This window comes from Deinococcus sp. Leaf326, from assembly GCF_001424185.1.
Lineage (GTDB): Bacteria > Deinococcota > Deinococci > Deinococcales > Deinococcaceae > Deinococcus.
Genome location: NZ_LMOM01000098.1, coordinates 54,789 through 110,788 on the forward strand (window position 1 = coordinate 54,789; position 56,000 = coordinate 110,788).

Consider the following 56,000-nt stretch of genomic DNA (forward strand, 5'->3'; position numbering starts at 1 on the left):
TCACGTTGCGGCTCACCTTGAAGCGGGCAGTGATTTCGGTGGTTGTATCCAGATTGCCGCTCAGGGGCTGCGTGTGGACGATATCCACGTCCACCGGGTCCTGGTGGTAGCCTACGCTCGCCACGGCGCCCAGGCCGTACTCGTCGCCGAAGGCGTAGCGCGCCCCCAGGCCCACGCTGAAGGGCGCGAGGCGGTAGTCCGCGCGGGCCGTCACGCTGCCGCCGCGCCTGTGCTCACTGTTCTCGACATCGGCCACGCGGGGCAACGGCACGTCGCGGTACTCGGCGTCCACGACCGCGCTCAGACGCGGGGTCAGGCGGCCGGTGTAGTTGCCCGACACTTCCAGGCCGTCACCGAACTTGCCCAGACCGGCGTACCCGGGCTGCTGGTAGCGCACGCGCGCGCTCAGGGCCTGACCTTCGGAGGGTGTGGTGCTCACGCTGGCGCTGGCCTGCACGCCGCCGCTGTAGGCGACCAGGGCATCGGCCGAGGTGGTGCCGTCCGCATACGTACCGCGCACACCTGCCGTGACCCGGCCGTCGAGACTGACGGCGGCGGCGCCCAGCGTGGCGCGGCCGGCCGTGTACTTCACCTGCGCTCCGTAGGCCAGGGTACGCCGGCCCAGCGGGTCGCTCAGGCGGTAGCTGGCCGACACAGCACGTTCGTTGAGCTGGCCGTCAAGACGGTCGAGCGCGCGCGTCAGGGTGACGACGCCGCTGCGGGGGTCGAGAACGTAGTCCACGTTGCGGGCCAGCGTCACGCGCGACAGTTCCTTACCGGTCTGACGCTCCAGCGTCAGGACTTCGAGCGTCTCGCTGCCCTCGCTGATGTTCTGGTCCGGCAGGTGCAGCAGCCGCGTGCCCTCGGGCGCGAGCCGCAGGTCCGAGACCCGGTCTTCCGGCACGGCCGCCACGAAACCCGACACCTGCGCGTTGGTCTTGCTATAGGCGGTCAGGGCGGTGAGCTGCTCGCCCAGCGGCAGCACGTCGATGGGCAGGGCCGTGCGGCGATACTCGGCGCGGAAGCTCGGGTGGTCGTAGCTCAGGGCCACCGGGTCGATGCCCTGGAGGGGCACCTGCTCGGTGCTGGCGTCTCCCTGAACCGGGTTGCGCACCAGAGTGTTCTCGTCGGTGGGCAGGCCGTTCTTGTCGGCGGCGACATACAGCTTGCCGGCCCCCACGGGGCCCTCGTAGTAGGCGCGCGCCTGCCAGGTCAGGTCGCCGGCGCTCAGGTTGCCGTCCAGACCCAGGGTCGCGCTCGCCAGACCCACACCGACGCTGTTGCGTCCCGGCGTGACGTCGAAGCGGTAGGCGCGCATCGCTGAACCTTCCATCACTTCCAGGCGCAGCGGCACAGGCGCGCTCTGAGGCTGGAGTTCCAGAATGCCCTCGCCGTCGGTCAGGCGAAGCTGAAAGCCGCTCTCGACCGGGTTGGCGTCGGCCATGCGCGGTTCGAGGCTACTGTTCAGGGTCACGGTCTGCTGGCCTGAAGGACGCCCGAAGGCGTCGAGGGTCCGGATCCGCACACGGATGGGCGTGCTGCCGTCGGCCACCGCCGAGAGGGGCGTGACCTCCGTCCGGGCAGTCGCGCCCATCAGGTAGACGCCCGAGGTCTCGCCCTGGAAGCTCAGGGTGTTGGGGCCCGGACGGATCGGTACGCCCACGAAGGTGAGGCGCTGCGTGCCGGTGATGCCATCCTGGGTATTGGTGCCGATGAGGTCCGTGGAGACGGGCACGCCGTTGACGCTGAGGGTCGGGACCGGTCCCTGGGGCGCCTCAACCGTCACCGAGATGCGGTCGCGCAGGCGGATGACGCTGTCCTTGAGCGGCAGCTTGATGGCCCCGGCGTTCTCCGTGTCCTCCGCAACCGGAGCGCGGCCCACCGACATGGCCGACGCGAGGTCGCCCGCGTCGATCCGGCCCTGCAGGACTTCGGTGCGGTTGCCCGGCAGCACGACGCTCAGGGCCGGCTGGTCCAGTTCGGGCAGGGTGCCCTCCTGGGTCAGCTCGTAGCTCAGCACGCCGCGCAGGGCGGCCGTCCCGGCCATCTCTCCTGCACCGGCCGTGGTCAGCGCCGAAGCGGGCAGGGTCCAGTACAGGACGCCGCTGGCACCCTGCACCGGGTCGGCCACCGGCTTGCCGGCCAGCAGGCTGCTGCCCGGCACGGGAGTCGCCCCGGCGGGCAGGCGGTGCGCGACGGTGACGGTCTGGGCCTGGGCCGGCACGTCGAAGGGCAGCGAGACGGTACTGCGCCGCACGGTCGCTGGGGCCTGCGTTCCGGCCAGGGGAGCGGGAACATTTTCCTGTGCACTGGCCGCCGACCCGAGCATCAGCAGGGCGCTCAGGGTCACGGCGGCGTGTTTGACGTTCAGCTTCACTCTCAGTACCTCCAGCTCACGACGGGATCGGTGGTGGCGGCCCGGGCCTCGCCCGTCCAGTCGAAACGGTACGTGAGCTTCGTCTCACCGGCATTGAGAGTAGTGCTGAGGGTATTGCGCCCTTCTTTCAGGACAGCTCCCCCAGGCAGGGGGTCTTCCAGACGGAAATCGGCCAGCGCGCGCGGGGTCCGCACGGTCAGTTCCACGCTGTAGCCGCCGGAAACTGCCGTGACCACCTTCTCGACCTGAACGTCACCCACCTGTAAGGAGGTGCGGCGCAGCGCGCCCACCTCACCGCCCAGAGGCGCCAGCGGGAAATCCACGCTCGTCAGGCCGCGCACCTGTACCGTGCGGGTGCCGCTCAGGCCGCCGTCGCCGGGCACGGCCAGCGCGGGGTAGGGCACCGTGCTGGGATCGAGCCGCAGCGCCTGCGTTCCGAAGGCCACGTTGGCGAAGTGGTAGCGCCCGGCCGCGTCCGTCAGGACGAGTCGGCCGCCGGCCAGTACGATGCGCGCGCGCTCGATAGGCGTATCGAGCCCGGCGTCGTACCGCCCGTTGCGGTTGCGGTCCACATAGACCATGCCCAGCAGGTCGGACACCGGCGCGAACTTCAGGGGGTCGAGGCGCACGGTGGCCTTCGCCTGGTTGCTGGCGATGGCCCGCGCCACGCCGCCCGCCCCTGTGCCCACGACCTGCACGAAATTGTCGAGTTCGGCCGCCGCCTCGGGGGTCACGCGCAGCGCGTAGGTGATGACCACCTCGCCGCCGGCCGGAATGGACGCGACCGTCCAGCGCAACTGCCCGTCCGTCACCGTGGGGTCGGCCAGGGGCTGCCCCCCCAGCGTCGCCGTGCCGGCCAGGTACTGCAGGCCGTTCGCCGGGCTGTCGGTGATCACGGCGTCCACCACGGCGGTCGTGGCCGAGGCGTTGCGCACGCGCAGGGTGTAGGTGAGGCGGTCGCCGTAGGTCACGGTCTGCGCCGAGACGGTCTTCTGGATCAGGAGCTGCGCGCTCCAGACCGGCGTGGCGACGGCGTTGCTGGGCAGCGGCGTGGGCAGCTCGGTCGTCACGAAGTTGAAGATGTTGGTCAGGGCCTCGCCGTCAACGGCGCGCGCGCTCACGGTCGCCTCAACCGTCAGGGTCCGCGACTCGCCGGGGGCCAGGGTGCCCAGGCGCCACTCGGCCACCTGCGCGCCGGCCGCGCCGCCGAGCGTGCCGCCGTCGGAAACCCGCACTCCGTCGACGTGCGCCGGCAGCGGGTCGCTCACGACCACACCAGTCAGCGGACGGGCGAAGGGATTACGCACCGTCAGCGTGTAGCTCAGGCGGTCGCTCACGGCCACGGTCGCGCCGTCTGCCAGGACCCTGCCGTCCGCCGAGGTCGCCACGACGCTCTTGCGCAGCTCGGGGAGGCCGTTCTCGATGGCGGAGACGAGGTCGCGGGTGGTGTTGCTCGTGCCGCGCTCGCCCTGCACCGTGAGCAGCGCCTCCAGTGGGCCAGTCTGCGAGGGCGAGTAGCACACCCGCACCGGCGAGGTCTGGCCGGGAGCGAGCGTGAAGGGCTGGGCCAGGACCGCGCCGCCGGGACCGGTCAGGGTCGCCTGGGCCGCGCCCTGCGGGTAGGTGATGACCACGCGGAAGTTGTCGCTCACGTCTCCCGTGTTCTGGACCGTGTGGTCGAAGCACACCTGCTGCCCGACCACCGCGAAGGCGCGGGTCTGGGTGTCCTCGGCCGTGCCTTCGGGGGCCAGCGGCTGGTCCAGGGGCCCGATGGCGACGCCCGGCAGGTAGCGCACGTCGGCCGTCGCAGTGCTGCTCGCACTCAGGGTGCGGCTCTGCACGGTGGCCGTGTTGGGAATGACGCGGCCCTCAGCACCCAGGGTCGCCAGCATCCGGAAGGTCAGGGCCAGGGTCTCGCCGGGCGCGAGGCTGGGCACGCGCACGCGCACGCCGCGCACGGGCTGGGTTTCCTGGGCGCTCCAGACCGTGCCGTCGGTGGTGTATTCCAGGCTGCCCTGGCCCGCCGAGGCGCTGCCGGGCACGAAGCTCAGGCCCTGCGCGAGCTGGTCGGAGAGCAGGTCGGTCAGGACCACCTCGCGGCTGCCGCTCCGGCCGGAGTTGTTGGCGGTCACGTTCACGGTCGTCTCGGTGCCGGGGCGCACCAGGGCGGGCGTGAAGGTCTTGGTGACGTTCAGGACCGGCGGCGCGCCAACCCGCACGCGGCTCACGTTGGCGCCGTGCTGGCTGCCGCCGCAGGACGCGACGAGGTTCACGAAGGCGTCGCCCTGATCGTTCGGGCCGGTGTCGGCCACGAGGAGAACGTCGGCACTGGCGTCGGGCGCGAGGTCCACGCTGCTGATGCCCGGCTCGCCGTCGTCGAGCACGCCGTTGCGGTTCAGGTCCGCGTACAGGGCCAGGGTCGGCGCGAAGGCACTGGCGTCCTCGCGGCGCACCGACAGGGGCAGCGTGGCCCGCTCGTTGCCCGCGTTGACGACCGTGTATCGGAACACGGCGCGCTCGCCCGGCAGGAGGTCCGTGCTCTGGCCCGGCGCTGCCACCGTGCCGCCGGGCGTGACGCTCACGGCGCACACGGCCTGGATGACGGTCGTGACCACGTTGCTGTCGCTGCGGGTGTCGCCACCTGGCGTGACCGCCTCGAAGGTCGCGGTGGCCTGGTTGCTGATGGCCGTGCCGGCAGGGGTGCCCGCCGCCAGGGCCGAGGTCACGCCGGCCAGCAGGCCGGTCAGCAGGGTGGTTCGCAGGGCGGGGGGGCGCAACATGGGGTCTCCTTGAGGGGCGCTGGCCGCTCAGGGAACGCCGCGCGGGAATTGAGGGAGCACTCGGCAGTGCGGGAAGGCCACAGGAAAAAGTGATTCCGATGTTAGGGAAGGCCGGGTGACAAAAAACAAACGGACGCCGGCCTGGGAAAGCCGGCGCACCTCGGAAAAAGGAGCAGAGGTGCGCCGGCGCAGGAGACTCAGTTCACCTTGACAGTGAAGGTCAGCTCCATGGTGGAGTTGGCAGGCAGGGCGTCAGGCACGTTGTCGTTGTTGGCGTCCGCCGCGACAGCGATGACCGTACCGGCCGCTGCGCCCACGGTGGGGGCCGTCGCCGACCAGCCGCCGTTGCCGATCTTGTAGATGACCTTGCTCACGGCGCCGCCGTTGACGGTCAGGGCCGCCGCCTGGAAGGTAGTGTTGGCCGGAACCGTATCGTTCAGGGCGAAGTTCGTCACCGGCGAGTTGTAGTTGTTCTTGCCGATGATGCGGTAAACGATGTTGCTCAGGGGCAGCGCGGTGGTGCTGCCGGCGGTGTAGCCGGTGGGGTTGTCGATGCCTCTCTGGGGCGTGGCGCCGGCCACCGTCGTGCCGTCCTGCGCGAACTTGGCGACGGCCACGTTCCCCACTGCGCCCACCTGGATGACGTCGTTGAGATCCGTCATGGTGATGGTGCTGTAGTTGCCTACGGCCTTCTGGCTCACCGTGTACTGTCCGGCCGCGGTGCCGTTCGGGACCGTGACGACCGCGAAGACGCGGATTTCGGCGCCGGACGCGACGACCGGGGTGACGTAGTTGCCCGCACCGCTGACGGGCAGGGGAGTGCCGCTCGCGTCGACGTAGGTGATGGTCGCGCCGGCCGGGAGGCCCGCCACGGTCGCCGACAGGGTGAAGCTGTCGTTGTACGCGCCCATGTTGGCGACGTCCATCGGGAAGACGGCCACGTTGTCGGCTGCGTTGCCGGTGTTGATGTTGGTCGTGGTGGTGGCGCCGGGGACGACCACCTGGACCGGAGCCGGGACCGGGCTCGCACCCAGGACGCCGTCGGTGCCGTCACCGAACTGTGCGGCCGCCGAATTGATGATGTCCGTGGATACCGTGTCGGCCTGGACATCGGCGTCCTTGAGCGAGTCGGCGCCCACGATGATGCCGATGGGGTCAATGCGCGAGGAGTCGTCGGTGTCGGGCAGGGTCACTTCGGTGCGGTAGATCACCGTGCTGCCGGCCGGGACCGTGACCGTGGGGTAGGTCGCGCCCGCGCCCACCGGAATCGGCGAGCCGGTCGTCGGCCCCAGGAAGCGGACCTGGATGCCGCCGGGCAGCGTGAACACGCCCGTCGTGGCATTGAAGGTGGTGCCGGCCAGCAGCAGGCCGTCCGGGCCGACGGGGAACAGCTGCACAGTGTCGCCGGCGGTCGTGCTGTTGTTCTTCAGGTCGTTGGTGAAGATGATGACGTCCGGGGTGCCGACCTTGTCGTTGGTCTGGCCAGCCGGGTTGGCGGGCGTGTTGTTGTCGTTGTCGGCCTTGGGGTAGGCGACCTGACGGTTGCCCTGCGCGTCCACGACAATGGGCGTGCCGCCCGAGGTGGGGTCACCTGGGTTGCTGGGGGTCGAGGGGTAGGCGGTCGTGACTGGGTTGGTGGGGTCGGTGCGGTTGGGGGTCCCGGCCGTCACGGTCGGCACGTTGGCGTTGCCCAGGGCAGGCGGCGTGGCGGCCGAGGTGCCGTCGGGGCCCACGGGATTGGTCGGGTTGGCGACGTTGGGGCTGCCCTGCAGGTTCGGCTGGAAGGTGGTGACCTTGACGAACTGCAGGTCGGCGCCCTGCGCCGGAGTGTTCACGACCGCGCCGGCACTGACCGTCTGGTTTTCGTACAGGGTGCCGCCAGTCGGCACGCCGTTCTGGTTCACGCCCGTGCCGGTTCCCGTGACCGAGGCCTCGGGCGAAGCGCCGTAGGTGGCGTTGGCCGGAGCGTTGGCCGGCACCGTGAGCTGCTGGCTGAACTTGACGGTGCCGCCGGCGCCGGCAGGCAGCGCGATGGTGTAGCTGCCGTCGGGATTCGGGGTCAGGACCTGTCCGCTCGCGTTGAGGTACTTCACGTCGAGGCCCGTGGCGCTGCCCGTCGTGTTGGGGCGCAGAGTCACGGTGAGGGGGGTGTTGCCGGTGTTGACGATGTCGTAGTCCGTGGTCACGACCTGACCGGGAACCGCGCCCGTGATGACCTTGGGGGTGTTGGCCAGCGTGTTGCCGTCGACCGTGCCGTCGTCGTAGACCACGTCGAAGCTGGGCAGGGCCAGCACGGTCGTAGTGACGGTGTTGGAGTCCGAGGTCAGGGTGGCACCAGCGTTGGCGGGATCGGTGAACGAGGCGCTCGCCTGGTTGGTGATGGAGGCGCCGGCGGCCGTGTTGGTGGTGTTGGGGGACACGTTGGGGGCTGCCGCTGCCACGCCTGCCGCTAGGGCCACCATCAGGGAGATAAACTTCGCGTTTCCTTTCATACTTCCTCCTTGCTCATGACCCCTGCGGGCCGGGCAACTTCTTTCCTACCTAACCGCAACACACTGAACAGAACCCTGACTCAGCCAAACACCCCCGTAGGGGAACTTCACCGGCCGGACTCGGCGCGCACCCCGGCCCAGGCCGGGCCGTACACGGTGCATGAAGAACAGCACGGCTCCAGAACGTCCTGCCAGGCGGGAAAACCGGAACTCCGTCTCCAGGCTGGCGCTGCACTGAACTTCTGGGGAGAGACCTGGGGAGGGGGCGGACATGTTCCGCCGGAGACCTGTCCTGCGAAACTTAAGGAAGACTAATATTGAGGCTCTTACGCCATACTTACTGGGAAGTAGGCAGAGTTGCCATCTGCAATTAACCGTTTGGGGAGGTTCCCGGCGGGGTCCGGAAGGGCGTCCTGGACACGGAAACGGGCTACCCGCCGGCAAGCGGATACGCCGCGTCATGAGCGGGCAGAGGAGCTCAACCCCCCCCAGGGGGAATAAGCCTGCTCCCTCTGACCCTCCGGTCGGCGCGGCTCCACGCCTTCAGGCTACCGGCCCCTGCCGGCACACGTCACCAAGAAGCCCGACAGCCCCGCACTGGGCGCGGTTTATCTGTCCGTTCCTTACAAATGCCGCCCGCGCGAGACGCCATGCTGGGGGCCGGAGGCAAGACATGGCGCGGATCACGCGGTACAGCAAGTTCGAGGGGGAACTCGACCAGCTCGATTCCTCGGAACTCATGCAGATGATTCAGGAAGCGCTGCTAGGTCAGGGCATGAACGACCCCTACGACCCCGACCCCAACGCGCGCCCCAGCATGGACGACCTGTTTGACGCCATTCTGGAGGCCCTGGCCGAACGCGGCATGATTCCCGAAGAACAGCTTCTGGAGGCCATGCAGGCGGGCGACGTGCGCGAGACGGCCCTGGGGCAGCAGATCGAGCGCCTGATGGACAAGCTCCAGCAAGACGGCTTCATCCGCAAGGAATTTGAGGACGAGGAGGGCCAGGGCGGCGCGGGGCAGGGCGGCGAGGCGACCTTCCAGCTCACCGACAAGAGCATCGACTTCCTGGGCTACAAGAGCCTGCGCGACCTGATGGGTGGCCTGGGCCGCAGCAGCGCGGGCGCCCACGACACCCGCGAGTACGCCTCGGGCACCGAGATGACCGGCGAACTCAAGAACTACGAGTTCGGCGACACCATGAATCTCGACACGACCGCCACGCTAGGCAACGTGATTTCCAAGGGCTTCGACCAGCTCGAGGAATCCGACCTCGTGATCCGGCAGGCCGAGTACAACTCCTCGGCCGCGACGGTCGTGCTGCTCGACTGCTCGCACTCCATGATCCTGTACGGCGAGGACCGCTTCACCCCGGCCAAGCAGGTGGCCCTGGCCCTCGCGCACCTTATCCGGACGCAGTACCCCGGCGACACGGTGAAGTTCGTGCTGTTCCACGACTCGGCCGAGGAAGTGCCGGTGGGCAAGCTGGCGCAGGCGCAGATCGGGCCGTACCACACGAACACGGCCGGTGGCCTGCGGCTCGCGCAGCAGCTCCTGAAGCGCGAGAACAAGGACATGAAGCAGATCGTGATGATCACCGACGGCAAGCCCTCGGCCCTCACGCTGCCCGACGGCCGCATCTACAAGAACGCCTACGGTCTGGACCCCTACGTGCTGGGCGCCACTCTGCGTGAAGTCGCCAACTGCCGGCGCAGCGGTATCCAGATCAATACCTTCATGCTCGCGCGGGATCCCGAACTCGTGGGCTTCGTGCAGCGGGTCTCGGAGATGACGCGGGGTAAGGCCTATTTCACGACGCCCCAGAACATCGGTCAGTACGTCTTGCAGGACTTCATGACCAACAAGACCAAACTGGTGAACTAGGCACCGAAACTCTAGCGGAGCGGTCCTATTCGGGGCCGCTCCGCTGCGTTGCTGTGGGCCTTAGCGCAGGCTCTCGGGGCGGCGGCGCAGTTCGTCGCGGATCTCGGCGAGCAGTTTTTCCTCGGCGGTCGGCTCGGGGGGGGCGGGAGGCGCGGCCGGCTTCCTGAAGCGCTCGGTGACCAGGTTCATCGGGCGCACCACGAACACGTACACGACGAGCGCCGTCAGGAGAAAGGCGATCAGCGCCGTCACGAAGCTGCCCCAGTCGAACACCACGCCGTTCACCGCGAAGCGGCCCGCAACCTCACCCCGGCCCCCGGTGGCCAGCTTGATGAGCGGGGTCAGGAAGGCATTGGTAAAGGCCGTGACCACCGACCCGAACGAGGCGCCGATGACCACCCCGACCGCCAAGTCAATGACGTTGCCCCGCATGACGAAATCCCGGAATCCACTAAGCATGGGTCAATCTTTACAGTTCACCCTGCCAAATACAATTTCAGCGCCCGCAGGGGGGTGTTAGCCTCTGGCAAATGAAACTGGGCGACTACCGGGCAAAACGGAACAAGCGGACGCGGCTGGCAGACTGGGACACCCGGGACGACGGCGGGTTGAGCAAGGAAGAGGCCCAGCCGCTGCTCGCCGAGCTCCAGGAGGAACTGGCCACCTGGCAGGAACGGCTGTACGCCGAGGGCAACCAGTCGCTGCTCGTGGTCCTCCAGGCCCGCGACGCCGGGGGCAAGGACGGCACGGTGAAAAAGGTCATCGGGGCGTTCAATCCGAACGGGGTGCGGGTCTCGAACTTCAAGGTTCCCACCCCCGAGGAAAAGGCGCACGACTTTCTGTGGCGCGTGCATGCCCAGGTGCCGCGCGCCGGCATGATCGGCGTGTTCAACCGCAGCCACTATGAGGACGTGCTCGTGCCCCTGGTCCACGGCGAGATGGACGAGGAGGGGGCTGAGGAACGTCTGAAGGACATTCGGCACTTCGAGTCGCTGCTGGGACGCAGCGGCACCCGAACTGTGAAGTTCTACCTCCATATCAGTGCAGACGAGCAGAAAGAACGCCTCCAGGCGCGGCTCGACGACCCCAACAAGCACTGGAAGTTCAACCCCGGCGACCTCGCCGAGCGGGCGCTGTGGGACCGCTACACGGACGCCTACGAGATGTGCCTGGGCACGAGCACCGACGACGCGCCCTGGTATGTGGTGCCTGCCGACCGCAAGTGGTACCGCGACCTGCTCATCAGCCGCGTGCTGCTGCACACCCTCAAGGACATGGACCCGCAGTACCCGGACGTGGAGTTCGACCCCGCAGCCATCGTCATTGAGTAGTCGGGTGCCCACCGGCGACAGGAAAGGGCGGGGGCGGCGCCGCCTCTCCCCCGCCCCGCACCTACAGGTTCAGTCGTCGGCAGCCTGGCCGGACCCGCGGGGCACCGCCGGGTTCTCGACGAACTCGGTCGGGTCGTACAGGTCGAAGCCGATGCCCTTCTCGTAGTCCTGAATCTTGACATGTAGCCTCTTGACGTCGCCCTCGACCATACCGTAGTCGAAGGTGTCCCAGATGGCGGTGGTCCCGAAGTTCTCGCCCTCGAAGGTCGGCACCTCGCGCGTCTTGCGGATGCCCTCTTCCAGCGCCTTGCGGCTCTCGATGCCGAGGTTGCGGAAGGCCACCTGCATCACGTCGCGCGAGAAGTCGCGCGGGCCGTAGATACCGGCGCGGTACACCGTCTCGTAGAAACTCTGCCAGTCGGGGATGAGCGTCGCGGCAGGCATCGAGAACTGACCGATGACGTTCTTGACGGCGTCCAGCGTCTGCTCGGGGTAGTAGTAGAGGTACATGCGCACGCCTTCGAGAAAGAAGTTGTAGTGCGCCGCCTCGTCCACCGCGATGGTCTGGGCGACCTTGGCGAGGACCGGGTCGGACACGCCCGCGAGGTGCGGCCGGTCGCTCTTGCCCTGGGCGATCTTCATCATGTTCAGGTAGTTGAGCTGAGTGGCCCGCTCCTGAAACACGGTATACACGAGGTTGTGGATGGCGTCTGGGAAGGGCAGTTCCCAGGTCTGGGCGCGCAGGCGCTCCTTATATTCCTCGATCCAGGCGGGGCTGCGCTGGCCGCTGAACAGCACGGCGTTTTCCCAGGCGTCGGCGTGCTTTTCCTCCTCGCTGCCCCAGCGCAGCTGAAAGTGGCTGCGGCCGTGCGAGCGCCGCACGAGGTGCACGAGGTTGGAGGTGAAGTCCGGAGCGTACTGCTCGACGGCGAAAAAGCCCTGAAGCACCGTGATGAGTTCGGGCGGCAGGTCCTTGTTCATGTTCCGCCAGTCGAAGGACTGGTCGGCGTTCCAGTTGCGCGTCTCCTGGCTGCGGGCGGTGTACCAGCGGTACAGGCCCAGGAACCCGCGCTCGATCAGGCGGTCTTTTTCGCGGTTGCTCAGCAACCCGGCAGGCGTCTGGGGACGCTCGTTCAACATGTTGGGAGGGAGGATGTCGGCCATGCGCGTATCTCCTTCGCCGTCCGGCAGTTCGGGTTCATGGACGGGACTGCGCTCAGTCTACGGCGCCTTGTTGAGAGTCATTCCCGACTGGGACCGGGTGTAACTTCACCCCGCGTCATGCCGGGGTCAGGAGGCGGGCACGAGACGCAGCAGCGTGATCTCGGGCTCGCAGAGGTTGCGCAGCGGCAGACCGCTCAGGCCTAGGCCCCGGCTCACGTAGCCCGGCGTGCCGTGTGCTCCCGTGACCCAGCCCATCGCGTAACGCTGGCCGTAGCGGCTGGGCACCACCGGCGCTCCGACGAGCGGCAACCGCACCTGCCCTCCGTGCGTGTGGCCTGAGAGCACCAGCCCCACCCCAGGCGGCAGTTCGGGCAGCAGGTCGGGGTTGTGGCTGACGAGCAGCGTGGCGCGCGTCTCCGCCCCCGCCAGGGCCGCCGCCGCGTCAGGCTGGCCGTTCCAGTAGTCGTCCAAGCCCGACACCCACAGGTCACGGCGCACGGCGCGGCCCGCGTTGCGCAGCACCACCACGCCCGCCGCCGCAAACTCGGCTTCGAGGCGAGTCCGGCGCGCCGCCCAGTCGGACCGCCGGGGGTCAAGCGGGCGCCTCTCCTCATGCCCGAAGCTGCCGTAGTCGTGGTTGCCCCATACCGCGTAGGTGCCCAGTGGGGCGCGCAGCCGGGCCAGCTCGGCCAGCAGGTCACCGGGGGCCGCGTGCGCCCGGCGGTCGAACTGGTCGCCGCCGAGCAGAATCAGGTCCGGGCGCAGGGCCAGCGTCGCCCCGACCCAGGCGCGTACGCTGCCCACCCCGATATACGGCCCGAAGTGCAGGTCGGTCAGGAAGGCGACCGTCAGTGGGGCACTCAGGCCAGGCAGGGCGCGCGTGTGCCGCGTGACCCCGAAGCGGTAGGCCTGCGCCGCCCCCGCGCCGCCCAGCAGGGCCAGGGCCGCGCCGCCGCCCAGCACACTACGGCTCAGGCCACGCAGGACGCGCCGCCGCGCCGGATCGTGGGAAGTCAGGAGCCTCATCCTGCGCAGCGTAGGGGAATAGCCCCGGCCCGGCGTCATCCGGAAGGGGGAAGGCCCGGCTCCTCTGCTGTTTACTCTTCCCGGCTATCCGCGCCGCCCGGACCGGACGCTCCGTGACACACTGCCGTCAGACCCCGCCCCCTACACTGACCGCGTGAATCCCAACGACGCCTCCCCCTCTGCCGACCCGGACATTCTGGTCATCGACGTCCTCGACGAGGACGCCGGCCTCGCGGACGTCGAGGACAGCCGGGGCCGCACCTATCAGGTGCCCGCCGAGTGGCTGCCCGGCGCGGCCGACGGCGCGGCCTACCGCGTCCAGGTGGGCCGGAGCGGCGTGACCTTCACCCCCGACCCGGACGGCGCGCGCGCGCTGCGCGAACGCAGCAAGCAGACGCTGCTCGACTTCTCCGACGAGCCGGGTACATGAGCCGGCAGGTCGTGGTGCTGCCGGACCTGCACGGGCGGGCCGACCTGCTCGCGGCGGCGGTGGCGCGGTCTCCGGAGGCGCATTTTCTGTCACTGGGCGACGCCATCGACCGGGGCCGGCAGAACATGGAGACGGTCGCGGGGCTGCTGCGCCTGCGGGCCGAGGGCCGCGCCACCCTGCTCATGGGCAACCACGAGCGCATGGCCCAGGAAGGCCCGCACTGGTACCGGGAGTATCTGGGCACGCACGACCTCGGTGCCTACCGCCGCGCGATGGAGGGCTTTCAGAGCTGGATGCGCGCGGGCGGCGACACGGTGCGCCAGGAACTCGGCGGGCTGACGCTCGAGCAGTTTCCGGCGCTGCTGAGCGAGTACCTCGCCGACCTCAAGCGGGTGGTGTACGTGACCGGCGACGGCCAGATCCATGACGAGCCGCCGCCGGCCGACGTGCCCAGCGTGCTCGTCGCGCACGCCGCGCCGCCGGTCGTGCACGAGCAGCACCGCAACCCGCTGTCGGCGGCGCTGTGGCTGCGGCCCTTCGAGGGCCCCTTTCCCCTGCCCCCCGGCGTGGTCTACAGCCTGCACGGCCACACGCCCGTGCGGACCCCCACCCGACTGAACCGCCACCTGTATGTGGACCTGGGAGCCTACGAGACCGGGCGCTACGCCCTCGTCGAGATCGGCAACCCGCGCAACCTGCCCGAGATCACCGTACTGTGCGGGCGCGGCAGCCCCGAGCTCGCGCAGCGCTACCCCCGGTTCGGCGAGCCGGTGCCGGTCCATCCGGTCGAACTGGTGCCCTCGGCGGCCACTGCCCAGGCCCCGGCCGCGCCCAAACTCGGGCGGCCGTAGGGGCCCGGACCCGGGCTGAACCCCTCCTTTGGGTGGACGCGCGGCGGGCGGCATGTTCCTAGGCTCGGGGGGACGGGAAAAAAGATGAGACCCTTCCATCTTTCTTCTCTATCTGACCTTTAGGATGTGCCCTGTGACCGATCCGACCCCCCACGCTGCCCTGGCCCCGGACGCCCGCCCGGACCCGCTGCGGCTTATTCCCCCGCCCAGCCGCCACCCGCTGACCTCCGTGCTGCTGGGCCTGATGTTCCTGTCGCTGATTCCGGCACTGATCCTGGCGTTTCAGCGGGTGGGCTACGAGCAGGCCCAGAAGTCGGCGGCGCTCGTCATGGACTATCCGGCGCTGGTGGCGCAGGCCAAGCGCTACGGCCAGGAGCCGCAGGCGCTGCTCGACCGTTACAAGGCGCTGGGCGTCAACGGCGTGGCCCTCTACGAGGACGTGATCGGCAGCCTGGAGCAGCGCGGCCAGATCTATATCCGCGCCGGGTCGGACCTCGCGGCCGAGAATCCAGGCCTGAACCTGAAGCCCGGCAGCGTCTACATGCGCTCGCTGGTGCCGGGCGTGGCCGAGGCCCTGCCCCCCCAGTACACCATCCCGACCCGCACGGTGAGCATCCGGGGCCAGGAGTGGATCGAGTGGCCCACCGACCCGCGCTTCCTGCCCGCCGGGCCGGACCAGGCGTTGCTCGCCCGCCTGAAGAGCCAGAACCTGACGCTGGTCTACCGCCCCTATGCCGACGACGCCGTGAAGAACGTGGGCGCCAACTGGCCCGACGTTCCCTTCATCGCCTTTACCGGCGACGAGGTGATCGGCGCGCGCACGCCCGAACTGCTCGCGCAGGTCAGCGCGCGCATGGGGAACCGCACGCCCGCCATCATCGAGTCGAATGTGCAGCGCGGCCTGGACGACCTCGTGGCCGCGCACGGCGGCGCGCGCATGTTCGCCCTGAACCCGTCGTGGCAAAACCGCCTCGCGCCGCTGGACGTGGCGAGCAAGTACAATCTCGCCGCCCGCGAGCGCGGCATGCGCCTGATGTACCTGCGCCCCTACCCGACCATCAACGAGACCGAGGACATGCTGCGGCGCACCACCGAACTGCTGCGCGCCTCGGGCGTGCGCGTGACCCAGCCGCAGATTACCTATTTCGAGCCGAGTGCGCTGCTGCGCGCCCTGAGCATCGTGGGGCCGCTGGCCGCGCTGCTGCTGTTGGGCCTGAGCTTCCCGCTGCGCTGCCTGGGGCTGCTCGCCGCCGGCCTGAGCCTGCTGCTGGCACTGGGCATGAACGGCTTCAACCCGTTCGCCGGGGCGGCGCTCGTCGCGGCCGTGACCTTCCCGGCACTGGGAATGGTGCTGCGGCGCTCGCGGGTCAGCGACTGGTTCGTGGCGACCGGCCTGAGCCTGGTGGGCGTGCTGTTCGTCTCGGCCCTGGGGGCCACGCACGACAGCACCCTGGGCCTGGACCCCTTCCGGGGCGTGGGCCTGACGCTGGTGCTGCCGCTGGCCCTGGTCGCCGCGAGCTTCCTGCCGCGCCAGGACCTGCGCAAGACGGCGCACGACCTCTACAGCACGCCCATCCGTCTGGGTGACATCGCGGTGATGGGCCTGGGGCTGGCCGTGTTCGCGCTGGTGTTCCTGCGCCGGGGCAACACGACGAGCGGCGCGAGTGTGAGCAGCACCGAGGCCGACCTGCGCCAGAGCCTGCAGGACAGCATCATCCGCCCACGCTTCAAGGAGATGGCGGCGCATCCGCTGGGCCTCATCGGCCTGAGCGGCACGCTGCCGGGCTACTTCAGCGCGCTGCTCGTGCTGGGCGGCGTGGTCGGGCAGGCCAGCATCCTGAACACCTTCTCGCACTTCCATACGCCGCTGCTCATCAGCGCGGCGCGGGCCTTCATCGGGCTGGGCGTGGGCCTCATCGCCGGTCTGGTGGGCATTCAGGTCATCAAGCTGGCGCTGCGGCTGTGGAACACCTACGGGCGTCCGCCCGCCCAGCCGGCCGAGGCGCGCGCGTGAGCCGTGTGGCCGTCAGCGGCTACTACGGCTTCGGCAACACCGGCGACGAAGCCATCGCCCTGGCGATCAGCCGCGAGCTGCGCGCCCAGGGCCACACGCCGCTGCTGCTGTCGAACACCCCCACCGAGACGGCCACGCTCTACGGCTGTGAGAGCGCAGCGCGCATGAAACCGGCTGCGCTGCTGGGCGCGCTGCTGCGCTCGCGGGTGCTGCTTTCGGGTGGCGGGGGGCTGCTTCAGGACAAGACGAGTGCCCGCAGCATGGCCTACTACCTGGGCGTCATCTCGCTGGCGCGGCGGCTGGGAAAACAGGTGGTCATCTTCAACCAGAGCATCGGGCCGCTGAGCGAGGAGGGCGGGTCGAAGGTGGCCCGCGCCCTGCGGGGCCTGCGCGTCGTGGTGCGCGACCGGGGCAGCCTCGACACGCTGGAACGGCTGGGCATCACGGCCGAGCTGGGAGGCGACCCCGCGCTGCTGCTCGCACCCACGCCGGGCCTGACCCGTGACGACAACACGGTGGTCGTGGCCCCGCGCGGCGACGTGCAGGAGGCCCTGCCCGCCCTAAAAGAAGCGATCGCGGCGCTGCGCGCGGGCGGCCGGCGTGTGGTGGCCCTGAGCTTCATGCCCTCGCACGACGACGAGGCCGCGCGTGACCTGGGTGCCGACGAGGTGGTTAGCACCCGCGATCCGCAACTGGCACTGGACACCATCGCCCAGAGCGGGTTCGTGATCGGGGTACGGCTGCACGCCGTCATCCTGGCCGCCGCCGCCGGGGTGCCGTTCGCGGGCGTCGCCTACGATCCCAAGGTCGAGGGATTCTGCCGCGACGCGGGCTCCCCGACCCACAGCATCACGCCCGACGCCGGGGCCCTGAGCACCCAGGCTCTCGCCCGCAAAGCCCCCGACTGGGAGGCCGTGACCGCCATGAAGGAGCGGGCGCGGCAAAGTTTCGTGGGACTGGGGAAGTAGGCCATAGGAAGCAGGGAGGGGAGCCGGTCGGCCCCTCCCGCTTTTTTTGCCGTAGGACTACTGCGCGACCAGCTCCAGCGCGAAGCACAGGCTGTTGTCCATCCCCACGTAGTAGCCGTAGTTGGGAATCCGGACAAAGCCCGCCGATCCGTAGAGCCTGATGGCTTCGGGCTGGCCGTCGCCGGTCTCGAGAACCAGCCGCCGGTAGCCCGCCGCGCGGCCCCGCGCGATCAGCTCGGTCAGGACGGCGCGCCCCAGGCCCCGCCCGCGCGCCCCCGGCAAGGTGTACATGCGCTTGATCTCAGCTTCGTCGGCGCTCAGACGCTTGAGGGCGCCGCAGGCGAGGGGCTCACCGGCCTCCTCTGCCACCACGAGCACCGAGCCCTCGCCCGCCAGAACGGAGGGGTCGAAGGGCTCAGTACGCTCCTCGGTGTCGTTGTAGATGGCCCGCAACTCGCGCTGCTGGGCCGTCATGAGGGCCACGGCGCGGGGGTCGGTCGGGGACAGGAGACGAAGCTCAGGCATGGAGCAAGAGTAAATGGCCGGCGCGTCAGGCGTTCCGGGGAACGGCGCGGTCCGCCCGCCGCCCCGCCCCGTCCGGCGCGGCGGGGGGCAGCGGAGGCCGGAAGGACCGCAGGCGCAGGGCATTGCTCAGGACAAAGACGCTGCTCAGGCCCATCGCGGCGGCGGCCAGCACGGGCGAGAGGGTGATGCCCACAGGTGCCAGCACGCCCGCCGCCACCGGGATGAGGGCCGCGTTGTAGGCGAAGGCCCAGAACAGGTTCATGCGGATGTTACGCAGCGTGGCCCGCGAGAGCGCCACCGCATTCGGCACGCCGCGCAGGTCGCCCGACATCAGGATCACGTCGGCGGTCTCGACGGCCACGTCGGTGCCGGTGCCGATGGCCACGCCCACGTCGGCGCGGGCCAGGGCAGGCGCGTCGTTGATGCCGTCTCCGACGAAGGCCACCCGGCGCCCGCCGGCCTGCAACTCGGCCACGGCGTCGGCCTTGCCGCCGGGCAACACCTCGGCCAACACGCGGCGTACCCCGACCTCGGCGGCCACGGCCTCGGCAGTGGCGCGGGTGTCGCCGGTGATCAGGGCGACCTCACTGCCCTGCACCCCGAGCATATGGATGGCCTGGGCGCTGCCGGGCCGCACCGGATCGGCCACGCCGAGCAGCCCCGCGAGCTGCCCATCCACCGCTACGAAGACCGGCGTGCGCGCTCCAGTCGCCAGGGCGGCAGCCTGGGTGCCCAGGTCGCCGACCTCGACACCCACCTGCGCCATGAAGCGCGCCGCGCCGATCTCGACCCGCCGGCCCTCGACCGCGGCGCACAGGCCGTAGCCGGGCAGGGCCTCGAAGTCGTGGGCTACAGGGACGCCCGCCCCCGCCGCCCGTTCGACCGCGCGTGCCAGCGGGTGCTCGGAGGGCCCCTCGGCGGCGGCTGCCACGCGCAGCAGGGCTTCGGGGGTCCAGCCGGGCACGGGGAGCACGTCGGTCACTTCGGGCTGGCCGCGCGTCACCGTGCCGGTCTTATCAAGGGCGACCACCTTCGCAGCGCCCAGGCCCTCCAGCGCCGCGCCGCTGCGAAACAGCACCCCTAGCGCCGCCGCCCGCCCACTGCCCACCATGACGCTGACCGGCGTGGCGAGGCCCATCGCGCACGGGCAGGCGATGATGAGGACCGCCACCGTATGCACGAGCGCGCGCGCCAGGGCTCCCTCGCCGCCCACGAGCATCCAGGTCAGGAAGGTCAGCGCGGCGATGACGAGCACGGCCGGCACGAACACCGCCACCACCCGGTCCGCCAGGCCCTGAATAGGCGGGCGGCTGGCCTGCGCGTCCTCGACGAGGCGCACGATACGCGCCAGGGCCGTGTCCTCGCCCACGCCGGTCGCGCGGAAGGTGAGCGCCCCAGTGCCGTTCACCGTGCCACCGGTCACGGCCGCGCCGAGGGTCTTCTCGACTGGTGCGCTCTCGCCGGTCAGCATGGACTCATCCACATACGAGCGGCCCTCGACGACCTCGCCGTCCACCGGCAGCCGCTCGCCCGCCCGCACGAGCACGAGGTCGCCCACACGCACGTCGCCCGGAGCCAGTTCCAGCACCTCGCCGCCCCGGCGCACCCGCGCGCTGCCGGGTTGCAGGGCCAGCAGGGCACGCATGGCCCCGGCGCTGCGGCCCTTGGCGACCGCCTCGAACAGCTTGCCCAGCAAAATCAGGGTAATGACTACACCCGACGCCTCGTAGTACACGTGCGCGCTGCCCGCCGGAAAGAGGCCGGGGGCCAGCGTGACGAGCAGCGAGTAGCCGAAGGCCGCCGACGTCCCCAGCATGACGAGCGTATTCATGTCGGGGCTCTGGTGGCGCAGCGCCGCCCAGCCCGTGCGGTAGAAGCGCCGGCCGGGGCCGAATTGCACCGGAGCCGCAAGCGCCAGCATCGCCCAGTTCATGGCGCTTTCGCCCACATGGGTCAGCAGCCACATGTGCAGCGGCATCCAGACCATCGGGAGCATGGAGAGCAGCAGCAGCGGCACGCTGAACAGGGCCGCGAAGGTCACCGACCGGCGCAGCGAGGCGATCTCGGCCGCGCGGCGACCGCGTTCGGCGTCCAGACGAGTCTGGGCCTGGGAGGCTGAGGCCTGGTCCGGGGCAGTGGAGACCGTCAACTGCGCTGCCTCCTCCGGCACCTCGTAGCCCGCCTCCCGGACCGCGCCGCGCAGGGCCTCCGGATCGGCGGCGCCCGGCAGGTACACGACGTGGGCGCGCTCGGTGGCGAGATTCACGGTGGCCGCCTGCACGCCCGGCACCTTCTTCAGCCCGCGCTCGACCCGGCCCACGCACGCGGCGCAGGTCATCCCCCCGACCGGGAAGGAGAGTTCGGCCGTCTGGAGCGGCGCAGGCTCAGGCAGCCGCGCCTCGTAGCCGATGTCCTCTACGGCCCGCGCCAGCGCCTCGGGGCCGGTCTGGGCCGGGTCGTAGGCCACACGGGCACGCTCGGTGGCGAGGTTCACGGCCACGTCCTCCACGCCCAGCACCTTCTTCAGGCCGCGTTCCACCCGCCCCACGCACGCGGCACAGGTCATCCCGCCGATGTCGAAGTCCAGGGTCGTCATGTCTTCATGCTACCCCCTGGGGGAGGATAAGACAAGTTTTCCGGAGTAAATAGGCTTGCCAGAGATATTAAGGGTCATTATCTCTTGACACCCTCCCCCCCTGGGTCTACCCTGGGACCATGACCACTGAACTGAACGTCACCGGTATGACCTGCGGACACTGCGTGAAAGCCGTCGAGAAGGCGCTGACGGCCGTGCCCGGCGTGGAGGCCGCGCAGGTGGACCTGTCGCAGGGCCGCGTGACGGTGCAGGGAGCCGCCGACCCGCAGACCCTGATCGCCGCCGTGCAGGCGGAGGGCTACAGCGCGCAGGTGGCGGGGGCGTGAGAAGAAATGGCGATGATTCGCCAGAATCATCCGAGCGGAGCGAGTGGCAAAAGAGACGGGGGCGCGGCGATGAACGAGCCTCTAGCGCTTTCCTGGATGCTCGTCCATCAGAGCGGTCACGTCGGCACCGGGGCCGTCCCCTGCTGCTGACCGTCACGCTGCTCATGGGCGCGGCGCTGGCCGGGGGCCGGGAACCGGTGCCGATGGGCACTCACGGTGGACACGACATGGCGGGCCACAGCATGTCCATGTCCGGGCCGATGTCGGGCCTGTCCATGACCGCCATGAACGCGCAGATGCTCGCGGAACTGCGTCCCTTATCGGGTCGCGCGTTCGACGTGCGCTGGGCACAGCTCATGACCGTGCATCACCGGATGGCGGTGGACATGGCCCGGGCCGAGCTGAAACAGGGGCGCGACCCCCGCGTGCAGGCACTGGCCCGGCAGATCATCGCCGAGCAGAGCGCCGAGCTGACGCGCATGGCCGGCTGGCTGCGGACCTGGGGCGAGGAGGGGACGGCCATGCCCCTGCCCCATAGGATGCCGCCGGCCGCCAGCGACACCGACCGCTGGTTTCTGACCGAGATGATTCCCCATCACCAGGGCGCGGTGGACATGGCGCGTCTCGTGCCCGCGCGCTCGCAGTCGGCCGAGGTGCGGGCGCTGGCTGCGGGTATAGCCCGCTCGCAGAGTGCCGAGATCGCGCAGTTCCGGGCGCTGCTGGGGCAACGGCCATGACGGCCGGCCCGGAGACCGGAGTGGAAACTGGGGCCACCTGCGACACCCACGCCGAGCACCTGTGTATGCCGGCAGACGCCCGCAAGCGCGCCATGCGCCGCCTGAGCATCGCGCGTGGGCACCTCGACAGCATCGTGCGGATGCTGGAAAAAGAGGACGTGTACTGCGTAGACGTGCTGCGGCAGATCAAGGCCGTGCAGGGCGCGCTGTCGGGGGCGGGCGACGTGGTGCTGCGCGGCCACCTCGAAACCCATGTGGCGACTGCCCAGGAGCGCGGCGACACGGCCGAAATCGTCGATGAACTCATGGAAGCGCTGCGCTACCGCTGAGGCGTCAGACGAAGCACCTGCCCGCGCCTAGGGTAGGGCTTCATCTACGGCGCAGGGCCGCCGGCAGCGCGAGCAGGTCGCCCAACCCCGAGGCAGGCAGCAGCGCGTCGAGGTGCGGCAGGGCCGCCGCCACGGCGCGCTGCACTGGCCGGTAGCCCGGCAGCCCGGCCAGCGGCGAGAGCCACACGACCAGCCCCGCGCGGGCGGCGAGGTCACGCATGGCACGGCGCACGAGGTCGGGGTCGCCCGTGTCCAGCCCGTCGCTGAGAATGAGCAGGGCGGTGTCGGGCGTCACACGGGCACGCTCGTCGCGGGCAAGGCGCAGCAGGCTCTGGCCGATGCGGGTGCCGCCGCCCCAGGCCCCGGCCTCCTGCGGCAGCGCCAGCGGGGCGCCGGGAGCCGCGCCGCGCAGCCGGGGGGTGAGACGCACGAGGTCGGTGCTGAACACGTAGACCTCGACCCGCCGGGCGCGCAGGTGCAGCGCCTGGGCAAAGCGTAGCAGCAGCGCGGCGTCGCGCCCCATGCTGCGGCTGCCATCCAGCACGATCAGCACACGCGCCCGTGTGCGTGGCCGGCCCAGCCAGCGCAACCGCGCCGGGTCGCCCCCGGTGCGCGCCGCCGCCCGCAGCGTGCGCCGCAGGTCCAGCACCCGGCCGCGCGCCTGCGGGACCCGGCGGTGCCGGGGGGCCAGCCGCAGCGCCGCCAGAAAGGCGCCCGCTGCCCGCAGCAGCGTCCCCAGGTCGTCGGGGGGCAGCGCTCCTTCCCCGCCCGCCCCCGGCTGATCGCTGAGCCGGGCGAACTGCACCGGGGCAGGTGGGCCGTCTTCTCCTGTGTCCGGCCCTGGCTGTGGCAACGCAGTAGTGGAAGCGCCTGTCGCCGCGTCGTCGACCGGCGGGGGGGTCTGCTCAGGTGGGTCGCGGGGCAGGGTAGGCCTGCCGTCCTCCTGGGCCGGTTCCGGCCGGGATACGCCCGGCTGGGGCTGCGCCAGGCCGGGTTCAGGCACGCCGGGGGCCGCCGAGGGCAGGGTCGGCAGCTCGGGCGGCGGCAGGTCGCCGGGCAGAAAGACGGCCGCGAATTCGGTGTCGAACACCCCCAGTTCGGCGCGCGAGGCGCACAGCACAGCCCGCAGCGCGGCTCGCACCTCGCGCACACGGTTCAGGTCCACCACGCTCAGCGCGCGCAGGGCGTCCGTGATCTCCCCGGGGCCGATCAGAAAGCCGTGCCGCGAGCGCAACCGCGCGGCGAGACGCAGCACCAGCGCCGGTACCGCCTCCGGGGACAGCACGGCCGGCGGGGAGGTGTCCGGCCAGGTCATTCCGGGCGCGCGAGCTGTCGCTTGAGCAGCGGAGCGGCGAGCTGGGCATCCTCATGCAGTTTCAGGACCGCGCCCAGCGTCGTGTGCAGGGCGCGGGCGTCCAGCGTCTCGTAGCCCAGCACCGAGAGCGCCCGCGCCCAGTCGAGCGTCTCGGCCACGCCGGGCGGCTTGCCCAGCGGCAGCTCGCGCAGGGCGTGCACTGCCCGCGTGACCTGAATGGCCAGCGCCTCCGTGACCTCGGGCAGCCGGGCGCGCACGATCTCCAGTTCCTGGGCGCGGCTGGGGTACTCGACCCAGTGGTACAGGCAGCGCCGCCGCAGCGCGTCACTGAGTTCGCGGGCACGGTTGCTCGTCAGGATGACGTGGGGCCGGGTGCGCGCAGGGATGGTCCCCAGTTCCGGCACCGTGACCTGCCACTCGGCGAGAAGTTCGAGCAAGAAGGCCTCGAAGGCGTCGTCGGCGCGGTCCACCTCGTCGATGAGCAGCACCGGGGGCGTGTCCTCGCTGATGGCCTGGAGCAGCGGCCGGCGCATCAGGAAATTTTCGCCGTACAGCTCGGCGTCGCTCGGCTCGCGGCCCGTCGCCTCGGCGCGGCGCAGATGCAGCAGCTGCCGGGCATAGTTCCACTCGTACAGCGCGGCCTGGGCATCCAGACCCTCGTAGCACTGGAGGCGGATGAGGCGGGTGCCCAGCACGTCGGCTAGGGTCTTGGCCGCCTCGGTCTTGCCGACCCCGGCGGGGCCTTCGAGCAGCAGGGGCCGCCCGAGCAGAGTCACGAGCCGCAGCGCGGTGCCCAGCGCCTCGCCCGCCACGTAGCCGCGCGCGCGGAAGGCGGCGTTCAGGTCGGGGGGCGCGGCCTCCACGCTACGCCAGCGTGCCCGAGGTGGCTTCGACGTTGGCACTCATGTTCTGGAAGGTCTTCTGGATGAGCTTCTGCGCCTGCGCGTCGAGCAACCGCCCGCCCACCGTCGCCACCGGCCCGCGCATGGTGGCGTCGCCGGTCCAGTCCAGGGTGGTCGTGCCGTCGCCGTTGTCCACGACGGTCGCCCCGGCCAGCAGGTCCACGACGCTGCCCAGACCCCCGCCGTGCACCTTGACGTTCACGCGCCCTGTGTCCTCCTCGGGCAGCACCTCGATACCGAACTTGAACTTGCCGCGCACCATCCCCACGCCGACCTGCACGGTGGCGTCCATGTGCGTGGCGTCCTTGACCTGCACGTCCTGAACGTCGGGCAGGCAGCGCGCGACCCGCTCGGGGTCCCGCACGAAGGCCCAGACGGCGGCGGGCGGCGCCTTGACGTGTTCCTGGCCGGAATAGTTGAGTTTCATGGGGGACACCTCCGGGAGCGGGGGCAAAGACCTGCGGCGCGTTGTGCGGTGCGCCGATTGTAGCGGGCGCGGGCGCGGGTGTCTGCACGGGGCGTGCGATCCGGGCCCTAGCATGGCGCCGTGCCTCCCCTCCTCTCTTCTCCACGGCTCGGCGTACTGCTCGCCGCCGGGCGCAGCGCCCGCATGGGCACACCCAAACAGCTCGCGTCCCTGGGCGGCCAGGCGCTGTGCCGCCACGCCGCCGGGGCGCTGGCCGCCGGGGGCTACGGCGCGCTGCTGGCCGTCGTACCCCCCGGCGAGGTCGGAGCGGCCGTGCGCGCGGCGCTGGCCGGACTGCCCTTCGCCTTCGCCGAGAACCCCGCCCCCAAGCGCGGGCTGGCCTCGTCCTTCCGGGTGGCGGCGACGTGGGCACTCGCGCAGCCCCGGCCCTTCGCGGCCGTGACCTTCGCGCTGGCCGACATGCCGCTGGTCACACCCGCGACCCACGCGGCGCTGGGACAGGCCTTCGCCGAGTCGGGCGCACCCGCCGTGCTGGCCCGCTACGGCGAGGGCGAGGCCGCCGTCCACGCCCCGCCGCACCTGTTCCGGGCCGACCTGCTGGAGCGCGTTGCCGAGCTTCCCGACGCCGACCACGGCCCCCGCGCGCTGCTGCGCGAGTATGCGGCGGGCATGGTCACGGTGCCGCGCCCAGTCGCCGAACTGCTCGACGTAGACACGCCCGAGGCGCTGGCGCAGGCGAGGGTCCTGTTCGGTGAGTGAACCGCTAAAGGGGACTTCTTCCGCTCCCGGCCAAGTACCTCCACAGATGGACTGGCGATCAGAGCCTCCAGGGCTGCTCCTCACAGATCACACCTGCACCGCAGAAAAACCGTAGCCTCGGGGCAGGCCAGATGCCGGCGAGCAGGACGCAGTATGCAACCCCTCACACCCCAGGCACAGCGCGGGCTTCTGCGTTCAGCACAGTCATTCCTGGTGCTGTGCAGGGCGCCACCCTTAAGCTTGGAGCAGAGGTAAGGGATGAGTAAGGATGAGAGTCGAACAATCGATCATGCATAAAAAATTCATTTTTCTGGTTGCCCTGGCCTCAATTGCGTGCATCCCGTCAGCCCTGGCAACGGATTACGTCTCCGAATCCAACCTGACAGGCATCAAACTGCCTCAGGGAGCCCTCGAACTCACCGACGATGACTTCTCCGAGGAGATGGTCGAGCTGCTCGAAGACACGGCGGCGAGCATGAATGGCAAATGCCAGTACCACGAGCTGCTGTTCTGGGAAGGCAATCCCGTGGCGATCACGAACGCCCTGAACGCGAAGATTCCCGCGAGCCTCAAATACAAGAACATTGACGCCGACGAGCTGGACGACGGCGCCTATGAGACGTTCTCCCTGACCAGCACCAACGCCCGGTATGCCGGAGTCTGGATTCAGGGCGCAAAAGACATCACCCTCGCGTGGTGCGATGTCGTCAAGAAGTAATTGAGCCTGTGACGCCTTTTAGGCCTCGTCCCCTCCTGGGAGCGCGGCCTCATTCTGCGGAACCGGCTCTCCACCGCCCGTCCCACAACCTCCCAGAGCGGCGATAACTTCGGCACTCCCACGTCTTCACGTCCGGGAGTGCCTTTTTCGTCCTGTTCAGACGCGGCGACTGAGGGAAAGCGGCGCCTAGACCGTCGCCTGGATGCGCGCGGCGAGCATGTCCAGCGCCGGCTCGTTCATGCCGCCGTGAGGAATGATCACGTCGGCGTAGCGTTTGGTCGGCTCGACGAAGCTCAGGTGCATGGGGCGAACGAAGTCCAGATACTGTTCGATGACGCTCTCGGGCGTGCGGCCGCGCTCCCGCGTGTCGCGCAGCAGCCGCCGGATAAAGCGCACGTCGGCGTCGGCGTCCACGAATACCTTGAGGTGCATCCGGTCGCGCAGTTCCTCGTCGTACAGCGCGAAGAAGCCTTCCAGCACGACCACACGCCCCGGCAGCACACGGGTCGTGTGCACCGAGCGGGTGTGCTGCCCGAAGTCGTACTCAGGCATCTCGATGGGCACCCCGGCGAGCAGGGCGTCGATGTGTTCGCGCAGCAGCTTCCAGTCGAAGGCCGCCGGGTGGTCATAGTTGGTCTTCAGGCGCGCAGCGAAGGCCATGTCCGACTGGTCGCGGTAGTAGTTGTCCTGGTTCAGGACGGCGACGCCCTCGGTGCCCACCGTCTCGATGACGCGCCGGGTGACGGTGGTCTTGCCGCTGCCCGAGCCCCCCGCCACACCGATCACGAAGGCGGCCGGTTGCTGGGCGCTCACGCGTGCCCCAGGCTGCCGATGAGTTCGATGCGGCGCTCGGCCATGCGCCGCGCCACGAGATGCGGAGCCTTGCCGGTCTGCTCGGCGACCGCCGTGATGCGCCCCACGGTCTGGTAGACTCGTTCGGCTGCCTGCGCCGCCCCCAGGCCGGTGGCGGCGGCGATGAGCCCCGCCGCGTTGATGGCAAAATCTGGCATATACACGATTCCCGCCTCCTTGACTGCTGCCTCACCCAGGCGGGTCAGCGGATGATGTTCGCCGCCCGCGATGAGGCGGCACTGTAACCGCGGCACGTCGGCGCTGCGAATGCTGTGCCCGTACCCGCAGGGCGCCAGGATGTCGCAGGGCGTGTCCAGCAGCTCTGCGGCCGGCACCGCCACCCCGCCGACCTCGCCGGCCAGCGCCTGCGCCCGCGCGGGCCGCTCGTCGGCGACGGTCAGGCGCGCGCCCTCGCGGTGCAGCTGTACGGCCAGCGCCCGCCCCACCGCGCCCGCGCCCAGCACGGCGACCCGCACCCCGCGCAGGCTCTCGCTGCCCAGGGCGTAGCGGGCCGCCGCCTTCATGCCCCGGTAGACGCCGTAGCCGGTCACGCTGCCGGTGCCGGCCGCGCCCGCCTCGGCAAAGGCGCCGCTCGCCTCAGCAGGCGCCATGTTCAGGGTGCCGGGCGTCTCCTGGGCCACGAAGGCGATGTCGGCGGCCGTGACGCCCACATCGCCGGTCAGGACCACCCGCGTATGCAGGGGCCGCACCTGGCGACCCAGCGCACGGAACAGCGCCTCGCGGGCATGTGGGTCGTCCACGCCGCCGGGCGGCATAAGCAGCACGCAGGCGCCGCCGCCGTGGTTCAGGCCCGCGAGCGCCGCCTTGAGGGTCAGGCTCTCCGAGAGGGCCAGGGCGCCGCGCAGCGCGAGTTCCTCGTCCTGCTCGCGCAGACGCACGCCCGCGATGGCCGGCCCCAGCACGGCCGAATGAATCGCCAGCACGGCCCGCAGGCCGCTGGGCGCGTGGTGCAGCAGGGACACGGCCTCGTGGCCGCGCGCCTGCATGTCGTCGAAGATCAGCATGGTCAGTGTCTCCCGGCCACCGGGCGTGCGGGCCATGGGCCGCGCGCCGGGGCAAGCGCCCCAGCCTAGCGCACGGGCGGCCCGGCCAGCGCGTAAGGGCGCGCCTGCGCGGCGTCTGCTGGACGCCCTGAACATGAAAGAAGGCTGTCAGAGGCGGCACGTCAGGCTGAAGAGCGTGAAGGTTTCGTACCGTCGCATCGACAAGACCTGCCTGGCCGGCCAACACGGCACCTTTCGGCCGGGCGGGCGCAGGGGGAACGCATGGAACGCATAGCGCCGCTGGCCAAGATCCTGGCTGAAGCGAACGGCATCGAGTGGCAGGGTCTGCACGGCAGCGGTGAGGGCGGCCAGATCGTCGAGCAAGACATTCTGGACTACCTCACCCGCGTCATGAGCGGTGAGGCCGATCCGCCTTCCACGCCTGTGGACGCCCCGCCGCCCGACTGGAACGGCGAGGACATTCCCGGAGGAGGCATGTTCGACGCCTCGGCCCTGAGCCGCGCGGGCGTCGACACCGACATCGCGCAGTTCGTCGAGCAGTCGCGCGTTCCCACGCCGGCCACGCCCGTCCAGAGTGGGCCGGTCTCGGCCGCCAGCGACTTCGAGCTCGACGACGGCGAAGAAGACCTGCTGCTGCCCCCGGCGCCGCAGCCCGCCGCTCCCGTGGCCCCGGTCATGGCCGCTGCGCCCGCCCCAGCGGCCGGCCCCGTGCTCGGCCGCGCCGGCAGCGCGCCTGTGCCCCCCGCCGCGCACGTGCCCAGCACCCCGGCTCCCGCGCCGGCACCTGCACCGGCCGGCGGCCTGGGCAACCTGCTCTCGCGCCTGTACCAGAAGCCGGCCGCGGCTCCCGAGCCGGCTGCGCCCCCCGCGCCGGTCATGTCGGCCCCCGAGGTCGTCGCCCGCGCCGTCCCCGAGCCGGTCTCCACTCCGGCCGAACCGGCCCCCGTCGTGCCTGCCCCGGTCGTTACCGAGCCGGTGGTGGCTCAGCCGGTGATTGCCGAGCCGGTCCCGGTCGCCGCCCCGGTGGTGGCGGCCCCCGCCCCCGAGGTCAGCGCGCCGGTTCCCACGCCCGAAGTGGCAGCGCCCGTCCAGCCTGCCTACACGCCCCCTGCCCCCGTTCAGCCCATGCCGGCGCCCGTCGTCCCGCCGGTGGCCGCTCCGGTGCAGCCCGCGCCGGCACAGCACCAGCCCAGTGCGGCGCAGCCGCCCCGTGACGCCGTATGGTTCGGCACCTACCTGCGCCGCGAGGCGAACGTGACGGGCCTGATGGACCTGCACGGTCAGCTCTCCGAGGCGCTGGGCCGCGAAGTGCCGCTCGCCCTGCTGCTGGCCCGCGCCGCGCAGCATCACGCCGCCGCGCTCGGTCTGGACACGCTGGCCATCCAGGACGTGCAGGCCAGCCGCGTCCGTACCGTGCAGTCCGGCAGCCTGCGTGAGGCCCTGGCCGGACTCGACGGCGACTTCGGCGGCACGCCGGACCTGCTGATCGTGGACGCCGGAACCCTGGACCTCGACGACCTGCACTACCCGCACACCCTGAGCCTGAGCATCGGCCGCGTGCAGGGTGGCCGCGTGGGCCTGAGCCTTCAGGGCAACGTCGAGCCCGACAAGGCCGCGCGCTTCCTCGCTGGCGTGGCCCAGACGCTCGAAAAGCCGGTCATCCTGCTCGTCTGAGTCTCCGTTTCCCCGCCGCCGACCCAGTCTCAGGACAGGTGCCGGCGGCTTTTTGTTCAGGCGTCCAGACGGCCCCGGTCTCCTGCCACGTTCCTTGCACTACAGTGAGGCACGGTGCTACGCGCCGTGTTTTTTTTGCGGCCGGACAGGCGCGAAAGGGGCAAGTCTGTGCGCGTGGCCGGAGGGCTGAGATGCCTGGAATTGCAATTATTGGGGCCCAGTGGGGCGACGAGGGCAAGGGCAAGATCACCGATTTCCTCGCGCCGGAAGCGAAATACGTCGTGCGCTACCAGGGCGGAGCGAACGCTGGACACACGGTCACGGCCAAGGGACAGACCTTCAAGCTGAACCTGCTGCCCAGCGGCGTGCTGCACCCCGGTACGGTGAGCATCCTGGGCGACGGCATGGTCATCGACCCGGCCAAGTTCAGCGAGGAGCGCGCCAACCTCCTCGCGGGTGGCCTGGAGCCGGAGCTGCGCATCAGCGACCGCGCCCACCTCGTGCTGCCGCACCACAAGTACGTGGACGGCCGCAAGGACTTCGTGGGCACGACCGGGCGCGGTATCGGCCCGGCCTACGCCGACCGGGCGCGCCGGGTGGGCATCCGCTTCGGCGACCTCGCCGACGACCAGACCCTGCGCGAACGCGTCGAGCGCCTGCTGGAGGCCAAGCCCAACTCGACCCGCGACGCCGGCTGGACCAGCGTGGACGTGGCGATGGACGCCCTGGCCCCCACCCGCGAGGCGTTGGTGCCCTTCGTGCAGGACACGGGCGCCCAGCTGCGCGCGGCCCTGGGCGCGGGCGAGAACGTGCTGTTCGAGGGCGCGCAGGCCACGCTGCTCGACCTGAACTACGGCACTTACCCCTTCGTCACGAGTTCGTACCCGACCGTGGGCGGCGTCCTGGTCGGCGCGGGCGTGAACCACAAGGCGATCCACAAGGTGTACGGCGTCGCCAAGGCCTTCAACACCCGCGTGGGCCACGGCCCCTTCGTGACCGAGGTGACCGACGACGCCGGCGTGCTGAGGCTGCGCGGTGACGGCTCCAAACCCTGGGACGAGTACGGCACGACGACCGGGCGCCCGCGCCGCGTGGGCTGGCTCGACCTCGAACTGCTGCGCTACGCCGTAGACGTCAACGGCTTCGACGGGCTGGTCATCAACAAGATGGACATCCTGGCGGGCCTGGACACCATTCCGGTGTGCGTGGGCTACGGCAGCGAGGGCCAGCCCATCTACAGGCAGATGAAGGGCTGGGCCACCACCGACGGGGCCGACAGCCGCCAGACCCTGCCCAGGGAAGCGCAGGCCTACCTCGACCTCATCGAGGAGACGGTAAACTGCCCGGTCGTGATCTTCTCGGCCGGCCCGGCGCGCGAGCAGACCTACGGCGCAGTGAGCTGGACCTGAGCGCCCCCGACTGAGCATCCCATCCCCGTGCTCCCAGGTGCGCGCCCGGCGTACACTTGGGAGCACGGTCTGTGGCCTTCCCGCAGCGGGCGGGCCGGAGAGGAGGACCATCACCTTGACCACAGAACCACACGGCTCCGCCGCAGTGCCCAGCGCCGCGGACCCTCGCCCGGCCCGCGGGGACGGCCAGGAAGTGCCGGGCCTGAACGACCTGACGCGCAGCTGGCTCTCGGCCATCGGCGAGGACCCGGCGCGCGAGGGTCTGGAGCGCACGCCGCACCGGGTCGCCAAGGCCTGGGGCCACCTGACCTCCGGCTACGGCCAGACCCTGGCGGACGTGGTGGGCGAGGGCGTCTTTGCGTCCGAGGGCAGCGAGATGGTGATCGTCAAGGACATCGAGTTCTATTCGATGTGCGAGCACCACATGCTGCCCTTCTACGGCCGCGCCCACGTCGCCTACATCCCGGACGGCAAGATCCTGGGCCTGAGCAAGTTCGCCCGCATCGTGGACCTGTACTCGCGCCGCCTGCAGGTGCAGGAGCGCGTAACCACTCAGATCGCCGACGCCGTGCAGGAGTTGCTCGCGCCGAAGGGCGTGGCGGTCCTGATGGAAGGCGTGCACCTGTGTATGGCGATGCGCGGCGTGCAGAAGCAGAATTCCAGCACGACCACCTCGGCCATGCGGGGGCTGTTCCGCAGCGACGCCCGCACCCGCGCCGAATTTATGAGCGCGGTCCAGGGCACCCTGCGCGGGCGCTGAGGCCCGGCCCCTTTTTCCCAGCAGCCCCTGCCCACCCTGGCAGGGGGTGTTCCAGTAGCGCGGGCGCAATTGCAAGCCCGGTCAGTGATCCAGAAGCGGCCTGGGCGCATACTTCCCGGCACAAGGAGCCCGCTGACCCATGCCGACCGACCCGGAATCCGCGCCACCCGAGCAGTCCCGCCCAGACCCGACCTCCCCAGCCACGCCCGGCGCGGAGAAGACCCCTTCACGGCGGCAGTTCCTGCGGTCGGCGGCGCTGTTCACCGGCACGGTGGCGGCGCTCGGCGGCGGTCTGGAACTGCTGACCCGCCGCCCCGGCGCCGTGAGCAGCGAGGAAGCTCCCGAACTCGCGCGGCCCACCCGCCCACTGGGCCCCTACGACACCAGCGAGCCGATCACGCCCTATGGTCAGGCGACGAGCTACAACAACTTCTACGAGCTCGGCGTGAGCAAGGACGATCCCGCGCGCAACGCCTCGGCGCTGCGGGTACGGCCCTGGACAGTCGAGATCGACGGCGAGGTGGAGAAACCCGTGACGGTGGATATCGACACCCTCCAGTCGTGGTTTCCGCTCGAAGACCGCATCTACCGGATGCGCTGCGTCGAGGGCTGGTCCATGGTGATGCCGTGGTTGGGCTTTCCGCTGGCCGCGCTGCTGCGCCGGGTGCAGCCCACGAATGAGGCGCGCTTCGTCAAGTTCACGGCGATCAATGCGCCGCAGGACCTGCCGGGGCAGGGGCAGCCCATTCTCGACTGGCCCTACGTCGAGGGTCTGCGGCTTGACGAGGCGATGCACCCGCTGACCTTCATGGCGATGGGGCTGGACGGCAAGGTGCTGCTGCCGCAGAGCGGCGCGCCGCTGCGCTTGGCCGTGCCCTGGAAGTACGGCTTCAAGAGCGTCAAGAGCATCGTGCGCATTACCCTGACCGCCTCGCAGCCGCAGACAACCTGGAGCATCGCCGCGCCCGACGAGTACGGTTTCTACGCCAATGTGAACCCGGCCGTCCCGCACCCGCGCTGGAGCCAGGCGACCGAGCGCCGCATCGGCGAGTTGCGCCGGCGCGACACGCTGCCCTTCAACGGCTACGCCGAGGAGGTCGCGGGACTGTACAAGGGTATGGACCTGCGGCGTTTCTACTGATGATCTCTTCGCCCGTCTCTCCGGGGCCGGCCTCCCCGCGCCGGCCCACCCCACGCGCTCCGCTGGGCTGGCTGGTGCCGGCCGTGAGCGTGGGCGGCCTGCTGCCCGCCGCCGTCCTCGTGCTCGACGCTCTGGGCGGGGCGCTGGGAGCCAACCCAGTGCAGCGTGCCCTGAACCAGACCGGACAGCTGGCGCTGGCCCTGCTGCTGCTCTCGCTCGTCTGCACGCCGCTGCGCAAACTGACCGGGTGGACGTGGCCCGCGCGTGTCCGCAAGGCGCTGGGGCTGCTCGCGTTCTTCTACGCCCTGCTGCACTTCTGTATCTACCTGTTCGACCACGGCTTCGTGCCGGGGCTGGTGTTGGCCGACGTGCTGGAGCGGCCCTTTATCACGGCCGGGTTCACGGCGCTGCTGCTGCTCGTTCCGCTGGCCCTGACAAGCACCCCGCAGAGCGTGCGCCGCCTGGGCTTCGCGCGCTGGACCCGGCTGCACCAGCTCGTGTACGTCGCCGCGTGCCTGGGGGCGCTGCACTACTGGTGGGGCGTGAAAAAGGACCACACCTCGCCGTTGGCCGCCGCACTCGTCCTCGCCGCGCTGCTGGCCGCGCGCTGGCTGTGGCCGGCGGGCCGGAGCGGGGCGGGTCGAGACAGGGCCGGTCGCCGCACCGGCTCCCGCTGAGGCGAGGCGGCCCGCGTTCCCCGACCCCCGTTTTTTCTGCACCTCCGGCCCTGCGCCGGAGGTTTTTGTTCATGCGGCGCGGGGCCGGCCCGTACCGGAGAGGGGCGGCCCAACCTGACAGGTCCGTGTCAGGACGGCCCGCCTAGACTCCGGGAGTGAGTCTCGACGTTCTTCTCGTGGTGTTCGCTGGCGTGTTCGGCCTGCTGGTGGGGTCGTTCTCGAACGTGCTGATCTGGCGGCTGCCACGCGGCGAGAACATCGCCTTTCCGCCGAGCCACTGCCCCCACTGCGACCATGCCCTGGCGCCCAAAGACCTCGTGCCGCTCTTTTCGTGGCTGGCGCTGGGAGGAAAGTGCCGCTACTGCCACGCGCCCATCAAGGTCCGTTACCCGGTCGTCGAGGCCCTGACGGGACTGGGCTACGCAGTGATCGCGGCGCTGTTTCCGTTCGCGGTGTACGGCGCGGCGCCCCTGGGCCTGATGGTGCTGTTTACCCTGCTGCTGGTCGGCAGCGCGATTGACCTCGACACCTACACCATCCCCGACGAGCTGACTCTGCCAGGGGTGGCGCTGGGACTGCTGTTCGCCCTGGTAGGCGTGCGCGGCACAGCCGAGGCGCTGCCCACCTTCGCCGGAGCAGTGCAGGGCGCGCTGCTGGGGGCGGGGCTGCTCGTCGCCATCGACCTGTTCGGGTCGTGGGTGCTGCGGCGGTTCCGCGAGCGGCAGTACCCCGACCTGCCCATCGGCTACCAGCAGATCGCGCTGGGGCTGCTGGCCGGCGCGTGGCTGGGGCCGTGGGGCGGCCTGGCCGTCGCCCTGGTGTCGGCGGGCGTGAACGCCGTGACCCGGCGGGCCGTGCGGATTCCCGAACTACTCACGCTGGGCGGCTTTCTGGTCAGCGTGGCCCTGAGCAGCGGCGTCGGCCCCGGCCTCCTCGGGGCGGTGCAGGGCGGCCTGGCCGGGGCAGGCGCCGTCTCGCTGGTGGCGGGGCTGTACTGGTGGTGGGCCCACCGCGCCCGGCGTGAGGCCGACGCGGCGGACGACGGCGCCTACGACCCGAGCGCGATGGGCTTCGGGGACGTGAAGCTCGCCGCCGTGATCGGCGCCTTCCTGGGCTGGCAGAACCTGCTGCTGGCGGTGGTGGTGGCCGTGTTCGCGGGCGCCGTGTTCGGACTCGTGCAGGCGGCCCTGAAGCGGGGCAACCGCGTCAAGTTCGGCCCCTACCTCGCTCTGGGCGCCGTGGTCGCGCTGGTGTGGGGCCAGGGCATCATCGGCAGCTACCGGGCGATGCTCGGGCTGTAACCTCGCCAGACGCGCGGAGGCCCTCTTCCCCGGCGGAAGGGGGCCTCAACCTTTCGGGCCGGCGCTCGGGTACACTCGCCCCGACTGCGCCGTCCGGCGAAGGTCCGGTCCCGGCCTGTGTTGCTGGAGTGCCGAGGAGGAACACAGATGACGACCCCGAACAGTCCGGCTCCGGCCGGCCCGGCCCCGGCCCTGACGCCGCCCCGCTACCTCGCCGCCATCCAGGGCATCTTCGCGGTGGTGCTGGTGGTGTCCAACATCGCCTCGAGCAAGCTCGCCACCGTTCACCTGCTCAGCTGGACGCCGACCTTCGACGGCGGCACCTTCCTGTTTCCGCTGACCTACATCTTCGGGGACGTGCTCACCGAGGTCTACGGCTTCGCGCGCTCGCGGCGGGTCATCTGGTTCGCGCTGGCGATGAACCTCTTCGCGGCCCTGATCCTGGCCCTCGTGGCCGTGCTGCCGGCTGCCCCGGACACCGACGGCGGGCCTTTCGCCACGGTCTTCACCTTCGTGCCGCGCATCGTGCTGGCCTCGACTGCCGCCTTCTTCGTGGGCGAATTCCTGAACTCCTTCGTGCTCGCCAAGCTCAAGCTGCTCACGGGGGGCCGGTGGCTGTGGACGCGCACCATCGGCTCGACCCTCATCGGGCAGGGGGCCGACACGCTGGTCTTCAGCCTGATCGCCTTCGCGGGGCTACTGCCTGCCGACCAGCTCTGGGGACTGATCGCCTTCAACTACGTCTACAAGGTCGCGCTGGAGATCCTGCTGACCCCGGTCACCTACGGCGTGGTGGGGTTCCTCAAACGGGCCGAGGGACAGGACGCCTACGACCGGAACGTCAACTTCAATCCGTTCCGGCTGCGAGGCTGAGCCTGCTCTGCTGAACGACCACCGTTCCTACCCGGTCGCCGTTCACCCAGACCCCGAAGGGACCCGTTCGGTACGGCCGGGCAGGGTACGGTTTCAGTTCCGTTGACCTGGAGTTTCAGGGTGCTGGGGGTCCGCTCCAGAGTCACGACACTGTCGAGGACCGCACACCCCTGAATCACCTGAAGACCGACCTTCAGCTCGCCTGTAGCGGCGACACTGGCGGGCAGGGTAGCGGTGACCTTCATCACGCCTCTCTGCTGTCTGGGTACACCCGGCGAGCAGTATCCCCAGACAGCAGAGAGGCAAAACGTGTCACTCCACGACACTAGCCATTCAGTCGGAAGGACGCGGGCAGATCTGCCGCCCCCTCAGCGCCAGCGTTCGGGCAGCCCATACATATGCCACAGCGCGTCTACGCGGCGCACGACCTCGGGCGACATGGTGATCTTGGGCGGCCACTCGCGCACGAAGCCCTCCTCCGGCAGCTTGCGCGCGCCGTCCCAGGCCAGCAGCCCGCCCTCCTGGGTCACGTCGCGCTCGGGGTCAATGTTGTTGAGGATGGTCCACCACACGTCCTGAAGATTTTCCACGTCGGTGTGCTCGTCCACGATCAAAAGGTGGCGCACACCCGCCGCCGCCGGATGACCTGCGAAGGCGGCCGCCAACTCGCGCGCCTGACCGGACCGGGTCTTGTCGAGGGCCACCATCCAGTAGCCGTCTGCGGTCTGGTGCTGGGCGACCATGCCGGGGAAGGTCGGCAGGTCGGCGGCGGCGCGCGGCGTGAAGGCCCCGGAAGCCGCGTCGGCCCCGGCCACGTCGCTCGCCTGATCGTCGCGGCTGCTCGCGGCGCTGCCGATCTCCTCGGGGCGCTTGGTCGTCGCGTCGATGATCAGTTTGCCGCCGTAGCCCCAGCCCCGGCTGGAGTGGTCGAGCACGTCGGTGGGGCCGCGTGTGGTCAGGGTGTCGCGGCCCGGCACGGCCTTCAGGGCGACTTCGCGCCACACGGCAACGAAGTCCGTGACTTTCACGTCCTCGTCCACGACCACGATCACCTTGGCGAACATCATCTGGCCCAGGCCGAACAGTCCGTTGGCAACCTTGTAGGCCTGCCCCGGATAGCCCTTCTTGATGCCCACCACCACGAGGTTGTGCGCGACCCCGGCGGGCGGCATGTGGTAGTCGGTGATCTCGGGAATGATGAGCTGCGCGGCGGGCAGGAACAGCCGCTCGGATGCCTCGATGAGGTAGGCGTCCTCCATCGGCGGGCGGCCCACGATGGTCGCGGGGTACACCGGGTCCCGCCGCATGGTGATCGCCGTGACGTGAAAGCGTGGGTACAGGTCAGGCAGCGTGTAGAAGCCGGTGTGGTCCCCGAACGGCCCCTCGACCGCCCAGTCCTCGGCCGGGTCCACATAGCCTTCGAGGATGAACTCGGCGTTGGCGGGCACGTCGAGGTCCACCGTCACGCCCTTGACGACCGGGTAGCGCTGCCCGCGCAGATAGCCCGCCAGCGCCAGCTCGTCGAGGCCGGGGATGGGCGGCAGGGGCGCCGTCGCCGCGTAGATCAGCGCGGGGTCGCCGCCGATGGCGACCGCGACCGGGAGGCGCTGGCCCAGGCGCCGGGCCTTCTCCAGATGCTTGGTGCCGGTCTTGTGGCGCTGCCAGTGCATCCCGGTGGTCGTCTTGTCCATGACCTGCATGCGGTACATGCCGATGTTGCGCTCACCGGTGTCGGGGTCCTTGGTGATCACCAGCGGCAGCGTCACGAAGGGGCCGCCGTCCAGGGGCCAGCACTTCAGAATCGGCAGTTTGTCCAGGTCCACCTCGTCGCCGCGCCACACGACCTCCTGCACGGGGGCCGAGCGGACCCGCCGGGGCAGCAGGTGCGCTGCGTCACGCAGCTTGTTCACGTTGCCCAGCAGCCCCGCAACCCCGCCCGACCCCTTGAGGTCGATGAGGGCCTTGACCTTCGCCGCGAGGTCGTCGAGATCGTTCACGCCCAGGCTTAGGGCAGTGCGCTCGCGGGTGCCCACGAGACCGATGACGAGCGGAAAGTCGCTGCCGACGACGTTCTCGAACAGCACCGCCGGGCCGCCCTTCTTGACCAGGCGGTCGGCGATTTCGGTGATTTCGAGGTCACGCGACACGGGCACGTCTATGCGCAGCACTTCACCGCGACTTTCGAGCAGCTCCATGAACGACCGCAGGTCGGGAAAGGCCATGCGGCGAGCATAGGGTGCCGGGGCCGGGGCAACCGTACCCGCGCCGCCTGAACCTGACGAAACGCTCAAGACGCTTTACTTTGCAAACCCTTTTAAATAATTGACAGAAGAGGTACACTAATGGAGTTGGAGCGAGGCCGCCCCCCTGCCCGCTCCGGAGGACCCGACATGAAAAAGATCCTGACCCTGGGCCTGCTGGCCCTCGCAAGCACCAGCCTCGCCGCCACCACGACCGCCTCCACCCTGACCAAGGGCACCCTCAAGATCGGCATGGAAGGCACCTACCCGCCCTTTACCTACAAGGACGACAAGGGCGTCCTGACCGGCTTCGACGTGGACATCGCCAAGGCGGTCGCGGCCAAGCTGGGTCTCAAGGCCGAGTTCGTGCTGACCGAGTGGAGCGGCATCCTGGCCGGCCTGCAGGCCAACAAGTACGACGTGATCGTCAACCAGGTGGCCATCACGCCTGAGCGCCAGAAGACCATCAACTTCTCGGCGCCCTATGCCTACAGCCGCCCGCAGATCATCGTGCGCAAGACGGGCGGCTTCGACCCCAAGACGCTGGCCGACCTCAAGGGCAAGCGCGTGGGCAGCAGCCTGGGCAGCAACTACGAGCGGGCGCTCAAGGCCGAGGGCGGTATCAACATCGTGACCTACCCCGGCGCAGCCGAGATTCTGGCCGACCTCGCCACTGGGCGCATCGACGCGGCGTACAACGACCGCCTGCTCGTGGGCTACCTCGTCAAGTCGCAGAACCTGCCCATCCGGGGCGCGGGCGTGAGCAGCGACAGCGAATCGGTCGCCATCGCGCTGAAAAAGACCAACCCCGGCCTCAAGACGGCCATCGACAAGGCGCTGCTGCAGCTCAAGGCCGACGGCACCTACGCCAAGATCAGCCGCCAGTGGTTCGGCCAGGACGTGAGCAAACCCTAATCTCCCCGCAGGTCCTCCCTCCCCTCTGACATGCTGGGGAGGGATTTTCTTGCCCCGGAGGCCAGGCCATCATGGAACAGTTTCAACTCGTGCTGCAAAGCGCCCTGAGCGCCCTGCCGACCCTGCTTCAGGCCACGCCGACCACGCTGGGCTTCGCGCTCGCGGCGATGCTGCTGGGGCTGCCGCTGGGCTTTCTGGTGGCCCTGTCCCGCCTTTCACGCTTCACGGCGCTGCGGGGCGTGAGCAGCGTGTTCGTGTCCTTTATCCGGGGCACGCCGCTGCTCGTGCAGATTTTCGTCATCTATTACGGCCTGCCCAGCCTTAGCCTGGTCCTCAATCCGGTGGCGGGCGGCGTGATCGCCCTGACCCTGAACGCCGCGGCGTATCTCAGCGAGACGATCCGCGCGGCCATCCTGAGCATCCCCAAGGGCCAGCGCGAGGCCGCGACCAGCCTGGGGCTGAGCGGCTCGCAGACCATGCGCCTGATCGTGTTGCCGCAGGCGGCGCGGGTCGCCCTGCCCAGTCTGAGCAACACCCTGATCGGGCTGGTCAAGGACACCTCGCTCGTCTCGGTCATCACGGTGGTCGAGCTGCTGCGCAGTGCCCAGCTGGTCATCGCGCGGACCTTCGAGCCGTTCGGCCCTTATCTCGCCGCCGCACTGATCTACTGGGTCATCAGCAGCCTGCTCGAACTCGTGCAGCGCGCCCTGGAACGCCGGTTCGCGCGGGGCAGCACGACCTGAGCCCTGCCCGAAGGCTCCCCGCGGCCACCCGTGACTGCGGGGACATGCTTCAGATCTCGCGCAGGGGCCGCTCGGCCAGCCAGGCGGGCACCTCGTGGGCGGCGTAGGTCTCGAAGTGCAGTTCCTTCAGGCTCATCAGGGGGTAGCCGGCCAGCGGCCCCGTCTCGGCGCGGCGATCGATGATGCAGCACAGGCCCACGCACTCCGCCCCGTAGGCCTCGACCGCCCGCACGGCGCGCAGCAGGCTGCCCCCGGTGGTCAGCACGTCCTCGACCGCCACGAAGGTCTCGCCCCGGCGGATCTCGAAGGCCTCGCGCAGCTTCATGCCGCCCTGGCCGTCCTTTTCGGCAAAGAGACCCCGCACGTCCGGCAGCGTCTCCGAGAGCTGGCGGGCGACCTCGTAGGCCAGCGTGACGCCGCCCATCGCCGGGCCGACGATAAAGTCGGGCCGCAGTCCCGCCTCCAAAATCTGCCGGGCCATCGCACCGCCGAGCTGCGTCATGGCGCGGGGGTGCTGGAGCAGCGTCGTGGACTGGAGGAAAAACGGCGACTGCCGGCCCGACGCGAGCAGAAAGCGGCCCTCATGAAAGGCTCCGGCGTCGCGGTACAGGGCGAGCACGTCCGGCTCGGGGGTCAGAGCGGCGGCGGGCTGCTGGTCGGGCGACTCGGTCATGGACGCAGTATCGCACCGCGGGTGTCGCGGGCCGGTCAGGGCGGCCTCCGCGCGGCCGGGGCACAATCCGCCTTCACGCCTATTCTTCTCCCCACCCCCCCGGCGTAGACTGCGCCCACTTGTCCAGGAGCCGATGCCTTTGAACCACGCTTTCGTAGACGCCAGCTGGCAGGAACAGCCCGACGGCCAGGGTCTGGGCGGCTGGGGGCTGGTGCTGCTGCGCCCCGGCCAGCTCGCCGCACGCTACCAGGGTCAAATGGGGGCCCCCGACAACAACGCCGCCGAGCTGCGCGCCGTGCTCGAAGCCGTGCGCGCGGCCCCAGCCGGCGAACCGCTGACCGTGCACACCGACAACCAGGCGGTGATCATCGCCGTGTCGCGCGGACGCGGCCCCCAGAGTCTGACCGAGGCAAGCCGCGAGGTCCACGAGGAATCGAGCGGCCGGGGCCTGAGCCTGCGCGCCAAGTATGCGCCGCGCACCGGGCGGCACATGCAGAGCGCCCACCTGCTCGCCAACGACGCCCGCAAGGGACAGGGAACGGCGGCCCTGACGCTGCCCCAGACCGACGTTCTCATCGAGCAGCGGCCGGTGGGTCCGGAGACCGGCGGCCCCGAGGCGCGCGTGAGCCTGCGCCGCGTGGGCGAGCGGGTCACGGCGCACGTGCCCCTCGACCCCCTCTCGCCGCTGCCACCCAGTGCTCAGGCCCTGCTGGCCGCCGTGGGGCTGGCCCGCCCCGGCGAGCACCTGACCGTGCGGCGCGCGAGCAAGATCGCCCAGGCGATCTGGCACCGGCCCGAGCGGGCGCTGCCCAGCGCGTACCCGGCCGTGGCGCTGGCCCGCACCCAGGCCGACGAGCAGGGCGTGCAGGTCGAGTTCCTGGGCGTGGGCTGAGACGCGCGGCCACATTCCCTACGTTCGGCGCGGCAATGAAACTGTCAGACCCCCCACCGTACGCTCGGGGCATGTTCGGCCGCCGCGTTCCCCCCAACGTCGTCTTCCTGCTGAGTCTGCTGCTGGCGGTCGTGTGCGGGCTGGTCGCCTACCGCGCCCTGAGCGCCCAGAGCTGGGTGACGGGCGTCATCGCCCTCGTGCTGGCTGTCTGGTTCACCGTGGACGCCGTGCGCTCCTACGGCTGGTCACGGCGCAAACCCTGAAGCTTCTGGGGGCGCGGTGCTAGCCTGCCCGCATGACCCCGACTGACCTCGCGGCCCACATAGAACGCGGCCTGACCGACCTGCGCGACCTCGTGAAGATGGAGAGCGTCTCGGCGCAGGAGCGCCAGCTCCCTGAAACGGCCGCCGCCGTGCGCGCCCTGCTGGAGGCCGAGGGCTTCGCCGTGCGCGAGTATCCCGGCCACGTCGCCCCGGTCCTGGTGGCCGAGGCGGGGCCGGAGGACGCCGAGTTCACCCTGCTGATCTACAACCACTACGACGTGCAGCCCGAGGACCCCGTGGAGCTGTGGGACAGCCCGCCCTTTGCCCTGACCGAGCGCGACGGCCGCCTGTACGGGCGCGGCGCGTCGGACGACAAGGGCGAATTCGTATCGCGCCTCGCGGGGCTGCGGCTGGCGCGTGAGCGGGCGGGCGGCGCGCTGCCCCTGCGCGTGAAGTGGCTCGTCGAGGGCGAGGAAGAGGTTGGCAGCCCCAGCCTGGAGGCGTTCGTGCGGGACCACGCCGCCGAACTGAAGGCCGACGGCGTGTGGTGGGAATTCGGCTCGGTGACGCCCGAGGGCCGCCCGGTGCTGTACGCGGGCCTCAAGGGCATCGTGTGCGTGGAGCTGCGCTGCCGCGTGGCCGACAGCGACCTGCATTCGAGCAACGGCGCGGTCGTGGACAACCCGCTGTGGCGCCTCGCCTCGGCGGTCGCCAGCCTGCGCGACGAGGGCGGCACGGTTCTCATTCCCGGCTTCCACGACGATGTGCGTCCCCCCAGCGACGCCGACCTCGCGGCGGTCGCGGCGCTGCCGGGCGGCGGCGAGACGCTGCGGGACACCTACGCCGTGACCCGGCCGCTGGGCGAGGGCACCGAGTACCACCACCGCCTGAACCTCAAGCCGGTCGTGAACGTCAACGGCTTTCACGGCGGCTACGGCGGCGCCGGCAGCAAGACGGTCCTGCCCGCGGAGGGCATGATCAAACTCGACTTCCGTCTGGTGCCCGATCAGGACCCGGCGCGGGTGGTCACGCTGCTGCGCGCGCATCTGGACGCCCAGGGGTTCGGCGACATCGAGATCGTCGAGCTCGAGACCCACCAGTTCCCCGGCCGCAGCGACCTGAACGCCCCCTTCGTGAAGACGGCGGTGGCGGTGGCGCGCGAGGTCTACGGTCAGCAACCGCTGCTCAATCCGTCGAGCGGCGGCAGCGGGCCTATCCATCCCTTCATGGCCCATGTGGGGGCGCCGGTCGTGGCCCTGGGCATCGGCAACGTCGGCGGGCGGGTCCACGCGCCGAACGAGAACATCCTGCGCCGCGATTTCGAACGCGGCGTGGAGTACGCGGCGGCGCTCATGACCGCGCTGGCCGGCAGGGACTGAGGCCGGCAGCAAACGTCGTCCCTCCTCCCAGGACTGGTGGGAGGGACGACGTCTACACGTCCTCGCTGCCGGTGTCCATCCGCACGACGCGGGGGCGGAACTCGGCCAGCACGTCCACGAGGTCGGTCTGACGCGCGATGACCTCCTCAATACGCTTGTAGGCCTGTGGGGCCTCGTCAATCCCGCCGCCGATCAGGGTCACGCCCCGGTCCCGCAGGTACGCCTGCACGTCCTTCTTGCTCAGGGCACTCTGGGCGGCGCGGCGACCGAGCTGCCTTCCCGCGCCGTGGCTGGCGCTCGCCAGCGCGGGAGCGTGGCCGCGTCCGCGCACGAGGTAGCCGGGGTCGGCCATGCTGCCGGGAATCAGGCCCAGTTGCCCCTTCGCGGCGGGGGTGGCGCCCTTGCGGTGCACGATCAGCTCCTGGCCGTCCACGACCTCCTTCCAGGCGAGGTTGTGGCTGTTGCTCGCCTGCGCCAGCGGGGCCACGCCCAGCGCACGCGCCAGCCGGGCATGGATGAGGTCGTGGTTCGCCAGGGCGTAGCGCCCCGCGAGGTTCATGGCCTGCCAGTAGGCCTGGCCCTCCTCGCTGTCCAGCGGCAGCCACGCGAGCTTCTGCGCGGCCTTGTCGATACCGGGGTGCAGCCGCCCTGCCAGCGCGGTGAAGTGTCCCGCGACCTGCGCCCCGAACCCGCGTGAGCCGCTGTGCGACAGCAGCGCGAGGTACTCGCCCGCCTCCAGGCCCAGTTCAGGGTCGGGCTGCGTGAGACTCAGCGTGCCGAACTCGGCGAAATGGTTGCCGCTGCCCGAGGTCCCGATCTGGCTCTCGGCTTTGGGAAAGAGGTGCCGGAGCAGGGGCTGCTCCTCCCAGGCCGCTTCGTGCAGCACGGCGTGGTCCTGACGCTCACGCTTCTCGAACCCCACGCCCGCGCCGAAGCGCGTGTGGCGCAGCAGCAGGTCGCTCGCCTCGGCCACCTTCAGGGCGTCCGCGGGCATAGGCAGCACGCTGAGCATCATTGAGCAGCCGATGTCCACACCCACGCCATAGGGAATGACCGCGTTCTCGGCCGCCAGCACCCCGCCGATGGGCAGGCCGTAGCCCACGTGGGCGTCGGGCATCATCGCCCCGGCGCGCGACACGGGCAGGCGCATCGCCACGTCCATCTGGGCGCGCGCTCCCGGCTCGATGAGGTCGGCGCCCCACACCGCGTAGGGCAGGGGCACGGCGCGCAGGGCGCTCGCTGCTCGGACCTGCTGTGCGGCCGCCTGGGCCAGCAGCGTCTGCGCTAGCGGGGCGTATACGCCGCCCCCGGCGTACTCCTGCGGCGCGCCCTGCACGGCGCCCAGTTCCTGCAGGATGTCGGCGCGGCTCAGACCGGCGCCCTCGCGTGCGGCGGCGGCCTTCAGGGCCAGCCCGACCGCTTCCTTCTCAAATCCCAACTTGATGAGGTGCTTCCCGTTCATGTGTACTGCTCCAGTGGGGCGGGAAGCCCAGGGATCATCCCTGGCCGCTTCCCTGCCCGGTGTGAGAGGCCTGTCGCCGGTCGTCGCCGTCTTCCGAATCCTGCGCTGATCTCATGTGGACCTCCGGGGCCGCAACTTCCGGCCCTCCCTCCATCCTGCCGCGCCGCGACCGGCGCGCGCCATAGGCCAGAACGCGCAGTGGCGACGGACCCGGTGGCGTAGGCGAGGCGGCCCGGCGGCCAAAAAAACTCCCCCACCCGCAGGTGAGGGAGCTGACCTGCGCGGGCCTTACTGCAGGGTCTTGATGTACGCCTGGATGTCCGCCACCTGCTGATCGCTGATCTGCGCGGCACTGAAGCGGGGCATGACGGCCCCCAGGGTACGCTCGGGGGTGCGGCCCTCACGCAGCACGGTCGTGAACTGGGCCAGCGTCCAAGCCTTGGGACCGTCGGTGGCCACGACCAGGCTGGGACCGATGCCGCCCTGGGCGTTCTGGCCGTGGCAGCCCGCGCAGTTGCCCGCGAAGACCTGCTGGCCCGCCGCCGCGTCGCCGTCGGCCGCGTTCGAGGCGCCCGTTTCCGAGGGCGCGCCCGACGACGCGGCGCCCGAGGCGGCCGCGCCGGTTTCCTGGGTGGGCGACTCGGCGGTGCTGGGCTGGCTGGGGGTCGGTCCCTGGCCGGGGTTGCCGTCGCCCTGCGCGGTCTCTGCAGCAGTGCCGCTCGCCATTGCCGTTCCCGAAGTGGCGCCCGCTGCATTTTCGCCGTCCGCCATGCCGCTCTCGGCACTGCCGGCCGCCTCGGTCGCGGCGGCGGCTCCGGCCGCGCCCGCCGCTTCGTTCTTCACGGGAGTCGCCGCCGTGCCCTCGGGGCCGGGCGTCGCGTCGGAGGGGATGGTGCGCGGAATGACGATAAGGAGCACGAGGCCCACGATCAGGCCCAGCGTGACCCCCAGCAGCCACGAGGTCACGTTTCCAGCAGTCCAGCGGTTCTTCCGGCCATTCATGACCCCAGCATATCGCCGCGCGGCGCGGGCAGGGGGCCGGGCGGCGCGGCACGGGGTCGGCCGATTCTTTAGAGAGGGCTGGAGAGGGCGCTGCGGCCTAGAGCAGCCGCGGGGGCGGCAGGGGCGCTCCGTCCTCCGGCCACCACTGCCAGCGGGCGAGGTCACAGCGGCCCGAGGCGTCGAACTCGATGCCCTCGGCGCGCAGCAAACCCTCCTGCAGGTCGCCGAACCCCAGCTTGTGGGTGCTGACCCGCCCCTGCGCGTTGATGACCCGCTGCCAGGGCAGCCCCGAGTCGCCGTCCATGAGGGCGTTCATGACATACCCTGCCTGCCGCGCGGCTCCCGGCTGCCCGGCCAGCAGCGCCAGCTGGCCGTAGGTCGTGACCCGGCCCGGCGGAATCCGGGCCACCAGCGTCAGCACCCGCTCGCGGAAGGTGGGTTCGGCAGGGTCGGTCGGCATGGGCGAAGTCTAGCGGGCGCCGGCGCCTCAGCGCAGCAGGAGGTTCAGGCGCTGCCGCTCGCGGTCGGACACGACGTAGTACCACACGCCGCCGATCTTGCGGTTCTCGCCGCGCACGCGCTCGCCCGTCTGGTGGTCGAGCATATATGCGTGCGCCGCGCGCAGCTTGACCACCTCCGAGGGCGAGAAATTGGTGCGCACGCTGTCACTCAGGCGGTCGAGCACCTTCGTCAGCTCGGGGGTGTCCAGGCCGCCCAGAGCGCGCATCAGGGCGCGGACCACCTGCTGCTGCCGGGCGTTGCGGCCCAGGTCGCCCTCGGGGTCGTCGTGCCGCATCCGGGCGTAGGCCAGCGCCTGTTCGCCCTCCAGGTGCAGCCGCCCGCGCGTGATGTGCTGGCCGTCGAGCTCGAAATCCAGCGACGAGTCCACGTCCACGCCCCCCACTGCGTCAATGGCCTGCACGAAGCCGTTCAGGCTCACCTCGACGTACTTGTCGAAGGGCACGCCCAGAAAGCGCTCGACCGCCGTCGTCTGGAGACTGGCCCCCCCGTAGGCGTAGGCGGCATTGATCTTGACCAGGCCGTGCCCAGGCAGCTCGACGCGCGTGTCGCGCGGAATGCTCAGGAAGTACAGCGTCTTGGCCACCGGGTCGAAGGTCAGGCTCAGGAGGGTGTCGCCCCGCCCACTGCCCAGCGCGGGCTGGTCGTTGCCGATGAGCAGGATATGTACCTTGCGCTGCGCGAGCTGGGCCGACGAGTCTCGCTCAATGAAGGGGCCCGGCGTGGGCGCGCCCGCCGCTGCCGGCTGGTCCTTGGGCGGAATGTAGCGCCCCAGCGACGGAGGCTGCGTGGGAGCCGGCAGCGCCCTGAACACGGGATCGTCGAGCACGCCGGGGCGCAGCGGCATTCCGTCGTCCTCCAGCGCCTTGTAGACCTTGACGCCGGTCTGCTGGACCTCGCGGTGGGTCGTGTAGGCCCAGGTCCCCGCCACGCCGGCAACGAGCAGCAGCGCGGCTACCGGCAGCAGCCACCGTCTGTTGCCAGCTCTGCGCCCGGTCATCTCGGCATCCTAGAGCATGGGGGTGGGCCGGACCGTGGCGGCCGGGACCATCCCCAGACGGGCCTCAGCGGCGCCGGGCGAGCACCTCGCGGTACACCGCCCAGGTGCGCTCCAGCAGGTGCGGCAGCGTGAAGTGCGCGGCGAACCGCTCGCCGCCGGCGTGGCCCATCGCCGCGCGCCCGGCCGGGTCGTCGAGCAGCCGCGCCAACGCCAGCCGCCACGACACCACGTCGTTGTGGGCCACGAGCAGTCCGGTGCGGCCGTCCACGACCGCCTCGCCCACGCCGCCCACATCGCTGGCAATCACCGGCAGCCCGGCCCGCATACCCTCCAGCACACTGATGGGAAAGCCTTCGTAGTGCGAGCACAGACAGAACACGTCTCCCTGAGCTAGCAGTTCGGGTACGTCGTCGCGGCTGCCCAGAAAGCGCGCCCGCTCGCCCATCTCCAGCGTGGCCGCCAGCGCGCGGGTCGTCTCGAGCTCGGGGCCGTCACCGATCAGCCAGACCTCGGCGCCGCGCAGAGGAGCGGCAGCGCGCAGCAGCAGCCCCTGGTCCTTGGGCGGGGCAAAGCGCGCGACCATCACGAACCGCACCGGACCGGCCGGCCGCGCCGTCGCCAGCCCCGGCCGGGGCTCCCCGGGCAGGGCGTTGTGGATGGTCCGGGCCTGCGGAGCGACCCGCAGCCGCGCGCCCAGGTCGCGGTCATAGTCCGACACGGCGATGATGGCCGCACTCAGGGGCGCCGCCAGGCGCTCGGACCAGATCGCCAGCAGTCGCCGCGCCCGTCCCGCACCCTCGGTAAAGGCCCAGCCGTGCGCCGTGAAGACGGCCGGCACCCCCGCGAGGCGCGCCGCCACGCGCCCCAGCAGCCCCGCCTTGGAGCTGTGCAGGTGCACGAGGTCGGGCCGCAGCCGCCGCAGCAGCCGGGTCAGCGCCCACAGCGCGGCGAGGTCGCGCCGGGGGTCCAGAGGAGCCACGAGCTGCGGCACGACCACCGTCTCCAGGCCCAGCGCCCGCGCCTGTTCGAGCAGAAACCCGTCCTCGCCCGAGGCCACTGTGATGCGGGCGCGGTCACGCAGCCGCATCAGTTCCAGCACATGGGTCTGGGCGCCGCCGCGCTCGGCCTTCGTGATGAGCAGCAGAATGTGGGGCCGCGCTCCCGGCGGCCGCTCAGGCTTCCTGGGCATACCGCGTCTCCCGGACGAGCGTGCCGGCCAGCCCGTAGTCGGGGTTGTAGGGAGCCTCCCACAGCAGCGCCCACCCCAGCGAGCTCGCCTGCCCCCGGCGCAGGACCGTCTCGGCCTCGGTGGGGGTGAGCCACGCGGCGTAGCGCAGCGCGGCGGTGGGCAGGTGCCCGCTGCGCCGAGCCTGCTCGGCGAGCGCGCGCGCCGCGCCGTCGTAGGGAATGAGGACCGGGCGCGAGGTTGCTGGGCGCACCCGCAGCGCCGCCGCCAGCGAGGCGTAGTCCTGCCCGGTGCGCAACTGCCCCAGGTCGGGGCCACTCGCCTCGGCCCCCAGCCCCCGGCTCAGGCGGCGGTAGGCGGCCAGCGCTTCGGCGGGGGGCAGCTGCGCGAGCAGGTCGCGGCTCCGGGCCAGCGCGCCGTGCCACGCGGTCGGGCGGGCCACGTCCGTCAGCTCCAGCCGCCGGAACGTCCCCGAACACAGCCGCCACGCCTCGGCGAGATGCGGCAGGGGCGCCTCGCCGTGCCACACGGTCTCGAAGGGCCCAAGTTGCGCGGGGGGCAGCGTGGTCGCCACGACCCGCAGGCGCTCGCCGGCCCGTCTGCGCGCCCGCAGTTCGCGGCCCCGTTCGCCCAGATGCACCGGACACAGGCTGCTCGACCACAGCACGCTGCCCGGCAGCAGCGCCGCGAGCCGGGCCGCGCTGCCGCGCGAGGGCAGCAGCGCCAGCGTGTCGCTGGGCTCGCGGTCCATCCGCGCAGCCAGTCCCGCGAGGTCCAGCGTCTCGGGCGGCGCGAACCGCGGCAGGGCGAGTGGTGCCCCGGTCGTCGGCCGGCCCTCCTCCGGCCCCGCTGTCAGCTCGGGCCAGTCGGGCCAGTCCAGCACCCAGGGCGAGAGCAGCAGCGCCCCAGTGCCGAACACCCGCGCGTTGTCGGCCAGCAACCCGGCGATCATGCCCTGTTGACCGGCCGGCAGCCCCTGCACGCCGTCAAGCAGGACCGGCCCGTCGAGCAGCGCGGCGAGGTCCGGCAGGGTCCACTGCCACGCCGCCGAGAGCAGGCCCACCGCGTCTTCGAGCGTGATGACCGCGATGGGCGATTCCAGGCCACCGACGAGTGCTCCGTAACGCTCTGCGAGCAGCTCGCGCGCGCCGAGCCAGGCGCCCCAGCCGGACACCGCCAGCGTCACGCGGCCCTGCCCGGCTCGGCGCGCGCCCTCCAGCGCCCACTCGACCGCGCGGGTCCAGCGGGTCTCGTCATCGTCCAGGGCCAGGCAGGCGCAGAGAGGTGCGGCGTGCAGCTGCCCCGGCCCCAGGTCTGGCCCGGCACCGGGCGGCAACACGGTGGGCACGGCGTCGCGGCGCAGCAGCCGGGCCGCCTGACCCCGCACCCAGGCTTCCCGCTCGCCCGGCGCCTCCGGGGGCCGGGGCAGCGCGGCCAGCGCCCGCAACAGGGCCGGACTGGGCGGGGCGTGTGGGGGCTCGGCCAGCACCCGCTCGGCCTCGGCCGTGTCGAGCAGCCCCCCCACCCCCGCCAGCAGAACGCGCGCGGCCTGCGGCTGCCCCGCTGCGGCGGCGTGCCGGGCCGCGTCGAGGGCCCCACCCGGAGACAGGGCGGCCACGCGCCTCAAGCACTCAAGTTCCTGATCGCGGTCCATGTCCCCTCCTTGTGCCCGTTCCCGCGGCGCCTCGGCCGGCTCAGGCCCAAAAAACACAGTCCTGGCCGTCATGCACCGCAGCATATCAGGACGGCCTCTACCTGTAAGCAGGCTGTGAGAGTCTTGAGGATAACTTCATGCACAGCACGGCAGACCGTGCGCCGCCACTTCTAAACGACCAAAGGCAAACCTCTCGCAAGAGGGGGACGCAAAGCCACGGGGCCCTCTGGGCCGGCCGGGTTACCGAAAGAGGAGAACACACGTGCGCCGAACCGTACCGGCCCTGCTGGCCCTGACCCTTGGCCTGATGTCCTGCATGCAGGCCCCCACCCCTCAGTCCAGCACGAGCACCATTCCGGCAACCCCGGCCCCCACCGCCGTGACCGAGCCCTCTTCCGACGCACAGACGACCCCCCTGACCGACAGCGCCCAGGCCGTCCGCCGGCCCTCGCTCGTGCCCGACACCTACGGCCAGCGGGTCAGCGTGCAGAACGCCACACTGCGGGTGGGCAACCAGGGGATGTTTCCCTTCGGCTTCTACCACGTCTCGTGGATGAGCGACGCGGCCACCCGCCAGCGCGACATGCAGGAAATGAGCTCGGCCGGCTTCAATACCATGACCGCCTCGGTCATCAACGACGCCGACAACGCCCGCTACGGCGAGTTTCTGGACGCGGCGGCGCGCGCCCGCATGTACGTGCTCAGCGAGGGCGTCTTCGAGAGCAGTGTTCCCAAACTGGCCAACAAGCCCGCCGTCCTGGGCTGGATGGTCGCCGACGACTGCAACCTCCAGTACACCCCCGCTCAGGTCCGCGAGCGCGGCGCGCGGATGCGGGCCCTCGACCCGCTGCACCCCACCTACGCGGCGCTGTTCACGAGCTACGCCGAGTCGCACAGCGACTTTTTCGACACCACCCACATGATGGGCAACATGTCCTACCCCATCGGGCCGGGCGACAGCATCGGCGCGACCTACGACATGCAGCGTCTCTCGGTCGGTCTGTCCAAGAAGAACGGCACCGTGCCGGTCGCCAACCTCCAGTCGTTTTCCTGGGGCACCGTGCCGGGCCACGACGCCTCGGACCCCGCCGCGCGTATGCCCACCCCTGCCGAGGTCTACAACATGACCTATCAGGCCATTGGGGCCGGGGTGCGCGGCATCCTGTACTACACCTACCTCGACTCGTATAGCGACGTGCGCCGCAGCCCCGCCGTGTGGGAGATGACCAAGAGCATCGTGCCGGAAATCGCCCAGCTCTCGCCGATGCTGCTCTCGGCCGAGCCGCAGTACCTCGAAACGAACAACGGCAACGTCCACGCCACGGCCTGGACCTACCAGGGCCACACCTACATGCTGCTCACCAACGTCTCGGCGACCCAGGCGCAGCCCCTGTACGTCCCGCTCGCCGCCCAGCGGCCCACCGGCCTCAAGCCCCTGTTCGCCGGGCGCGGCGGCGAGGGCGTCAAGCTCGGCGGCACCACCCTGGGCGGCAGCATCGCGCCGCTGGGCGTCCACTTCTTCCAGATCAACTGATCCGCCCTGCGGCGACCTGAAGGGGGGAGCCCCCTTCAGGTCGCCGGGCTGAGCCGCCTCACATGAGGCGCGCCTATAACACGGCGGTGCCTCCTCTCCGGCCCCTGGCCGTCTCCCTGCTCCTGGGCGCGCTGCTGACGAGCTGCGCGCCGCTGCGACCGGCCGTCTGGACGGTGGAAGCCCGGCAGACCCGCGTGACAGCGTCGGGCGGCCGCGTCCTCGTCAACGGGCGGCCGTTTTTTCCGTTCGGCTTCTATCACATCTCCTGGGCCGACCAGGGCACCCCCCAGACCCGCCTCGACGACCTGGATACCCTGGCCGACGCGGGCTTCAACGTCATGCTCACCGAACCCGTGCGCGAGGCCGAGACCGAGATGCCCCCCCTGCTGGCCCGGGCCCAGCGGCGCGGCGTGATGATCCTGGCCCACGGCATCCAGCCCCGTTTCGTGCGCGAGCTCGCCGGCCAGCCCGCGCTGCTGGGCTTTACGCTCATGGACGACAGCAACTACAACAGCACGCCCCCGGCGGTGGCCGACCTCCAGGCGACGTACAAGGCGCTCGCGCCCGACAAGCTCACGGGGATCACGCTGGCGGTGGCAAACGATCGGCCGGAGAGCGGGTTTTTCGGGGTGTCGGACAGCGTCAGCAACATGAGCTACCCCATCGGCGGCACCGACGAGATCGCGGTGGTCTACGGGGTCATGCGCCAGACGGTGGTGCAGGCGGCGCGGCGCGGCGTGGTGCCGCTGGCGACCCTCCAGACCTTCGCGTGGCCGGGCCAGCGCCGCCCCACCCCGGCCGAGCTGCGCAACATGACCTATCAGGCGGTGGTCGCGGGGGTCAAGGGCGTCGTGTACTACTCCTACCGTTCGGGGGGCAACCGCGTCACCGACGACGGTCCGCTGTGGCAGGAGACGCGCAACCTCGCCGCCGAGATGCGGGTGCTCTCCCCCACGCTACTCAGCGCCGGGCGCCGCGAACTGACCCCGGACACGGCCGGTCAGCCGGTGCGCGCCGTGCAGTTCAGCGGAGCGGGCGGGTCGTACCTCCTCGTGGTCAATACCACCCCCCGGCCTCAACCGCTGCGGCTGGACCTGCCGCGCGTGCGGAGTCTGCGCCCCCTGTTCGGTACGGCCACCCCGGACTTCGGCCGGGGCCAGCTCGGGGGCACGCTGGAGGCGCTGGGCGTGCAGGTCTTCGAGGTGCGCTGATCTGGTCCCCCCCACCCCCCGTGCAACCTGGGTGAAACATGAACCGGGACCGTGACGGAGAGGAGCCGGCCACGCACTAGGCTGAGCCCGATGCCCGCCGCCCCCCACCCTTCCGGAGACGGCCGATGACCCCACCCGGCATCCCCACGTCTCCGCTGCGCGCCGCCGTGTTGTGGACACTGGGGGGCAACCTGGTGTTTGCGGCCACGCAGTGGTCCATGCTCGTGGTGCTCGCGCGGCTGGGTGATCCGGCCGATGTGGGGCGCTACACGCTGGGGCTGGCCGTGACCACCCCGGTCTTCTTGCTTCTCAGCCTGCAACTGCGCGGCGCACAGGCCACCGAACCACCGGACAGCCCCTACCGGTTCGGCCATTACTTCACGCTGCGCACACTGCTCGCGGGGCTGGCCCTGGCGCTGTGCGCGGGCTGGGTGCTCCTGAGCGGCGCAGGCGAAGGCCAGCCCACCGCCGGGTTGGCGGCCGTGACCGGCTGGCTGGCCCTCGCCAAGCTGTTCGACGGCCTGAGCGACGTGTGCTACGGGCACCTTCAGGCGACCGGTCGCCTGGCCCAGGTGTCGCGCTCGCTGATGCTGCGCGGGGTGCTTTCGGCCCTGGGCCTGGCCGGGGCCTTCGCGCTGACGCGCGACGTGGGCTGGGCCGCCGCCGCCGTGGCCGGAGGCTACCTGGGCGGCCTGCTGCTCTACGACCTGCCGCGCACCCGAGCCGGCACCGGCCACTGGTGGAGGCCCGAGTGGCCCCGGTTACGCTCGCTGGCGCGCCTGACCTGGCCGCTGGGGGTGGCCGTGGGCCTCATCGCCCTGAACGCCAGCCTGCCGCGCTATTTCCTGGGGCGCGAGGCCGGACTGGGGGCCGTGGGCCTGTATTCGGCGCTGTCCTACGTGACCGTGGCCGGCAGCATGGTGGTCACGGCGCTGGGACAGGCCGCGACCACCCCCCTGGCCCGGCTGGCCGCGCAGGGCGACGCGGCCGGGTTCCGGGCCCTGCTGGGCCGGCTGCTGCTCTTGGGCACGGCGCTCGGAGGAGCCGGGGTGCTGGGGGCGTTGCTGCTGGGCCGGCCCGTGCTGGAGCTGCTGTACGGCCCCGCCTACGGGCGCGACGTGCCGCTGTTCGCCCTGCTGATGCTGGGGGCGGCGCCGGGCTACGTCGCCTCCTTCGCGGGCTTCGGCATGACGGCCCTGCGCGAGTTCGGGGCGCAGGTGCCGCTCTTTCTGGGGACCACGGCTACGCTGGCGCTCGCCTGCGCCCTGCTCATTCCGGAAGGGGGCTTGGCAGGCGCGGCCTGGGCCACCGTGATCGGCGGGGCGGCGCAGCTGCTGGGCAGTCTGTGGATCGTCCGGCGGGCGCTGCGGCGCGGTCCCCCGCCGGCCCAGACCCCCGCCGCCCCGCCCCATCCGCCCTCCCGTACAGTAGAGACCGCCCGTGACTGACTCCGCGTTTTCTTCTCCCCCCACCCCGGCTACCGGGCCACCCCTGCGCGTTCTGCATGTCCTGAGCGCCATGAACCGGGGCGGCATCGAGACCTGGCTCATGCAGGTGCTGCGCCGTCAGGATCCGGCGCGCGTCACCTTCGAGCTCCTGCTGTTCACGCCGGAGGGCGGCGCCTACGACGCCGAGCTGCGCGCGCTGGGCGTCACCGTGCGGCGCTGTCCCTCACCGCGCCGGGTGGGCGCCTTCCTGAGCTGCCTGTGGCGCACCCTGCGGACCGGGCACTACGACGTGGTTCACAGCCATGTCCACCACTTCAGCGGGATCATCCTGTTCGTGGCGTGGCTGGCGGGCGTGCGCGGCCGTATCGCCCACAGTCACCTGAATACCGAGGGTCTCGACCGCGCCTCGGCCGCGCCCCGGAGGCTGTACCTGCGGGCCATGAAGGCAGCCATCGCCCGCTGGAGCAGCGAGGGGCTGGCGGTCAGCGACCAGGCGGCGGGGGCGCTGTTCGGGCCGGGCTGGCGCACGCAGGCGCAGTGGCGCGTGCTGCCGCTGGGCCTGGACCCCGCGCCCTACACCCGCCCCACCAACCGCGCGGGCCTACGCGCCTCGCTGGGACTGGCCCCGGAAGCCCTGGTGCTGGGCCACATCGGCTGGTTCCGGCCGGCCAAGAACCACCCCTTCCTGCTGCGGGTCTTTGCCGAGGTGCTCGCGCGGCGCCCCGAATCCCGGCTGCTGCTCATCGGGGAGGGCGAACAGCAGGAAGGGGTGCAGGCGCTGGCGGGCGAGCTGGGGGTGCTGGGCGCAGTCGTCTTCGCGGGGCCGCGCGACGACGTGCCGGCGCTGCTGCAGGTCATGGACGTGTTCGTCTTTCCCTCGCACATCGAGGGTCTGGGGCTGGCCCTGATTGAGGCGCAGATGGCCGGGCTGCCCTGCGTGACGGCCGACCACCTGCCGCCCGAGGCGTGGCTGCCTGGCGCCAGCGTCACGGCCCTGCCCCTGGCGGCCGGAGCGGCGGCCTGGGCACAGACCATCCTGGAGGTCGCCGGACAGCCCGCACAGTTTCCCGCGCCGCATCCCTATGACCTGACCCACTCGCTGCCGCTGCTGCTGGAGCGCTATGAACACTATCGCCGCTGAGAGCCGCGCCGCCGCGCCTGCCCAGACCGGCGCGGCGGCGCGGCTGCACGCCCTGACGGCCACGGGGCTGGGGCTGTTTCTCCTCACGCAGTGCTTCACGCTGCCGGTGCTGGCCCTGGGGCCGTCGTGGACGCTGTGGCAGACCCTCCCGGACCTGATCCTGTGGGTCACGGGGCTGTGCGCCGCGCTGTACCTCAAGCCGCAGGGCACGGCCGCCCAGCGCCAGCTGTGGCTGGGGCTGCTGGCGCTGTTCGGCATGAGCGTGCTGGCGCTGGGCGTGCTGTTCATCTACGCCGACCCACTGCTGGGCACCGAGCTGCGGTTCGGGGCGTTCTCGCTCTACCGGCTCGTGCAGGTGCTACTGGTGTTCTGGGCGGCCTCGCGGCTGGAGTACACGCCGCAGCTGCTCGCGCGCTGGTACCGCCTGGCCACCGTGGCCTTCGCCGTGACCTGCGGGGGCATCATCCTGACCACCTTTTCGGGCGCCAGCATCAAGTTCCTGGGCCAGCACCTGCCGCGCGGCCTGGGTGTGTCGGGCCCCTGGGAGGCCTACTACCTGTATCAGGAACGGGGGCTGGGCTTCGTGGGCTTCAACCACGGCTACGCGGCCCTGCAGGTCATGCTGCTGGGCGCGTTCGTGCTGTACCTGCGCCGGCGCCTGGGCCGGGGGGGCGGCGAGTGGGTGCTACTGCTCGCCCTGGCGGCCAGCTTCCTGTGCAATTCGCGCGCCGGGCTGGCGGGCTGCGTGGTGTTCGTGGCGCTTGAACTCCTGCGCTTTCCGCTGCGCGCGGCCCTCACGGCGCTGGGCCTGAGCGTGGTGGGCCTGGTCTCCTGGACCTGGATCGCCCCGAACCTGACGGCCACAGCCGAGCGTCAGGCCACCATTCTCGACGCCTCGGACCCCGGCAACCTCGCCGGGCGCACCGACATCTGGCAGAGCATCTTCGGCGAGCTGCTGGGCGACCCGTACCGCCTGCTCGTGGGGTCCGGGCTGGGGTCGGCCGTCATCAACAAGGGCAACAACGCGCACAACATGATTTTGCAGGTGCTGTTCGAGACCGGCGTGGTGGGTCT

Annotated in this window: 49 protein-coding genes and 1 riboswitch (2 of these 50 cut by a window edge); of the genes, 28 read left to right on the forward strand and 21 right to left on the reverse strand. The window is 70.8% G+C overall.

The annotated features are described in order from the left end of the window. The 3 genes from ASF71_RS21815 to ASF71_RS21825 form a co-directional block, all read right to left on the reverse strand. Window positions 1-2,377 carry the 5' portion of a hypothetical protein gene (locus ASF71_RS21815; RefSeq protein ID WP_056304064.1) on the reverse strand. 881 nt of this gene lie to the left of the window's left edge, so 2,377 of the gene's 3,258 nt are visible here — the first part of the coding sequence; the start codon lies at window positions 2,375-2,377; the stop codon falls past the left edge of the window. Between the two features lie 2 nt (window positions 2,378-2,379). Beyond that, window positions 2,380-5,157, reverse strand: coding sequence for a DUF11 domain-containing protein (locus ASF71_RS21820; RefSeq protein ID WP_056304065.1), 2,778 nt, complete (start codon window positions 5,155-5,157; stop codon window positions 2,380-2,382). A gap of 197 nt (window positions 5,158-5,354) precedes the next feature. Continuing rightward, window positions 5,355-7,649: a hypothetical protein gene (locus ASF71_RS21825; RefSeq protein ID WP_056304067.1), complete on the reverse strand. Its 2,295-nt coding sequence runs from the start codon at window positions 7,647-7,649 to the stop codon at window positions 5,355-5,357. Between the two features lie 673 nt (window positions 7,650-8,322). On the opposite strand from ASF71_RS21825, the gene ASF71_RS21830 reads away from it, so the two are divergent. Continuing rightward, window positions 8,323-9,534 carry a VWA domain-containing protein gene (locus ASF71_RS21830; RefSeq protein ID WP_056304069.1) on the forward strand — a complete coding sequence of 404 codons (1,212 nt, stop codon included), beginning with the start codon at window positions 8,323-8,325 and terminating at the stop codon, window positions 9,532-9,534. A gap of 60 nt (window positions 9,535-9,594) precedes the next feature. Here the strand turns inward: ASF71_RS21830 and mscL are convergent, their stop codons facing one another. Beyond that, window positions 9,595-9,993: a large conductance mechanosensitive channel protein MscL gene (mscL, locus tag ASF71_RS21835; protein WP_056304071.1), complete on the reverse strand. Its 399-nt coding sequence runs from the start codon at window positions 9,991-9,993 to the stop codon at window positions 9,595-9,597. Window positions 9,994-10,064: 71 nt separating this feature from the next. On the opposite strand from mscL, the gene ASF71_RS21840 reads away from it, so the two are divergent. Beyond that, window positions 10,065-10,865 carry a polyphosphate kinase 2 family protein gene (locus ASF71_RS21840; protein ID WP_056304073.1) on the forward strand — a complete coding sequence of 267 codons (801 nt, stop codon included), beginning with the start codon at window positions 10,065-10,067 and terminating at the stop codon, window positions 10,863-10,865. A 69-nt stretch (window positions 10,866-10,934) separates the two neighbouring features. Here ASF71_RS21840 and ASF71_RS21845 read toward each other — a convergent pair whose 3' ends face one another. Then, entirely contained in the window at window positions 10,935-12,029 is a 1,095-nt protein-coding gene (locus ASF71_RS21845; RefSeq protein ID WP_056304075.1) for an acyl-ACP desaturase, read from the reverse strand. 126 nt (window positions 12,030-12,155) lie between these two features. Next, window positions 12,156-13,055, reverse strand: a complete 900-nt coding sequence (locus ASF71_RS21850; protein WP_056304077.1) for a metallophosphoesterase — start codon at window positions 13,053-13,055, stop codon at window positions 12,156-12,158. A 154-nt stretch (window positions 13,056-13,209) separates the two neighbouring features. Between ASF71_RS21850 and ASF71_RS21855 the strand changes: the two genes are divergently transcribed. From ASF71_RS21855 to csaB, 4 genes are all read left to right on the forward strand, one after another. Next, entirely contained in the window at window positions 13,210-13,485 is a 276-nt protein-coding gene (locus tag ASF71_RS21855) for a hypothetical protein (RefSeq protein ID WP_056304079.1), read from the forward strand. After that, a complete protein-coding gene (locus ASF71_RS21860) occupies window positions 13,482-14,336 on the forward strand; it encodes a metallophosphoesterase (protein WP_056304081.1) in 855 nt (284 codons plus the stop codon). The genes ASF71_RS21855 and ASF71_RS21860 overlap by 4 nt, the downstream gene beginning before the upstream one ends. A gap of 244 nt (window positions 14,337-14,580) precedes the next feature. Then, the gene (locus ASF71_RS21865) at window positions 14,581-16,350 is read left to right on the forward strand and encodes a DUF5693 family protein (RefSeq protein WP_235514696.1); all 1,770 of its coding nucleotides are present in this window, start codon (window positions 14,581-14,583) and stop codon (window positions 16,348-16,350) included. After that, complete coding sequence (csaB, locus tag ASF71_RS21870; RefSeq protein ID WP_056304177.1) at window positions 16,347-17,318, forward strand: polysaccharide pyruvyl transferase CsaB; 972 nt, start codon at window positions 16,347-16,349, stop codon at window positions 17,316-17,318. Before ASF71_RS21865 ends, csaB begins: the two co-directional genes overlap by 4 nt. Window positions 17,319-17,375: 57 nt before the next feature. On the opposite strand, the gene ASF71_RS21875 is transcribed toward csaB, so the two are convergent. Together ASF71_RS21875 and ASF71_RS21880 are read right to left on the reverse strand one after the other, a co-directional pair. Then, window positions 17,376-17,843, reverse strand: coding sequence for a GNAT family N-acetyltransferase (locus ASF71_RS21875; RefSeq protein WP_056304083.1), 468 nt, complete (start codon window positions 17,841-17,843; stop codon window positions 17,376-17,378). A 25-nt stretch (window positions 17,844-17,868) separates the two neighbouring features. After that, the gene (locus tag ASF71_RS21880; protein ID WP_056304085.1) at window positions 17,869-20,439 is read right to left on the reverse strand and encodes a heavy metal translocating P-type ATPase; all 2,571 of its coding nucleotides are present in this window, start codon (window positions 20,437-20,439) and stop codon (window positions 17,869-17,871) included. 119 nt (window positions 20,440-20,558) lie between these two features. Here ASF71_RS21880 and ASF71_RS21885 point away from each other — a divergent pair, with 119 nt between their 5' ends. The 3 genes from ASF71_RS21885 to ASF71_RS21895 all read left to right on the forward strand — a co-directional run bounded on the left by ASF71_RS21885 (window position 20,559) and on the right by ASF71_RS21895 (window position 21,831). Then, on the forward strand, window positions 20,559-20,765 hold the full coding sequence (locus tag ASF71_RS21885; protein WP_056304087.1) for a heavy-metal-associated domain-containing protein: 207 nt from the start codon (window positions 20,559-20,561) through the stop codon (window positions 20,763-20,765). Window positions 20,766-20,929: 164 nt separating this feature from the next. Then, window positions 20,930-21,502 (forward strand): DUF305 domain-containing protein, encoded by a 573-nt coding sequence (locus tag ASF71_RS21890; RefSeq protein ID WP_056304089.1) that lies wholly within the window; start codon window positions 20,930-20,932, stop codon window positions 21,500-21,502. Beyond that, window positions 21,499-21,831 (forward strand): metal-sensitive transcriptional regulator, encoded by a 333-nt coding sequence (locus ASF71_RS21895; protein WP_056304091.1) that lies wholly within the window; start codon window positions 21,499-21,501, stop codon window positions 21,829-21,831. The genes ASF71_RS21890 and ASF71_RS21895 overlap by 4 nt, the downstream gene beginning before the upstream one ends. A gap of 40 nt (window positions 21,832-21,871) precedes the next feature. Here ASF71_RS21895 and ASF71_RS21900 read toward each other — a convergent pair whose 3' ends face one another. The 3 genes from ASF71_RS21900 to ASF71_RS21910 are packed head-to-tail and all read right to left on the reverse strand — an operon-like array spanning window position 21,872 to window position 24,475. Beyond that, window positions 21,872-23,146 (reverse strand): VWA domain-containing protein, encoded by a 1,275-nt coding sequence (locus tag ASF71_RS21900; RefSeq protein WP_056304093.1) that lies wholly within the window; start codon window positions 23,144-23,146, stop codon window positions 21,872-21,874. Continuing rightward, complete coding sequence (locus ASF71_RS21905; RefSeq protein WP_056304096.1) at window positions 23,143-24,009, reverse strand: MoxR family ATPase; 867 nt, start codon at window positions 24,007-24,009, stop codon at window positions 23,143-23,145. Before ASF71_RS21905 ends, ASF71_RS21900 begins: the two co-directional genes overlap by 4 nt. Window position 24,010: 1 nt before the next feature. After that, window positions 24,011-24,475 (reverse strand): carbon monoxide dehydrogenase subunit G, encoded by a 465-nt coding sequence (locus ASF71_RS21910; protein WP_056304097.1) that lies wholly within the window; start codon window positions 24,473-24,475, stop codon window positions 24,011-24,013. Window positions 24,476-24,595: 120 nt separating this feature from the next. Here ASF71_RS21910 and ASF71_RS21915 point away from each other — a divergent pair, with 120 nt between their 5' ends. Both ASF71_RS21915 and ASF71_RS21920 read left to right on the forward strand, forming a co-directional pair. Beyond that, window positions 24,596-25,234, forward strand: a complete 639-nt coding sequence (locus ASF71_RS21915; protein WP_082506307.1) for a nucleotidyltransferase family protein — start codon at window positions 24,596-24,598, stop codon at window positions 25,232-25,234. 289 nt (window positions 25,235-25,523) lie between these two features. After that, a complete protein-coding gene (locus ASF71_RS21920; RefSeq protein ID WP_056304101.1) occupies window positions 25,524-25,952 on the forward strand; it encodes a hypothetical protein in 429 nt (142 codons plus the stop codon). Between the two features lie 186 nt (window positions 25,953-26,138). On the opposite strand, the gene udk is transcribed toward ASF71_RS21920, so the two are convergent. Beyond that, window positions 26,139-26,765, reverse strand: coding sequence for a uridine kinase (udk, locus tag ASF71_RS21925; protein ID WP_082506308.1), 627 nt, complete (start codon window positions 26,763-26,765; stop codon window positions 26,139-26,141). Then, window positions 26,762-27,829 (reverse strand): Glu/Leu/Phe/Val dehydrogenase dimerization domain-containing protein, encoded by a 1,068-nt coding sequence (locus ASF71_RS21930; protein ID WP_056304180.1) that lies wholly within the window; start codon window positions 27,827-27,829, stop codon window positions 26,762-26,764. The genes udk and ASF71_RS21930 overlap by 4 nt, the downstream gene beginning before the upstream one ends. 261 nt (window positions 27,830-28,090) lie before the next feature. On the opposite strand from ASF71_RS21930, the gene ASF71_RS25585 reads away from it, so the two are divergent. The 7 genes from ASF71_RS25585 to ASF71_RS21965 all read left to right on the forward strand — a co-directional run bounded on the left by ASF71_RS25585 (window position 28,091) and on the right by ASF71_RS21965 (window position 35,664). Continuing rightward, window positions 28,091-29,503, forward strand: coding sequence for an E3 binding domain-containing protein (locus ASF71_RS25585; protein ID WP_056304103.1), 1,413 nt, complete (start codon window positions 28,091-28,093; stop codon window positions 29,501-29,503). Between the two features lie 191 nt (window positions 29,504-29,694). Further along, the gene (locus tag ASF71_RS21940; protein ID WP_056304105.1) at window positions 29,695-30,912 is read left to right on the forward strand and encodes an adenylosuccinate synthase; all 1,218 of its coding nucleotides are present in this window, start codon (window positions 29,695-29,697) and stop codon (window positions 30,910-30,912) included. Window positions 30,913-31,105: 193 nt separating this feature from the next. Continuing rightward, window positions 31,106-31,672 carry a GTP cyclohydrolase I FolE gene (folE, locus tag ASF71_RS21945; RefSeq protein WP_156373060.1) on the forward strand — a complete coding sequence of 189 codons (567 nt, stop codon included), beginning with the start codon at window positions 31,106-31,108 and terminating at the stop codon, window positions 31,670-31,672. Window positions 31,673-31,811: 139 nt separating this feature from the next. Beyond that, complete coding sequence (msrP, locus tag ASF71_RS21950) at window positions 31,812-32,813, forward strand: protein-methionine-sulfoxide reductase catalytic subunit MsrP (RefSeq protein WP_056304108.1); 1,002 nt, start codon at window positions 31,812-31,814, stop codon at window positions 32,811-32,813. Continuing rightward, complete coding sequence (gene msrQ, locus ASF71_RS21955) at window positions 32,813-33,490, forward strand: protein-methionine-sulfoxide reductase heme-binding subunit MsrQ (protein ID WP_235514694.1); 678 nt, start codon at window positions 32,813-32,815, stop codon at window positions 33,488-33,490. Before msrP ends, msrQ begins: the two co-directional genes overlap by 1 nt. 155 nt (window positions 33,491-33,645) lie before the next feature. After that, window positions 33,646-34,791, forward strand: coding sequence for an A24 family peptidase (locus ASF71_RS21960; RefSeq protein ID WP_056304110.1), 1,146 nt, complete (start codon window positions 33,646-33,648; stop codon window positions 34,789-34,791). A 147-nt stretch (window positions 34,792-34,938) separates the two neighbouring features. Next, entirely contained in the window at window positions 34,939-35,664 is a 726-nt protein-coding gene (locus tag ASF71_RS21965) for a queuosine precursor transporter (RefSeq protein ID WP_056304112.1), read from the forward strand. A 368-nt stretch (window positions 35,665-36,032) separates the two neighbouring features. On the opposite strand, the gene ASF71_RS21970 is transcribed toward ASF71_RS21965, so the two are convergent. Next, window positions 36,033-37,886 carry a menaquinone biosynthesis decarboxylase gene (locus tag ASF71_RS21970; RefSeq protein WP_056304114.1) on the reverse strand — a complete coding sequence of 618 codons (1,854 nt, stop codon included), beginning with the start codon at window positions 37,884-37,886 and terminating at the stop codon, window positions 36,033-36,035. Window positions 37,887-38,054: 168 nt separating this feature from the next. Here ASF71_RS21970 and ASF71_RS21975 point away from each other — a divergent pair, with 168 nt between their 5' ends. Further along, entirely contained in the window at window positions 38,055-38,819 is a 765-nt protein-coding gene (locus ASF71_RS21975) for a transporter substrate-binding domain-containing protein (protein ID WP_056304115.1), read from the forward strand. A gap of 71 nt (window positions 38,820-38,890) precedes the next feature. Then, window positions 38,891-39,562, forward strand: coding sequence for an amino acid ABC transporter permease (locus ASF71_RS21980; RefSeq protein ID WP_056304117.1), 672 nt, complete (start codon window positions 38,891-38,893; stop codon window positions 39,560-39,562). Between the two features lie 49 nt (window positions 39,563-39,611). Here ASF71_RS21980 and pyrE read toward each other — a convergent pair whose 3' ends face one another. Beyond that, window positions 39,612-40,235 carry an orotate phosphoribosyltransferase gene (gene pyrE, locus ASF71_RS21985; RefSeq protein WP_056304119.1) on the reverse strand — a complete coding sequence of 208 codons (624 nt, stop codon included), beginning with the start codon at window positions 40,233-40,235 and terminating at the stop codon, window positions 39,612-39,614. A gap of 139 nt (window positions 40,236-40,374) precedes the next feature. Between pyrE and ASF71_RS21990 the strand changes: the two genes are divergently transcribed. From ASF71_RS21990 to ASF71_RS22000, 3 genes are all read left to right on the forward strand, one after another. After that, complete coding sequence (locus ASF71_RS21990; RefSeq protein ID WP_056304184.1) at window positions 40,375-41,127, forward strand: RNase H family protein; 753 nt, start codon at window positions 40,375-40,377, stop codon at window positions 41,125-41,127. 71 nt (window positions 41,128-41,198) lie between these two features. Continuing rightward, a complete protein-coding gene (locus ASF71_RS21995; protein WP_056304121.1) occupies window positions 41,199-41,390 on the forward strand; it encodes a hypothetical protein in 192 nt (63 codons plus the stop codon). Window positions 41,391-41,422: 32 nt separating this feature from the next. Beyond that, window positions 41,423-42,769: a M20/M25/M40 family metallo-hydrolase gene (locus ASF71_RS22000; protein WP_056304122.1), complete on the forward strand. Its 1,347-nt coding sequence runs from the start codon at window positions 41,423-41,425 to the stop codon at window positions 42,767-42,769. Between the two features lie 52 nt (window positions 42,770-42,821). Here the strand turns inward: ASF71_RS22000 and ASF71_RS22005 are convergent, their stop codons facing one another. From ASF71_RS22005 to ASF71_RS22030, 6 genes are all read right to left on the reverse strand, one after another. Beyond that, complete coding sequence (locus ASF71_RS22005) at window positions 42,822-44,231, reverse strand: RtcB family protein (RefSeq protein WP_056304124.1); 1,410 nt, start codon at window positions 44,229-44,231, stop codon at window positions 42,822-42,824. A gap of 288 nt (window positions 44,232-44,519) precedes the next feature. Next, entirely contained in the window at window positions 44,520-45,233 is a 714-nt protein-coding gene (locus ASF71_RS22010) for a cytochrome c (protein WP_082506309.1), read from the reverse strand. A 97-nt stretch (window positions 45,234-45,330) separates the two neighbouring features. Continuing rightward, the gene (locus ASF71_RS22015) at window positions 45,331-45,693 is read right to left on the reverse strand and encodes an MGMT family protein (RefSeq protein WP_056304128.1); all 363 of its coding nucleotides are present in this window, start codon (window positions 45,691-45,693) and stop codon (window positions 45,331-45,333) included. Between the two features lie 27 nt (window positions 45,694-45,720). Continuing rightward, the gene (locus tag ASF71_RS22020) at window positions 45,721-46,752 is read right to left on the reverse strand and encodes an LCP family protein (RefSeq protein ID WP_056304130.1); all 1,032 of its coding nucleotides are present in this window, start codon (window positions 46,750-46,752) and stop codon (window positions 45,721-45,723) included. 64 nt (window positions 46,753-46,816) lie between these two features. Continuing rightward, window positions 46,817-47,941 carry a glycosyltransferase family 4 protein gene (locus tag ASF71_RS22025; RefSeq protein ID WP_056304132.1) on the reverse strand — a complete coding sequence of 375 codons (1,125 nt, stop codon included), beginning with the start codon at window positions 47,939-47,941 and terminating at the stop codon, window positions 46,817-46,819. Next, entirely contained in the window at window positions 47,925-49,592 is a 1,668-nt protein-coding gene (locus ASF71_RS22030) for a hypothetical protein (protein ID WP_056304134.1), read from the reverse strand. The genes ASF71_RS22025 and ASF71_RS22030 overlap by 17 nt, the downstream gene beginning before the upstream one ends. A 173-nt stretch (window positions 49,593-49,765) precedes the next feature. Further along, a riboswitch (cyclic di-GMP riboswitch) is annotated at window positions 49,766-49,840 on the forward strand. Window positions 49,841-49,854: 14 nt separating this feature from the next. Here ASF71_RS22030 and ASF71_RS22035 point away from each other — a divergent pair. From ASF71_RS22035 to ASF71_RS22055, 5 genes are all read left to right on the forward strand, one after another. Next, window positions 49,855-51,126 carry a hypothetical protein gene (locus tag ASF71_RS22035; protein ID WP_056304136.1) on the forward strand — a complete coding sequence of 424 codons (1,272 nt, stop codon included), beginning with the start codon at window positions 49,855-49,857 and terminating at the stop codon, window positions 51,124-51,126. A 62-nt stretch (window positions 51,127-51,188) separates the two neighbouring features. Further along, window positions 51,189-52,337 carry a hypothetical protein gene (locus ASF71_RS22040; protein WP_056304137.1) on the forward strand — a complete coding sequence of 383 codons (1,149 nt, stop codon included), beginning with the start codon at window positions 51,189-51,191 and terminating at the stop codon, window positions 52,335-52,337. A gap of 125 nt (window positions 52,338-52,462) precedes the next feature. After that, on the forward strand, window positions 52,463-53,785 hold the full coding sequence (locus tag ASF71_RS22045) for a lipopolysaccharide biosynthesis protein (protein WP_056304140.1): 1,323 nt from the start codon (window positions 52,463-52,465) through the stop codon (window positions 53,783-53,785). Continuing rightward, window positions 53,778-54,926, forward strand: coding sequence for a glycosyltransferase (locus ASF71_RS22050; protein ID WP_156373052.1), 1,149 nt, complete (start codon window positions 53,778-53,780; stop codon window positions 54,924-54,926). Before ASF71_RS22045 ends, ASF71_RS22050 begins: the two co-directional genes overlap by 8 nt. Next, window positions 54,907-56,000 carry the 5' portion of an O-antigen ligase family protein gene (locus ASF71_RS22055; RefSeq protein WP_056304144.1) on the forward strand. It continues 232 nt past the right edge of the window, so only the first 1,094 of its 1,326 coding nucleotides appear in the window; its start codon is at window positions 54,907-54,909; the stop codon falls past the right edge of the window. Before ASF71_RS22050 ends, ASF71_RS22055 begins: the two co-directional genes overlap by 20 nt.

Coding starts and splice junctions, on each gene's coding strand:
- ASF71_RS21820 (WP_056304065.1), bottom strand. CDS start 5,157: ATGTTGCGCCCCCCCGCCCTGCGAACCACCCTGCTGACCGGCCTGCTG.
- ASF71_RS21825 (WP_056304067.1), bottom strand. CDS start 7,649: ATGAAAGGAAACGCGAAGTTTATCTCCCTGATGGTGGCCCTAGCGGCA.
- ASF71_RS21830 (WP_056304069.1), top strand. CDS start 8,323: ATGGCGCGGATCACGCGGTACAGCAAGTTCGAGGGGGAACTCGACCAG.
- mscL (WP_056304071.1), bottom strand. CDS start 9,993: ATGCTTAGTGGATTCCGGGATTTCGTCATGCGGGGCAACGTCATTGAC.
- ASF71_RS21840 (WP_056304073.1), top strand. CDS start 10,065: ATGAAACTGGGCGACTACCGGGCAAAACGGAACAAGCGGACGCGGCTG.
- ASF71_RS21845 (WP_056304075.1), bottom strand. CDS start 12,029: ATGGCCGACATCCTCCCTCCCAACATGTTGAACGAGCGTCCCCAGACG.
- ASF71_RS21850 (WP_056304077.1), bottom strand. CDS start 13,055: ATGAGGCTCCTGACTTCCCACGATCCGGCGCGGCGGCGCGTCCTGCGT.
- ASF71_RS21860 (WP_056304081.1), top strand. CDS start 13,482: ATGAGCCGGCAGGTCGTGGTGCTGCCGGACCTGCACGGGCGGGCCGAC.
- ASF71_RS21865 (WP_235514696.1), top strand. CDS start 14,581: ATGTTCCTGTCGCTGATTCCGGCACTGATCCTGGCGTTTCAGCGGGTG.
- ASF71_RS21875 (WP_056304083.1), bottom strand. CDS start 17,843: ATGCCTGAGCTTCGTCTCCTGTCCCCGACCGACCCCCGCGCCGTGGCC.
- ASF71_RS21880 (WP_056304085.1), bottom strand. CDS start 20,439: ATGACGACCCTGGACTTCGACATCGGCGGGATGACCTGTGCCGCGTGC.
- ASF71_RS21885 (WP_056304087.1), top strand. CDS start 20,559: ATGACCACTGAACTGAACGTCACCGGTATGACCTGCGGACACTGCGTG.
- ASF71_RS21890 (WP_056304089.1), top strand. CDS start 20,930: ATGGGCGCGGCGCTGGCCGGGGGCCGGGAACCGGTGCCGATGGGCACT.
- ASF71_RS21895 (WP_056304091.1), top strand. CDS start 21,499: ATGACGGCCGGCCCGGAGACCGGAGTGGAAACTGGGGCCACCTGCGAC.
- ASF71_RS21900 (WP_056304093.1), bottom strand. CDS start 23,146: ATGACCTGGCCGGACACCTCCCCGCCGGCCGTGCTGTCCCCGGAGGCG.
- ASF71_RS21910 (WP_056304097.1), bottom strand. CDS start 24,475: ATGAAACTCAACTATTCCGGCCAGGAACACGTCAAGGCGCCGCCCGCC.
- ASF71_RS21920 (WP_056304101.1), top strand. CDS start 25,524: ATGCATAAAAAATTCATTTTTCTGGTTGCCCTGGCCTCAATTGCGTGC.
- ASF71_RS21930 (WP_056304180.1), bottom strand. CDS start 27,829: ATGCTGATCTTCGACGACATGCAGGCGCGCGGCCACGAGGCCGTGTCC.
- ASF71_RS25585 (WP_056304103.1), top strand. CDS start 28,091: ATGGAACGCATAGCGCCGCTGGCCAAGATCCTGGCTGAAGCGAACGGC.
- ASF71_RS21940 (WP_056304105.1), top strand. CDS start 29,695: ATGCCTGGAATTGCAATTATTGGGGCCCAGTGGGGCGACGAGGGCAAG.
- msrP (WP_056304108.1), top strand. CDS start 31,812: ATGCCGACCGACCCGGAATCCGCGCCACCCGAGCAGTCCCGCCCAGAC.
- msrQ (WP_235514694.1), top strand. CDS start 32,813: ATGATCTCTTCGCCCGTCTCTCCGGGGCCGGCCTCCCCGCGCCGGCCC.
- ASF71_RS21965 (WP_056304112.1), top strand. CDS start 34,939: ATGACGACCCCGAACAGTCCGGCTCCGGCCGGCCCGGCCCCGGCCCTG.
- ASF71_RS21970 (WP_056304114.1), bottom strand. CDS start 37,886: ATGGCCTTTCCCGACCTGCGGTCGTTCATGGAGCTGCTCGAAAGTCGC.
- ASF71_RS21975 (WP_056304115.1), top strand. CDS start 38,055: ATGAAAAAGATCCTGACCCTGGGCCTGCTGGCCCTCGCAAGCACCAGC.
- ASF71_RS21980 (WP_056304117.1), top strand. CDS start 38,891: ATGGAACAGTTTCAACTCGTGCTGCAAAGCGCCCTGAGCGCCCTGCCG.
- pyrE (WP_056304119.1), bottom strand. CDS start 40,235: ATGACCGAGTCGCCCGACCAGCAGCCCGCCGCCGCTCTGACCCCCGAG.
- ASF71_RS21995 (WP_056304121.1), top strand. CDS start 41,199: ATGTTCGGCCGCCGCGTTCCCCCCAACGTCGTCTTCCTGCTGAGTCTG.
- ASF71_RS22000 (WP_056304122.1), top strand. CDS start 41,423: ATGACCCCGACTGACCTCGCGGCCCACATAGAACGCGGCCTGACCGAC.
- ASF71_RS22005 (WP_056304124.1), bottom strand. CDS start 44,231: ATGAACGGGAAGCACCTCATCAAGTTGGGATTTGAGAAGGAAGCGGTC.
- ASF71_RS22010 (WP_082506309.1), bottom strand. CDS start 45,233: ATGAATGGCCGGAAGAACCGCTGGACTGCTGGAAACGTGACCTCGTGG.
- ASF71_RS22015 (WP_056304128.1), bottom strand. CDS start 45,693: ATGCCGACCGACCCTGCCGAACCCACCTTCCGCGAGCGGGTGCTGACG.
- ASF71_RS22020 (WP_056304130.1), bottom strand. CDS start 46,752: ATGACCGGGCGCAGAGCTGGCAACAGACGGTGGCTGCTGCCGGTAGCC.
- ASF71_RS22025 (WP_056304132.1), bottom strand. CDS start 47,941: ATGCCCAGGAAGCCTGAGCGGCCGCCGGGAGCGCGGCCCCACATTCTG.
- ASF71_RS22030 (WP_056304134.1), bottom strand. CDS start 49,592: ATGGACCGCGATCAGGAACTTGAGTGCTTGAGGCGCGTGGCCGCCCTG.
- ASF71_RS22040 (WP_056304137.1), top strand. CDS start 51,189: ATGAGGCGCGCCTATAACACGGCGGTGCCTCCTCTCCGGCCCCTGGCC.
- ASF71_RS22045 (WP_056304140.1), top strand. CDS start 52,463: ATGACCCCACCCGGCATCCCCACGTCTCCGCTGCGCGCCGCCGTGTTG.